The sequence below is a fragment of the Proteus sp. G2673 genome (genome assembly GCF_009915125.1).
GTDB classification, from domain to species: Bacteria; Pseudomonadota; Gammaproteobacteria; order Enterobacterales; family Enterobacteriaceae; genus Proteus; species Proteus penneri.
Genome location: NZ_JAABLT010000018.1, coordinates 1 through 57,671, shown reverse-complemented (window position 1 = coordinate 57,671; position 57,671 = coordinate 1). Strand labels below are relative to the sequence as shown.

Below are 57,671 nucleotides of genomic sequence, written 5' to 3'. Positions count from 1 at the left end.
CAGGCTATATCCAAACCTCTGATACAACGAGCGCAGGCAAAGCCAATGGGACATTACAGTTTACGATGCAATATCACTGACGAAATGTAGACAGATTTAAAAAGAAAAAGGCGAACAACACATCTTCTTCGCCTTTTTCTTTAGAAGGGATCACACTTGGTATAACTTACGTAAATAATGAGGAACGGCTTCATCCGCGTTAGTACCGATCACTTCCATATTGGGTAGCAGATCTTTTAATGCCTGATGGGCATTTTCCATAATGCAGCCTTTACCCGCTATCTTGAGCATCTCTTTGTCATTCATACCGTCGCCAAACGCGATAGCATCTTTCGCAGAGTGTTGCATCAGTTCAGCTACTTTCTCTAGCGCCTCACCTTTAGATACACCACCAGCCATCACTTCTAAACAATTACGCAGTGAGAAACTCACATTGACCTTATCACCCCAGCGCTGATTAATTTCATTCTCTAGCTTCAGTAATAGCTCATGATCCTCAGAGGTGAAAAAGACCTTACAGACATTGGTGGTCGGGAATCCTGTTTTACAATATAACTCATAGCTAAAGTCTGATTCTCGAAAAAACTCACAAGCCCCCGGCATCTCTTTATTAACATACCAATAGTCACTAGCATAAATATTAGTTTCAATTTCAGGGTGATCAAAAACCATAAGAGCCAAGTCATAAGCAATTTCAGGCTCAAGATCTTGGCTAAAAATAAGGTCGCCATGCGTGTTATGCACTCGTGCACCATTAGAGGTTATCATATAAGCGTTAATGCCTAATCCATCACGAATTTGAGCAACATCAACATGATGACGACCTGTTGCGAATACAAAATGCACCCCTTTATTAATAAGTAGGTGCAGGGTTTCTTGCGTATAGGGAGTTAAGACATGATTAGGTGATAACAACGTGCCATCAAGATCTGAAGCGACTATCGAATACATACACATTCCTGATTAAAATAAATGCTTATCATAAAACTCACAGATTTCATTTAATGCTTGTGAGCGTAGCTTATCTATTTCGAACAAGATTTCATGATGCGCACCCTCAATCACCAGTGGCAATTTTTGTTTTTCTTCTCTTGTTCTGGACTGACTATAACGTTCACAGAAAGCCCTTAGCTCTTGATTATCTACCACCTTATCAAGCTCTGCTTCGAGCACTAATAGAGGGGTATTAATCTCTCCCGCATGTTCAATTAACCAATCTCCCATTTTTAGACTCTCTCCCATCCAATGATAAGTAGGTCCACCTAATCGCAGTTCTGGAAAATCAGCATAATAACGTAAATATCGGCGATATCGCTCATGGCTATGTGTTAACACATTAAGGATAAATGGCAGTGGAAACCATTTACCTGTTGATACCGCGTAATTATTTCTTTCAGATTGATTCTGTTCTGCTCGGTTAACTAAAAAATTAGCCACCCAGCGAGGTATGGGTAATTTAATACCAAACATCGGCGCACTTAATGCCGCAGCTTTAAAAACATGAGTTTGCTTTAGAAGATATCCCGCTAAGATTGCCCCTCCCATTGAGTGAGCTAATGCAAAATAATGCGGGTATTGAAAAGGCAGCACTATCGTATCGACGAACGTCGAGAAATCATCGATATAATCACTAAATTTCTCTACATGTCCTTTTTGCGTATCTTCTAACAGTCTGTCAGAAAGCCCTTGTCCTCGATGATCGAGAAGAAAAACATCATAGCCTGAGTGAAAAAAATCGAATGCAACTTCAGGGTACTTTACATAGCTTTCACTACGGCCCGAAGCAATAACTAGAGCTTTATTGTGCGATGGTGAACGCCAATAAACATAGCGAATTTTGGCGCCATCAACACCAACAAACTCACCTTCTTCGCGTTGCCCCCAAAAATCCAATAAGACGCCGTTCGTAAATGCAGAAAACTGCTTTTCACGCGATAACCACGAATATTTAAACAAAGTGGTTGTCATTGACTCTCCTTATTAGCGTTATTCAAAGCCCTCAATATGGTCACGAATGAGTGTCATAAAAGCAGGTCCAAATCGTTCTAATTTTCGTTGTCCGACACCGTTTATTAATAATAACTCATCAGGATAAACAGGGCATTGTTCTGCCATTTCAATCAATGTGACATCATTAAAAACGACAAATGGTGGAATATTTTCTTCATCAGCAATAGACTTACGCAATTTACGTAGTTTCGCAAATAATTTTCTATCGTACTGTCTATGGGTATTTTTTGTTTGTTGATTACGGCTTTTTGTCGGGCTTAATAATCTAGGCACGGCTAATTGTAATGGCACTTCACCACGTAAGATGGGTCTTGCCATTTCTGTCAGTTGTAATGCAGAGCGATGGACAATATTTTGTGTCACCATACCTAAATGAATAAGCTGGCGGATCACACTCACCCAATGTTCATGGCTTTGCGCTTTACCAATACCATAAACAGGTAATGTATCGTGTCCCAAATCCCGAATACGCTGATTATTCGCACCTCTTAAAATTTCAACAATATAACCAATACCAAAGTGCTGACCAGTACGATAAATACAGGACAATGCCTTTTGTGCATCCACTAAACCATCATATTGCTTAGGGGGATCAAGACAAATATCGCAGTTACCACAAGCATTTTGTCGATGCTCATCGAAGTAATTTAGTAACACTAAACGTCGGCATGTTTGCGCTTCAGCAAATGCTCCCATTGCGTTGAGCTTATGCATTTCAATCGCTTTTTGGTCGCTTTCTGGCTTTTCATCTAAACAACGACGCAACCACGCCATATCGGCAGGATCATAAAATAATACCGCTTCCGCGGGCAACCCATCTCGCCCTGCTCGTCCTGTTTCTTGGTAATAAGATTCAATATTTCGCGGAATATCAAAGTGAACGACAAATCGGACATTGGGTTTATTAATGCCCATACCAAATGCAACAGTGGCAACCACAATTTGCAAATCATCACGTTGGAAAGCTTCTTGCACTTTAGCACGTTGTGCAATTTCCATTCCAGCATGATAACCCGCAATACTTAATCCTCGTTTACTCAGGCGTTCTGCGGTTTCTTCGACTTTACTGCGACTATTACAGTAAATAATGCCTGATTTTCCTTTTTGGCCACGAATAAATAGCCAAAGCTGATCGAGTGGTTTGTATTTCTCTACTAAAGTGTAGCGGATATTCGGTCTATCGAAACTGCTGATATGAATTAAGGGATCACGCAACACTAGCTGATTAATAATATCGTAACGTGTTGTATTATCGGCCGTTGCCGTCAGTGCAATAATAGGAACGTCAGCAATATATTGTCTTAATAATCCTATACCGCGATATTCAGGACGAAAATCATGTCCCCATTGTGAAATGCAGTGCGCTTCATCAACGGCCAGTAATACCGGTTTCCACTGCACTAATTGATGAAGAAAACTCTCCATCATTAAACGTTCAGGGGCAATATACAGCAGTTTTATTTCACCCTTTTGACAACGTATTTGAACATCAAGCTGCTCTTCACGCGTTTGGGTTGAATTTAAATAAGCCGCTTCAATACCATGAAGGCAAAGTTGATCAACCTGATCTTTCATCAGTGAGATGAGTGGCGAAACAACCACTGTCAGCCCATCAAGCAATAAGGCGGGAATTTGATAACAAAGAGATTTACCACCCCCTGTCGGCATCACAACTAGACAATCTCTCCCAGTTGTAATGGTATGGATGACTTCTTGCTGACCAGGACGAAATTGCTGATACCCAAAGGTTTCTCGCAAAATAGCCTGTGCTGATGGCATTGAGTTAAGAACTTCTGCTGTGGACACACCGTTCCTCTGAAAAGCTGCTGATAAAAACTATGATGAGGAGTAAAAGAAAAGGCACCAATGTGAAGGTGCCATCATCATTTATAGCGCTATGCTAACCCAGAACGGGGAAAATTACAGCATATCATTCAGCATCACACCCACACCGACCCGTGTCTGGCGAAAATTATAGTCAATCATCGATTCACCATAACCACTAAATACTTGGGTATAAAAACGTACATGTTTAGTGATTGGGTAACTCCAGCCTAATTCAGCTGCCCCATAACCACTGTTCCAGTTATAACGTCCAGTCGCAGTGATCACACTTTCGCCTAGTCGATAGCCCACTTTTAAACGGTAATACCCCATATAGCGATTAATATCTGGATTATCATCACGTTGAGCACTTTCACTAAAGCGATACCACGGTTTTAGATCAAGCTGTAAATTGCCTTTTTGGGCCATAAAACGCGCATAAGCGCGGTTCCAGCTACGAGAGGTGGGATCAGAACGACCATTCGATTCGTGATTAAAACCTGTTTCTATTTCACGAAGTGTCCAACCTGCAAATTTATAGTCTGTTGCCCAACCTAGAAAAAGTTGCGGTTCATAGTTTGTTTCACGGAAAGGGGCTGATTCTTTCTTATTACTTAATTGCCACCAAGAGCGTTGAGTATAAGATGCCGCTAAAACAGAGTTTTCACCCGCAATACCGCGCCACAAAGGGAAGGCCAAACTGAGCTGAAATTTCACCTCATCTTTTTTAGCCTTATTACCCCAATCATAACTTTGAATAGCCTCTTTATTCATATCAGAGGTGTCAGTGTAAATAATATAATTGGATTCATAAGGATAAAGAACAAAAGGTGAATCGTATTCTTGTAATAAACCAGAAATGATACTGCCCTGAACAAGCGGTGCAGGAGATGATGATGCTTGAATTTCCGATGCAAATCCCCATGCTGGATAGAATAAAACCACCGCAAGTAAAGAACGGATGTAACGCATAGTTAATTATCCTGTTTCATTATTGAATAATATAGAAGTTAGTACTTACTTTAGAATTAGTTCTTATATATGTGCTTTATTGCACTTTAGCGTCCATATTTTACACGTAATTGCCATTAAATCTCGTATATTTTCACATCATTATATTTATAGCACGAATGTGCAATTACGAATTCGTCATGTATTATTAACATAATATTAACTTGATGATGTGATATCAGAGGTTCTAAAAATGGAAAAACAGTTAACATTAGAAGAGGCTCAAACACTAATTGGTCATGTTTTTGTTTATAAGATGCCCTTTAATCAATTAATTGGCTTAGAGCTAGTTCGTTTTGAGCAAGACTACGCTGAAATTCAATTTCGGTATCAAGATAAACTTGTTGGTAATATTGCTCAACGTATCTTACATGGTGGGCTTATTGCTTCTGTACTTGATGTCAGCGCGGGATTAGTTTGTGTCGGTAACGCATTAACACGTTTAGCACCAATATCCCAAGAGCAACTCGAACAAAAACTCGCTAATATGGGCACGATTGATTTACGTGTTGATTATTTAAGACCGGGACGTGGAGAATGTTTTACTGCAAGTAGCCATATTTTACGCAGTGGTAATAAAGTGTCTGTTGCTCGTGTTGAATTACATAATGAAAAACAAATTCATATTGCGAGTGGGACAGCAACTTATATTGTAGGTTAAGCCTTTGCTAAAATTCAATGTGCGCGATAATGCTTAGATTAGTATTAATTACTTGTAAAAATACATGCCTAATGACACATTAAATAATGTCATTGGGTATGATAACCCCGTCACACTTTTCCTTTCCATCAATTCCAGAGATAGCATGAGCCAGAAAAACACGATGAAAGGCGTTTTATGTGCCTTAGGCGCCTATTTGATCTGGGGTATTGCCCCTGTCTATTTTAAAAGCATTCAAGAAGTGCCCGCAGAAGAGATCTTAACGCACCGCATTTTATGGTCGTTCTTTTTCATGTTGATTTTAATGACTATCAGTCGTCATTGGCCTTATTTGCGCCAATTAATACGTCAACCTAAAAAAATTCTTCTTTTAGCACTGACTGCCATTATTATCGCAACTAACTGGCTTACCTATATATGGGCGGTTAACCATGGTTATATGCTAGAAGCCAGCCTTGGCTACTTTATTAACCCACTCGTTAACGTACTATTTGGCATGCTTTTCTTGAGCGAGCGGTTCCGCCGTATGCAATGGATAGCAGTAGGTTTGGCATTTACTGGTGTATTTATTCAACTCTGGCACTTTGGTTCAGTGCCCGTGATTGGATTAAGCCTTGCCATGACTTTTGGCCTTTATGGCTTACTGCGTAAAAAATTGGGTGTCGATGCACAAACAGGTATGCTGGTAGAAACATTATGGCTATTCCCCGTTGCATTAGTTTATATCTTATTTTTCACACATTCGCCGACTAGCAATATGCTTGAAAATAGTTGGTCATTAAATACCTTGTTAATTGCAGCCGGTATTATTACAACTATACCGCTACTACTCTTTACAGAAGCTGCACATCATCTGCGTTTATCAACTTTGGGCTTTTTCCAATATATTGGCCCCACCTTGATGTTTATTCTTGCCACAATGGTATATGGCGAGCAAATTGATGCAGAAAGATTAGTGACCTTTGGTTTTATTTGGGTTGCACTGATCCTCTTTACACTTGATGCACTTTATACACAACGCCGTTTGAGACGTAGCTAACCTCCTAAAACTCACTCTTCCGCTAAATTACTAATTTGTGTAAAAGCGGAAGAGAGTTTTTTCTGCTTACTCTTCTTTAATGAATGCGCACTCTTTGATTTCGCTTCTACATAGCGATTTGAGTACCTAAATAACGTTGATATTGCATTATTAACCCATTGAATATGGTTAATCACAACGCTGTAATAGAGATTGATACGAGGAACAAAATCACGTTGATGTCTCAATAACTTACAATACAAATCTTCTTCAAATTCATTGATAGGTTCACTGGGATGATAAGTATCACACAGGACTTCCTCAATATTTTCAATCAATAATTCATTACTAGAAAAAGAGGCGGAAGAAGTTCGCGTGCAAGGTGAAACAAAAGAGTAGGTATAAAAGAATACGCTAGAGAATTTCATCAATTAATCCCGTTGAGTAAGAATAGATAACGAGATTATTAAGTAATCAAATCGAACATCCCTTAAAAAAACACCCTTACTTATTTGATAGATAAGTAAGGGTGTTTTTTATATTAAGATAGTAACTGCTCACTTTAAATGACAACTTACTCTAGTCGAGCAAATGCAGCTACCAGCCATTTAATACCTTCACCATTAAAGGCGATTTGTAATCGGCAATGTTCACCGCTACCTTCAATATTGATAATGGTGCCATCACCAAATTTAGGGTGCTTCACACGTTGCCCAAGCGAATAACCGGTATCATTGCTAATCGGAGTGCCTAAACGGCTATGATTGACAGGACGTGAAACCGTCGCACGTAAACGAACTTCTTCAACACACTCTTTAGGTAACTCACCAATAAAGCGAGATGGCCGATGACTGACTTCTTTTCCATATAGACGGCGGTTTTCAGCGTAAGTAAGCGTTAACTTTTTCATTGCTCGCGTGACACCCACATAAGCCAAACGACGCTCTTCTTCTAAACGCCCACCTTCATCTAGCGACATCTGACTTGGGAACATACCTTCTTCTACACCCACAATAAAGACTTGTGAAAATTCGAGCCCTTTAGCCGAATGAAGTGTCATTAACTGCACAGCATCTTGATATGCATCAGCTTGGCTTTCGCCTGATTCTAATGCAGCATGAGAAAGAAACGCTTGCAGTGGCATCAAATCTTCGTCTTCATCTTGATAACTAAATTGGCGAGTCGCAGTAACCAGCTCTTCTAAGTTTTCAATACGAGCTTGTGCTTTTTCACCTTTTTCTTGCTCATACATCGCTTTTAAACCTGAATCACGAATAATTCGGTCTGTTTGCACATGTAATGGCATATCTGCCGTTTCAGAAGCAAGTGTTTCGATCAGTTCTAAAAACCGTTGGATTGCAGCGGTTGCTCGCCCTGCTAGCATTTTATGTTCGATAACCTGTAATGCGCTTTCCCATAAGGTAATTTGGTTATCTCTTGCAACTTGGCGAACAATATCTAATGTTCTATCACCAATCCCCCGTGTTGGTGTATTCACAACACGCTCGAAAGAAGCATCATCATGGCGATTCGCCGTTAATCGCATATAAGAGAGTGCATCTTTGATTTCTTGGCGCTCGAAGAAACGCTGACCGCCATAGATACGATATGGCATCGCTGCTTGTAATAATGCTTCTTCCATTATACGAGATTGGGCATTACTGCGATAAAGAATGGCACAATCTGTCAGTGCACCGCCTTCTTCTTGCCAGCGTTTAATTCGACCAACTACATAACGCGCTTCATCTAAATCATTAAAAGCACAATACAGCGAAATAGGCTCACCTTCTGCACCTTCAGTCCACAGATTTTTACCTAATCTGTCACTGTTATTAGCAATGAGTGCATTCGCGGCTTTTAGAATATTGCTGGTAGAACGATAATTTTGCTCTAATCGGATAGTCTCTGCGCCTGGGAATTCATTTAAGAAGTTTTGAATATTCTCAACCTGTGCACCACGCCAACCATAAATGGATTGGTCGTCGTCGCCGACAATCATCACTTTACCCGTTTGACCCGCCAGCATTCTAATCCATGCATATTGAATACGGTTAGTATCTTGAAACTCATCAACCAAGATATTAGTAAAGCGATTTTGGTAATGTTCTAAAATTTGCGGCTTATTCAACCAAAGCTCATGAGCACGTAATAAAAGCTCTGCAAAGTCCACCAGCCCCGCACGATCGCAAGCTTCTTGATATGCTTGATACACTTTCAACCATGTTGTTTCAACAGGATTACCATAGGTTTGAATATGCTGAGGGCGTAATCCTTCATCTTTTTTACCGTTGATGTACCACATTCCTTGTCGTGCAGGCCATTGTTTATCATCAAGGTTCATCGATTTAACAATGCGACGAATAAGACGATATTGATCGTCACTGTCAATAATTTGAAAGTCTTGTGGCAAATTTGCATCAAGATAGTGTGCGCGTAATAAACGATGAGCAAGGCTATGGAACGTGCCGATCCACATACCGCCTTGACTTGTACCAATTAAGTCTTCAATACGATGTCGCATCTCTGCGGCGGCTTTATTGGTAAACGTCACAGCCATAATCGAAAAGGGAGAAGCTTGTTCAACAGATAATAACCATGCGATACGATGTACCAGTACCCGTGTTTTACCACTGCCTGCGCCAGCTAACACCAGCATATTAATGCGAGGTGCGGCTACCGCTTCGCGCTGTTTATCGTTAAGGCCTTCTAGCAGATATGAGACGTCCATAATTACCAATCATTTAGTGAAGAAAATACTGTGGATATATACAGAAATAGAGAGTAAGCAACAAACTAACAGGAATTCACGTGCTATGCAAAATAAAGCCTTTCTTAACCGCGTTTATCTGTGCCATTCTTACCGCATATCACATTAAACTAATTCTATTAGTTTGCTTAAATCTGTAATTTCAATATGCGGCATTACTCTGGTTTCACCTTCTTCAAACAAACTACGGCTATCAAGGTTAATCCAACACGCTTGTAATCCACTACTAACGGCTCCCTCGACATCGGTTACAAGGTGGTCTCCCACATGTAGGATTTTCTCATGTGGAAGATCTAACAGTGCGGCAGCTTTATCAAACATATCAGGATAAGGTTTAGAGCGACCATCAGGGCCAGCTTTTAAAATATGTGAAAAATACTGTCCTAAACCACAACTTAATGGGTTTGCATTACCATTTGTAATCGCAATTAATGGGATTTTCTGTGCCAATTCGGTGAGAACATGATGAGTATTATTAGGTACATTAATGCGGCTACGCCAATAAGCAAAGTGCGCCATAATTTCATCCGCACCTTGTTGTGCTTTGGCTTCACTGTAACCGTAATCTAACAACATATTTCTAGCCGCAAGCCAACGCCATTGCGTAATATCATGAAAAATATCAGGATCATTTTCTAAAAGTGGCTTTTTGTAGGCATCCACATCGTGTTCTGTAAAATGATTAAAACGCAAATCATATTGACGAATAAAATCCAGCGTCTCTTTTTCTGTTTTATCCATCACTGGCACATTGTCATACAGCGTATCATCTAAATCAAAAGTCATCGCTGCGATTGGCGTCAGAGTTCTGTAAAAGCGCATTATGATTTTTCTCTCTTAGCTCTCGGATGAGCAGCATCATAGACTTTCGCTAAATGCTGAAAATCTAAGTGGGTATAAACTTGTGTGGTCGATAAATTGGCGTGCCCTAATAACTCTTGTACAGCACGCAAATCACCACTGGATTCCAATAAATGTGTGGCAAATGAGTGGCGCAATTTATGAGGGTTCACATGGCTACTTAGTCCTTGCTTAATCCCCCAAAGTTCAAACCGTTTTTGTACACTGCGCACAGATAAACGCTTACCACTTTGGGTTGAGATAAAGACAGCTTTATCTTCAGGTGCATAGAGCTCTCGTATCGGAAACCAATTTTGTAACCACTCTAGCGCTTTTCTTCCCAGCGGCACTTTTCGTTCTTTACTCCCTTTACCTAAAACACGAACTTCGCCTTCATTCATGTCGATATCGCTAATATTTAAGTTAGTCAATTCTGATAGACGTAATCCTGCACCATACATCACTTCCAACATGGTTCTATCTCTAACAGAAAGCGGATCTTTTAGGTCGATATTCATCAATTGGCTAACTTCATCAACATCCATATTTTTAGGAAGGTGACGACCCGATTTAGGCGTTCGAATACCTTTTGCTGGATTAACCTCTAACATTCCTTGTGCCACTTGCCAATCAAGAAAACTACGTAACGCCGAAAAGCGCAAAGCAAGACTAGTCGGTTGTAACCCGCTACGATTGCTTTTTGCTAATAACATGCGTACATGTTGGCTTTCGAGTGATATCCATTGTGTGATTTTCATCGCCACCATCATTTGTGCTAATGCCATCAGTTGGCGATGATAATTTTCTACTGTGACAGGGCTTAATCGACGTTCAACTTGAATATAACGCAGGAATTGCTCGATAGCGGTGGAGAGTGTTTCTGGAATATCTATTGGTTGATTCATTGCCTTGCAATCCAACGAAGTAATAATTCGGGTAAAATATGGGCTAGCTTATCCAGCATTACTGTTCCCATCCCTTCCTGAAAATGTTGGTTATCTCGGCTATTAAAAATAATCACCCCCAAATCACCATAATGCCCTAACAATGAAAGCGCAACGGAACCAGAACGTCGTACATTCGGCATCAATAACATTATCTCTTGCCCATTTAATGGGCCTAAATAGTGATTATCATCACCCATACGTTGAATGCGAAAATGTTCAAATGCTTGACGAGATAATGGGAGATCTTGTGCATCTAAAGGTGGCTGCAATTGCCAGCGATCAGTAAATAGGCGTAATTGAACTGAATAAAGCCCTAATCCTTTTGCCCAAAGGTTTAAGCGCTCTAGCATTTCGTGAAGAGAAGCACTGTTGGATAGTTCAGAAATTAATAATAAGAGTTGGCTAAACAGTGCTTCATTTTCCGAGGCTTGTTCTATCAACAAACGCATATCTTCTTCAAGATAATGGATACGGTTTCGTTGACGCGACATTATCCATTCAACTAAAGAAACAGTTCCTCTGACGGGATGAGGAACTTTCATTTGCTCGATATAGCTTGCATTACGGATAAAAAAACCAGGATGCTCCCTAAGGTAACGGATCACTTGTTGATCATTAAGTTCGTTTGTTTCAGGGCAACAAAACTGCTCATTTTTATCCGTCATACAGATAGCCTCTCAAAAAATAATATTATAGCTGGATGATCCCATCATAAATATGTGTCGCTGGCCCAGTCATATAAAGAGAGTTACCCTCTCCTTTCCATTCAATTAGCAGTACACCACCGGGTAAAGTCACTTTCACTCGTTTATCTAATAAACCTTGTGAAATACCGATAGCAACAGCAGCACAAGCTCCGCTACCACAGGCATTCGTTTCGCCCGCACCTCGTTCAAATACCCGTAAATGAAGGTTGTTTCTGTCTACAATCTGCATAAAACCAATATTAGCACGTTCAGGAAAACGTTCATGTTGCTCTAACACAGGTCCTAACAACTCAACTTCGGCTGTTTTAATGTCTTCGACCTGAATGACGCAATGGGGATTTCCCATTGAAACTACACCACATAATACAGTGCGTTCCATTGCCCTGATAATATAGGTCTTTTCTGCCTTTTGTGCACGGAAAGGGATTTTTTGAGGTTCAAATTCGGGCTCCCCCATATTGACGCACACATCGTCATTATCCATAACTTGCAAGGTCATTCTGCCAGACTGTGTACTGACTTTTATCTCTCTTTTGTTTGTAAGACCTTTTAATCTCACAAATCGAGCAAAGCAACGAGCGCCATTACCACACTGCGCAACCTCACTTCCATCCGCATTAAAAATGCGATAATGGAAATCGAGTTCAGGATCATAAGGTGCTTCAACCACCAATAATTGATCAAACCCAACACCAGTATGGCGATTCGCTAATCGACATATTAATTCTGGTGAAAAATAAACATTTTGAGTCACAGCATCGACCACCATAAAGTCGTTACCAAGACCATGCATTTTTGAAAATTGCATCTTGCCCCTGCCTGAAACGAAATTACCGTTTCTAAAATTGACTAATTGGTCTGAGTTGAGGCGCTCTCAACTTGCTGGGTTGGCTGGGGTGACTGTGTCATTTTTGCCTGAGTATCTTCAGGTGGGAAATAAAGAGGGCCTTTCAAGCCACAACCAGAAAGAGAAATCAGTGTTATTATAGCAAGAGTGCAACGTAAATACGTTTTCATTCGAAATCTGCCTGTCATTTATTTGGTTAATATCCTCTATAATCGCAGTTAGATCTCGAAAAGCAAATAGGAAATGAAGATGAACGACAGTGAATTTCACCAATTAGCTGACGAACTCTTGTCAGAAATAGAACAAACTATTGATAATTATGAAGGTGACGCAGATATTGATTGTGAAATCAATGGCGGTGTAATGACATTAACCTTTGAAAATAATAGCAAAATTATTATTAATCGTCAGGAAGCGTTTCATCAAATTTGGTTAGCAACACGTTCTGGTGGTTATCACTTTGATTGGAAAGATGAGCAATGGATTTGTGATAGAAGTGGTGGTGAATTTTTAACCATGCTAGCACAAGCAATAACAGAACAAAGTGGGGAAGCGTTTTCTTTCTAAGAAGCGCGGTTAATTACAATAATGGGAGCTATCAAAGCTCCCATTTGTGTTTTTATTGACTCATACTCAATTAAGTGTGTTGCACTGCTTTATAATCTGTAAATCCATGGGCAACAACATTCATCTCAGGTTGCGCTTCTTTACTACCTAGATCGGATAATTTACCAAATGATCCGCCAGCAAAAGGTAGCACTTGTGTTAAGCCTTCCACTTTCACAATTTGATAAAATTGTGGCAAGTTAAAATTAATAAAGCTTGAGCCATATGTAAATCGGTCATGAGAGGAAGAGTAGAAACGGCTAACATCTTTCACTAACTCTTCTTTACTTCCTTCACAATGGGAATAAATTTCGACGCGATTTGCTTCATCTAAGATATAGATATTAAAGACATTATTATCTTCTGTGGTTTCAAAGAAGAATTGGATAATCCCTTCACACGCAAAACCATCAATCACCGCAGGTAAATAGCGAGCATCTTTATCTAATTTAACCGGCAACCCATGAAGCTTGTTATATGAAATTGCACCATAAAACTCGATAGCATTTTCTAATTTTTGTACTGACACATTGAGGCGTTCAAAGAACAATCCCCACGTTTGCCCAGCAATACGCAAAGCTTTAAAACGCCCCGGCTCTAAACGATTCGTTGATAACCGCAATTCAATACATTCTGAAACTAACTGCTGAACACGAGTACGGATTAAACCACGCAAATGTTGGCTATAACAGAATACTTCAACAGAAGCAGGTGGAGCCGCATCTTGGTGCATTTTACCTAAAATCGTTTTTAACGATTCCAACATAGATTGTGTACCACTGAAATGAAGGGTTCTTACTTCATTCCAAGAGTTACGATACAACAAATCAATGCTACCAATAAGACACTGCTCTTTTTCGCCAAAACTAAAGACATCTAATTTTCTAAAATCAAAGTGAACCACTTGATCAGAAAAACTTTCTGTTGGGTCAGTTTCTAAATTGACAATAATCGCAAGGTGTCTAATTTCACAAGGGCTATACAGTGCTTTCGGTGTCGGTGCAGGTAAACGAATCGGGAAATGGCTCGACATATCCCTAACTAATTCATGTAGTTTAATTTCATCACAAGAAGATTCTCCTTGATGAATATAAACTCGAGACTCTTTCGTTAACAGCCCATTAAAGTAAGACCATGCCACTAATTTATTTAAATAGCGGTTATATTCTAATGGTTGATGTCCAACGATATTTTCAAAATCAGGGGCACGATTATATAAATACCAACCGCTACGATTTGCTCGGCCTTGTGGTACATAAATAAAGGTTAAATGCGACTCTGATAAATCAGGAGATATTTGCGGATTAACCAGTGTCACTTTACCAGGCAATGCTTCAAATGCCGCATAAAGTTTACGTGTTAATACACCAATATCTTGTGGGCTTGCACTGACACTTAAATTATTGCGACGCGCGAAACGGATAAGATTACGATAGCTTTGCATCATCGTATCTAATAGTTCGTTGTGCGCATCACGTACTCGCTCGATTTTCCAGCTATCACGGGTATCGAGTATCGTTAACCGTTCGTTATCCCATTGCCACTGAGTGACCAATTGCGATAAAACTTGTCGTCTCCAACCTTCGGATTCATTTTGTGTTTTTTCGTTAGATAATTTTTCACACACTTTAAGGTAGAAACAGCGACGGATAAGATCAAGGCGGGTTAAATCATTGATAGAAACCAAATAACGAGTAACACGCTCAAGCATCATACAATAAGCATCTAAACCATAATTAACGATTTCGCCACGGTGTAGATGTTGCTTCATCTCTAATGCTAGCAGTTTTCCATTAGGATAGTCCGCTGAATAAGCTTCTAATAAAATACTTTTTAATACCGCTTTATATGGTGAATCAACGCTTTTATAAAGCTGCCATAAACTTGCGCCGAAATACTCTTCGGCTGAAAGTTCACCTAACCCCCCCAAATCTAACCACTCATTAGGTGTTAATACGCCCTGAGCATAAAGGGAGTTAACATATTCATCATAATGGTGTTCTTCTTCTACTGGCACCATCGTCCATAGCAAGCGTTTACCTGCAAGACGTACCGCTGTACGGTAAAATTCGTCAAGTAAAAGAATATGTTGAGTAGAACCACAATCTTCCCCACCTAAGCTACCGCTTGCATGATGGCGAAATCTATTTTCATCGATTAAGAAAAATGTAACGTCAATGCCTAGCTCACCAGCCCACTGTTCAATCAGTTGGCACTTACGTTGTAAAAGCGCACGCTCATCCTGATCCAGCCATGATTGATGGCAGACCCAAATATCAATATCAGAGCAGTGACTTTGCCCAATAGAAGAAGTGCTACCCATCGAGTAGATGCCTGTAATTGGCAACTCTCCGCTGGCGTACCCTTCCATTGGCTCATCACATAATGCGTTAATCAGCTTATTGGCCCATTGACGTTGCATGTCATCAGGTTCAAAGAAACATGTGCCGTGAGGAACATTTCCTTGTATGTAGCCGGGCAACTCAGGATGGTGGTAATGCAATAAAACAGGAATTAAACCATAGACCTGTTTAAAAACATCACACATCGATGCAAATGCTCGTTCCAGTCTGAGTTGATTAATCGCATCCAGCCGTTGCTTCAGTGTTTCAATATAAAGATACAAGAGTTTCGCCTGAACAATACTAAGAAGATAGTAGAATCTGAGTTTATAAGTCACCAAGGTTGAGTTAAGTAATATTAATAGATAAAACTTTACTAACAAAATCTCGGAAACGTGATCAATTTAACACCTTGAACGCAAGGCGTAAAGAGGATCTCAAAATATAGCACCAAGATCTAAAAGTGATATTTAAATGCTTAATCGTGTAAAGCTATCGAATAAACGCCCTTAAAATCATTAAGATAAATCACTTTACTTACATAAAAAATGATAAAAAAAATCGCTCAATCCTCTCTTTAGCCTATAAAAATCCCTGTTTACTTAATGATGAAACTGAAAATAAATTTTGACAAAACATCAAAAAGCGATAAAAAATCGGAAATAGAAACAACTGATTGATAATAATGAATTATTTATATTTTTTGATTGTTTTTCATTTTTATACTTAAAATAATAATTCTATTTTTAATATTGCGATAATAATATTTAAAATAATATTTAATTTTTATTAATTATTTATTTAAATTAAGACTAAATTATTTTCTCTATTTTTATTATTTCTCTTTCTTTTATTTAATAATAATTTTGTTAAAATTTATCGTGTTTTTATATATTAAAAAAATAATAAGAAAGATAAGCATATTTACAATAATAGCCGTTTTATCAATATGTTCAGATAAAACATAATATTTATATCTCTTCTTGCTTATAGCTTGTTAACAAACATAATCTAATGTTTTAATTTTGTTAATAACCACACTTTTAATATAGATATAAAAAGAATAAAATTCTAAAAATAACTAAACCCAATAGTATCCATTAATAAATTACTTATTTTTTATTTCCTTTTTCTTTTTTTCTTTTTCGATGATGACCTCATTTCTTTCATTGTTATTACGATACAAAGCGCCTTAACTGGAAAATTGGGCCTTAAAGTGTTAAAACAATGGCTTATTTCTAAACAAAAATATCGCTAATCGCTCGGAAGAGATAATACTATTATGTCAAAAAGTACCATCCGTATTGCTACCCGCCAAAGTCCTCTCGCTATGTGGCAGGCGCTTTATGTGAAAGAACAACTGCAACTTACTCATCCAGGTTTAGTCGTCGAATTAGTACCGATGGTCACTAAAGGTGACATCATCCTAGATACACCTTTAGCTAAAGTGGGTGGCAAAGGGTTATTCGTAAAAGAATTAGAACTTGCTCTACTTGAATCACGTGCAGATATTGCTGTGCACTCCATGAAAGATGTTCCTATTGATTTCCCTGAAGGCTTAGGGTTAGTTACTATTTGTGAACGTGAAGATCCTCGTGATGCCTTTGTTTCTAATCATTATAATACGTTAGAAGAACTTCCTGCGGGTAGTATTGTAGGCACATCAAGTTTACGTCGCCAATGTCAATTAAAAGCACAACGCCCTGATCTAATTATTCGTGATTTACGAGGTAATGTAGGCACTCGCTTAAGTAAATTAGATAACGGCGATTACGATGCTATTATTCTTGCTGTTGCAGGCTTAAAACGCCTAGGCCTTAATGAACGTATTCGTACGCCATTATCAGCTGAGCAATCTTTACCCGCGGTTGGACAAGGCGCTGTGGGAATTGAGTGTCGCTTAGATGACAATGAAACTCGCCAGCTATTAGATGCGCTCAATCATTCCCGAACAGCAATTTGTGTTAAAGCAGAACGTGCAATGAATACGCGCCTTGAAGGCGGTTGCCAGGTTCCAATTGGAAGCTACGCTATTTGGCAAGATGACAAAATTTGGTTGCGGGCTTTAGTCGGTTCACCTGATGGTGAAACTATTTTACGAGGTGAACGTTTAGTGACGCCTGAAAACGCTGAAACCGCAGGCATCTCATTGGCTGAAGAGCTTTTAGATAAAGGTGCAAGAGCTATTTTAACGGCAGTGTATCAAGGTAGCACACCTGCATGAGTATTTTAGTTACTCGCCCCAACCCAGCAGGAAAAGCATTAACCCAGCGTTTAATTGATGCGGGTAAAACAGCTTTTCAAGCACCTTTAATCGAGATCACCGCAGGTCGTGAACTCCCTTTATTAGATGCTAAACTAAAAGGATTAAAGGCGGGTGATTGTGTATTTTTACTTTCCAAAAATGCGGTGTCATACGCAAACTGGCAGCTAAATCAATTACAACAATCATGGCCAGATACGCTATCCTATTATGGAATAGGTAAAAGCACAGCGAAAGATTTCCAACATTTAAGTAGTCTTCCAATTTGCTACCCTGAGCAAGGAGAAACCAGTGAGGATCTTCTTAACCTTTCTGCGCTTAATCAGGTGAAAAACAGGCGAATATTACTGCTTAGAGGTAACGGTGGTCGTGACTTACTCGCAAAAACATTGAGTCAACGAGGCGCAATTGTTGATGAATGCGAATGTTACCAACGCCTATTTATTAATTATTCCCCTGAAGAATTTGCGCTTCAATGGGAAAAAGCACAGGTTGATACGCTTGTTGTCACTAGCGGTGAAATGTTACAACAACTGTTTGATCTAGTCGCTGAATCTAAAAAAGCATGGCTGTTAAACTGCCATTTAATTGTGGTCAGTGAACGATTAGCAACAATAGCAAAAACATTAGGGTGGGAAACTATCACCGTTGCTGAAAGTGCCAATAATGATGCTTTATTTCATGCATTAATATAGAACCTAAATGAGACGCCGATATGACGGAACAGAAAAATACAAATGATAATGACTTGCCAAAAGATGCAGTTAAAGCTGATGAGAATGTCCGCTATCAGGAAGTCAAACCTGTTAATAACAAGCGCTCAGGCCTAATTGGAAGTGCTGTTGCTATTCTTGTTATTTTGGCAATCGGTGGTGGCCTTTACTATTACACCAATCAACAAGCATCAAAGCTGAGTGTAGAAAATCAATCACTCAAATCTGAGCTTACCCAATTACAACAGCTCCAAAACACTTATCAACAACGCTTTGACAATATTGATAGCATGTTTAACTCACAAAAACAGACTATTGATAAGTTACAAAATGAGCGCCAAACAACAGAGCGCCAAATCCAAGATCTACAAACACGCTTTGCCGCTATTTCTAATGCAGATGTCAAAAGTTGGCTATTAGCACAAGCTGATTTTATGGTGAAAATGGCAGGTCGGAAGTTGTGGAATGATCAAGATGTCGTGACCGCAGTAAGTCTACTAAAAGGTGCTGATAGTAGCTTAGCGGAAATGAATGATCCGAGCTTACTTGAGATCCGCCGTGCTATTAATGAAGACATCAGCAGTTTAGCTGCTCTCACTAAAATCGATAATGATGGCACCATCTTACAATTAAACCAGTTAGCGAATCAGATTGATAATCTCCGCTTAGCGGGTTTGGAGCGTAATGGCTCACCAATGGATAAAAACGACGAAACCATTTCAGGTTCACTTTCTGATTGGAAACAGAATCTCAGCAAAAGCTGGAAAAGCTTTATGGATGATTTTATTACTATTCGCCGCCGTGATACCGCAGCCGTTCCTTTATTAGCGCCAAACCAAGATATCTATTTACGTGAGAATATTCGTTCACGTTTATTAATTGCTTCCCAAGCGGTTCCTCGCCATCAAACTGAGATCTACCAGCAATCGCTTGAGGCAGTATCCACCTGGGTTCGTGCTTATTTTGATACCTCTGATCCAAGTACAACCGCATTTTTAGATACGGTATCTGAATTAGAGAAACAACCTATTACGCTTGCAATACCATCAGAATTGAAGAGCCCAACCTTGCTAGAAAAACGAGTAGAAAAGCAAATCCGCAATTTACTGGCACAAAATGAGTATGCAGAGCCACAAATTGCTGAAACACAAGCTGTTGAAGCCCAAGATGCCCAAGCTGTAGAAGCTGAACATAACGCATCAGAAAGCGCACAAGATGCCGCAGCTGATAGCACAGCAGTTGATGCACCAGTAACACCACGAGGAGAATAAGCTTATGTTAAAAATACTGCTCCTTTTTGTGGTGCTTATTGCGGGTGTCATTTTTGGCCCACTATTGGCAGGCCATCAAGGTTATGTGCTTATACAAACTGATGATTGGGATATTGAAACCAGTGTAACCAGCTTGGTCATTATGTTTGTTTTGCTACAATTAGCACTACTACTGATTGGTTGGAGTTATCGCCGCTTTATTGGTACAGGCTCAAAAGCCTATAGTTGGTTTTCTTTCCGTAAACGTAATCGTGCGCGCAAACAAACCAGTATGGCATTAATGAAATTAGCGGAAGGTGATTTTAAAGAAGTTGAAAAACTGATGAGTCGCAACGCAGACTATGCTGAACAGCCAGTTGTAAACTACCTATTAGCAGCAGAAGCAGCACAACAGCGCGGTGATGAATTCCGAGTTCAGCAACACCTTGAACGCGCAGCTGAGCTTGCCGATACCAATCAACTTCCAGTTGATATTACACGGGTGCGTATTTTATTGGCGCAAAATGAAAATCATGCGGCGCGTACTGGCGTTGATGAATTATTAAATCAAGCACCTCGCCATCCTGAGGTTTTACGTTTAGCTGAAACGGCTTATACCCGAACCGCTGCTTGGCAAGCATTGCTTGATATCATTCCTTCCATGCAAAAAATTGCATTACACACGGATGATGAACTCGCTCAATTACGCCAAAAAGCCTACATTGGCATTATGGGGCAGAAAATGTCCGAAAATGGCTGTGATGGACTGAAAAATTGGTGGAAAGCGCAGCCTCGTAAAGTGCATCACGATAATGCATTACGTGTTGTTTTAGCTGAACACCTTATTGAATGCAACGATCCTGATAGCGCTCAAACGATCATCTTAGACGGCATTAAACGCCAATATGACGAGCGTTTGATCCTACTATTACCTCGTTTAAAAAATACAGATGCCAGTGTGATTTTGAAAGTACTCAATTCATTAATTAAACAGCATGGGCCAACACCATTACTCAATAGCACATTAGGTCAGATAGCAATGCAACAAGGGCAATGGGGTCAAGCTGAAGAGGCTTTTCGTAATGCATTAAAACAACGCCCTGATGTTCATGATTTTGCGTGGCTTGCTGATGCATTAGATAAACAGAAAAAATCTGAAGAGTCGGCGAAAGTGCGTAAAGATGCTTTATTAATGACACTGAAAAAAGACTCTGTCATTTTTGAAGAGCCTAAAAAAAGTAAATAAACACATTCGATGAGAACGTGATCATAAATCGTTTAATTAACTGATCTAAAAACCCTCTTTATTGAGGGTTTTTTTATGTGATTTAAAAGCCTCGTTGAAATAACAACACCACTTCTACACATAGAGTCAAAAACACATACACCCAAGCGATACGATAAAAGCGAGTGGGTATTCCCTTCTCATTTTCTTGCTTAAATGCCAAATAATGTTTTTTCGCTTGATAAAACACGACGATATAAATCAGTGCGATCCCCTGACAAAGAAAAACCACATATTTAGCCCATGATTTGCCACCTATAATGAGCATGATAAGAGGGATCAAAAAAAACAATAATGGGCCAAACTTCTCTATAAGAAAGAGTTTTTCTTGTGCAAGATATGCTTTTTGCTTATTTATCATATTGATGCTATCCCCAATCTCCCCTTGCACTGGATAATAGCGTGTTAATGCAGTGAATACAAAATGGATGTGTGGTTGGTATATAAAAAAACGCCTGTATAAAACTATACAGGCGCATAAATATACAATCAGGTCTACAGACGGATGGTGCCTCACTCAACGTTTCGTCCTGTTGATGATGAATGATGTTCATCGTTAACGTGGACGTAGGCACCGAATAATCGGCTCTGCATCATTCCTAGGTTTATGAAGTCATATGCTGTCATAAGGAGTGGAATGAGCATCTACAATATACATAAAGCATTTAGCGTGCCAATTTTTCATTTTTTATTAAAAATATCCCCTATCCCTAAAAAAGTAAGGTAACTTATTGAATTCTAGTTTTCCTTTCTGACTCTACTCATTTTCAATGATAAATAAGCGACGACCTGTACTTCCAACACGCTATTGCTAAGTAGAAAAAGAAAATATAGTGTCTGATATACGTCTCTTTTTCACGACAAGAAAAACACAACCAATATTTAACCCTATAAAATCAATGTATTACATGTCTCCTATTGGAGACACCCAAAGTAGCGAGTGTTGGCATTTGCCGACAAATAAAATAAAAGACTTATATTTCATATAATTACTATCTATTATTTTATGTATTTAATTCATCTTTTTTTGAAGATTAAAATTCAGCAATAAATTAAATTATTAATAACTCTTAAGTGATAAGAACGATATTTCTGTTAAAAGCATCATTTTAGTTTTCTTATCTGAAACACATAACACGAAATAAAAAACATAAATTGTAGATGTAGATGTAGATGTAGAAAAAGTATGGCGGGTTTTAAAAAGCTAAATCGTAGATACGAAAAAGCCTCGATATAATCGAGGCTTTTTCTTATTGGTCGGCGAGAGAGGATTCGAACCTCCGACCCACTGGTCCCAAACCAGTTGCGCTACCAGGCTGCGCTACTCGCCGTCTGCATCACTGCTCTTATCTTGTTTATTGGTGCGAAGGGGGGGACTTGAACCCCCACGTCCGTTAGGACACTAACACCTGAAGCTAGCGCGTCTACCAATTCCGCCACCCTCGCATAAACAATAACTAAGATAAGATGGGGTGGCTAATGGGACTCGAACCCACGACAACTGGAATCACAATCCAGGGCTCTACCAACTGAGCTATAGCCACCATAACAGCTATCTTATTACTTCTTACAACAACGTTCTTCACCGTAACTCTTAGCACGCTTTAATGGCGCGCCCGACAGGATTCGAACCTGAGACCTCTGCCTCCGGAGGGCAGCGCTCTATCCAGCTGAGCTACGGGCGCTTCACGCCGTTGCGGGAGAGGATAGTACGGATTTACGCTCTGTCTGTCTAGTGCTTTTTGAAAAAAAAAGTTTGTTTGACGATAGTTTGTGCATTTCGTCGATAAATGGAGCGCTTTTACACACTAAACGCCCCGTCAGTATAATAATTAAACAACCAAGATGCTAGATAAAAGCATGAATAAATTATTTAATCAGCTCCGTCTAACAAAAAAAGACGCTATTACGACTACAATTTATTGGAATAATAATACCCGACGAATTTTAGTAGCTTAAATTGACGCTTAATTCGGCTTGGTTGTGATAACAAACGATATAACCATTCTAAGCCAAGGTTCTGCCATGCTTTCGGTGCTCTTTTAACATGACCTGTAAATACGTCATAAGTTCCGCCAACGCCCATATATAAAGCATCAGGATAAATTTCACGACATGCACGAATAAATAGCTCTTGCTTCGGTGATCCCATGGCAATAGTCACTATCTTCGCACCAGAGGCCTTTATACGCTCAAATAACGCCTCTCTATCTTGTGGTGTGAAGTAACCGTTCTGACTCCCCACAATATTTACGTTCCACTGTGCTTTAAGCTTATTTTCGGTTTGAGAAAGAATTTCAGGTTTACCACCAACAAGAAAGACTGGCGTTCCCTCTTTACCCGCCCTTTCCATTAATGCTTCCCATAAATCTGCACCTGCAATACGAGAAACATTTGCATCAGGATACTTGCGACGAATACCTCGCACGACACTGATACCGTCGGCATAAAGATAATCCGCTTCATTGAGTAGCTCATTGAGTGCAAAGTCTGTTTCTGCTGTGAGAATTTTTTCTGCATTAATGGCAATCAAAGAGCCACTTTTTATTTGTGCTCCTTCATAGAGATAATCCAGAAAATGAGCCATATCGCGAAATCCCCAGATATTATGTCCGCGGATTGAATACTTCGGAATTGAATTGGATCCCATTACTTTTCCTTTTTCTCTAAACAACGAAGTTCACTTTGTATTTGGCGGGTTACGTAATTACGCACTAATCCCGCACTTTCAAATAGCCAATAAAGCAGTTTGGCGGCCACCAAACATAAACCAAAAATTAAACAGAAAAACACAACGCGAGAAACGAAAGAATCAACACCTTCCCGCGCCAAAACAATCATATTAAAAATAGCCCCAAAGCAGAACGCTTGCAAAATAGCCGATTTATAACGATTGCTTTCATTGAGCCCTTGCTGATATAGCCAATCAAACCACTTAATAATCAGTCCTACAACAATTGCACCTAATGGGATAAAGGCAATGCCTCCCATTACAACTAATGAGCCAATTAAGGTCGGTGAAATGGCGAGCCCTGCATGGTAATTAAGTACTTCCCATGTAAAGTAATTTGCCGAGTTCAGCACAACGTCAGGGCGTTCTGGCCATACCCAAGAAGGAATAAAGACATAGAAATCACGAATGATTGGTGCAAGCCCTTGAAACTCAATCTTGTCATAATTATTCAGTAACAAAGCTAGATTTTCCCAAGGAGAGAACGTATCGCGAGTGAGATACAAGAACGTATAGAATGCCTCGGCACCACTGACATCAAGCCCATAACGTTTTAATGCCAGCCAAAACATGCCAACAATACTCATCACTCCTGCTGCAACCAGCATCCACAAGGTTATCCAGCCGCGAACAATACCGATAAACAAAAACAGCGCGAAAGCGATGATGATATTAGCGCGGGTTCCTCCCACGATAATGTAAGTTAAGATCCCAAAACCCACCGTTGCACAAAGGAAGAAGATCCAGCGCTGTTGAGTCGGTTTTAAGAAATAGACCACCAGCATGGCGGGAATAAAGAAATAGAAAAAGCGCTTAAGCGCCACACCCGATACTTGGCTTGAAAAAATTTGGCTATATGTTTTGAGCTTAAAAAGTAAAAAACCATTTTGTAGGAAGAAAATACCCACAGTTACAAAGGCAATTAATGCCAATAAAATCCAAGTGAGGTTGGTTTCTACTCTATTCATCGTAAATAACGGCCTAGAAGGGCCGTCAACCGATTTTCTCAGTCTTACCTTATAAGTTACATAATAAATGGCATAGAAGCTGGTAGAGGCTAATAGCGCGTATAATAATGAGTCAACGGGTACAACTGCGACATCAAATTGGAATACCAACATACAAGTTAGTGGAAAGCCAAAATAGAAAGTCAGCAGATAGAGCATTGAGAAAAAAACATTAAAATTAAAACGAACTCGACGAAACTCTTGATAAGTCAGTAATAAAATAAAACTTAAAGAGATAAAATAAACAAGTGTTAAGCCACCCAGTTCCGCCAATGTCATTGCGGCTCTCCTGTACTCATCTCAATTAACGCTTTCCAACCGTCCGTAAAATTAGGCGCAAAGAAGGCAATATTTTGGCGATCAAGTGTCAACAATTGACGTTTAGCCTCTTCAATTAGCGCAACATCTAATTTATCACCTGAGAAAAAGACGGGAACATTCTGTTCTGTTAAATCTTGCCAAAACGGGTTTTGACGGCTAATAACAAAAGGGATCGCAAATTGAATAAGCAGACAAAGGGTGCCAATACCTTGTTGTCGATGAAAAATAAAATAACCTAAATCACATGTTTTCAATAACGCTAGATAATCATCAAATACCAATTTATCACGTAATATTTCAACCTGATTATAGGGAAGCAACTGGCTAGCGGCTTGAGCGACTTCATCAATATAAACGTGATTATTTTCAGGATATCCCATTGGAATAATCACTTTTGCACGTGTTCCATATTGCTCTGCAATTGCCTGTAACGCTTCAATGTGGCGATTCGAGCTATCCCCTGAATTACCCACAATAATGGTAAGTTGTTTTTCATCAATAGGCGTTTTTTCTGTCACCGTAAGCGCAGGATCCATTCTTGTTGGGAAATAGAGTAAATTGGCAGGAATATTAACGTTAAATTGCGCGAAGTAGTTAAGATCACCTCGTGTACCAAATACTCGCCCCACGCGTTTTTGAGCGAGTTTACGAAGAAGATAGAAAAGTCTAAATTTTAGCTGTTTAGAATCCTGATACAAATCAGCACCCCAAATATGCCACCAAAATTGATGACGTTTAATTTTACCTGTTAATAATGCCAACCAAATAGGTGCATTAAACTGGCCTAAAAAAAGGAATCGTTGGTGAGTATCGGCTTTTGCCAATGTGACCACTCTCTGTGCAACCTGCTTTTTATCGACTAAACACTCAATATCTAAAGCTGGGTAGCTTTCTTGCAGTGAAGTATTTTTACTGGCAACGATAAAACGAGGTTTATACATTAACCCCGCCTCAGTCACGAGGTGGTCGTTAAAAAAACGTAACATTGTGTTGTTATGATGCACAATGTCTGAACCTAGTACGTAAATCAAAGTTGTCATTTGCGCCTGCAATAAATCACGAAAACGGAACTACAGAGAAGGAAGTAAATAATGTACGTTGCCATATAGGCTTGAGCGGCACCTAGTGCGCCATGTTCAGGAATAAGCCAACGCGAAAATAGCGTTAATAAGGCAAATTGACTGACTTCTGTAAGGATATAAAAACGCAGTGCCGCTTTTGCAATGATGAGATAACCAAAGACATAAGCGCCTACCTTTAAAACATCACCGACAAGTTGCCATGCGAATAAATCACGCATAGCGACAAATTTATCTGAAAACAGTAACCAAATCGCGAAATCACGTAATAACCACACCATAAAACTCGCAACCGCTACCACGGGTAATACAAACTTCAGTGACTTAACAATCTCTTTGGTAATATCACTCTTTTGCGTTAATCGGGAGAGTGTTGGCAGTAAATAAACTGAGAACGATGCGGTAATAAACTGCAAATAAGCATCTGAAATACTGGTCACCCCTTGCCAAATCCCTACGTCTTCCCAACTATAGTGCTCAGCAAGTAAATTACGCATCATGATATAAGCGACGGGTAATGTAATCGAGGTCAGTATTGCCATAATGGTAAACTTACCAAGATGACTTGCTATCGCTTTATCCCAATGAGGTTTAAGTTCACTGAAAGCGAAGCGTTTACGCTTGACTACTAAAAATGTAGCAGGAAATAAAATAAGTGCTGGAACTAATGCTAATCCAATCAATGCACCGTGATAACCCGCAAACAAATAGCACAAATAATAAGCAACAACACCAATAATGCTACCTGCAATCACAGATAAGGCATTACCTGCTGCGTCACGATAACCTTTTAATATGGCAAGAAAATAGTTGCTATATGCTATCCCCATTTGAATAAAAGCAACGGCTCTTACAATATCCTGATATTGATGATAATTATCACCAAATAACACTTGGCTAATGGGGGCAGAAAAAAGAAGAAATAAAATAGCCAATAGTGTGGAAAATAGCAAAATCATGGATGATGAAGTACCCAACACTTTTTTACGTTGAATATCATCATCTTGATATTGTGCGATTAATTTCGTCACACCATTAAAAATGCCCGCACCAGACAAGACGCCGAGTACGGTAATTAATTGACGAAAGTTACCCGCTAACCCGACTCCTGTTGGACCAAAAGAGACTGCAAGTAACTTAACGACAAGCAGACCAGCCCCGATTTTTATCAGGGTTGATCCCGCTGTCCAAATTGATGCTTTGGCTAATGACATAATTAAGCAAAGAAATCGCGAATATGGCCAATAACAGTCTGCTGCTCTTCTTCTGTCATATTGTAGAACATAGGTAAACGCACTAAACGCTCACTTTCTTGTGTAGTGAAAATATCTTCACCATCAAAACGACCAAATTTCATACCTGCTGGACTGGTATGTAGTGACACATAGTGGAATACCGTTAAAACACCATGCGCTTTCATATAGTCATTAAACGCACTACGTTGCTCAATATCTTTCAGTTTGATATAGAACATATGCGCATTGTGTTCTAACCCTTCAGGAACGATTGGAAGCGCCAATAAGCCTTTTTCCGCTAATGGCGTTAATGCATCATAGTAAATCTGCCAAAATGCTAAACGACGCTCATTAATTTTTTCGGCTTCTTCAAGTTGAGCCCACAGGTAGGCTGCTTGTAAATCTGACATTAAGTAGCTAGAACCAATATCACGCCAAGTATATTTATCTACCTGGCCACGGAAAAATTGACTACGGTTAGTGCCTTTTTCACGAATAACTTCTGCGCGATTGATTAAATCAGGATCGTTAATTAACGTTGCCCCACCCTCACCGCCTGATGAGTAATTTTTAGTTTCATGGAAACTATAACAACCAATATGACCAATCGTACCAAGAGCCTTACCCTTGTAAGTTGACATAACACCTTGTGCCGCATCTTCAATCACGAACAGGTTATGTCTTTTCGCAATCGCCATAATGGTATCCATTTCACAGGCAACACCTGCATAATGAACAGGCACGATAGCACGAGTTTTTTCTGTAATCGCCGCTTCAATTTTTGTTTCATCGATATTCATGGTATCTGGACGGATATCAACAAAAACAATCGTTGCTCCACGTAATACAAACGCATTAGAGGTCGAAACAAAGGTAAAACTCGGCATAATGACTTCATCGCCTGGCTTGATATCTAATAAGATAGCAGCCATTTCAAGCGATGCAGTACAAGATGGCGTTAACAGCGTTTTATGACAATGAAATTGTTCTTCTAACCACTTTTCACATTTTTTTGTGAAATTGCCATCGCCACAGAGCTTGCCACTTTCCATGGCCTGTTTCATATATTCTAATTCGGTGCCGACAACGGGTGGTTTATTAAACGGAATCATATTATCCCCTGTATAACCAATAAGTGGTGCTCTCTATTAAGCCCCCACTGTGTGTGTATAAACGCGAAGCTGCAATATTGCTGATTTGTGTTGCAACATATAGGGTTGAAATACCTTGCTGTTGACACCAAAACTTCGCGGCCGACATCAGTTGTTTACCAATGCCTTGTCCTGTTCTATTGGGCATTACCGCAAGTAATCCCACTCTTGCTTCACTTTCAGATAGACGACGTAAAGTGACAAAACCACTCATGTTATTGTCAATATCATAAGTCAGTAAGCAGATATCATCGAACGTGCCTAGTACGGCTTTTTTAACCCATAATGCATAAAAACGACTGCTATCACCTTCTTGATACCAAGGTGTTCTAAAACGGCTTTGTACAAAAGCTTCTGAGGCTGTTGCCATCAATAAATCGATATCATCTTCATTGGCTTTTCTAAAACAGCATTCAGGCGCATTCTTACAAGCATTTTCTATGCCAATTGAAAGTTTAAAATCAATTTCACCTTCCGCAAATTGAAAACCTAATTGGCTGAGTTTATCGATGAGAGAAAGCTCATGAGATGCGATTTTAGCTTGAACCACAGCAAAAGCATCAAGCTGTTCGCCTGTTAACACGGGCGCTTGTATATCAAACTCAAGGCGCCCTGTTTTGAGGGAGAAAAATTCACTTTCCCACTCAAGATAATTAATATTGGCGAGGACGGACATGTAATAAATCCAATAGATAGCGACCATAACCCGTTTTAGACAGCGATTTTGCACTTTCTCTTACTTGGTCATCATTGAGCCATCCATTGCGCCAAGCAATCTCTTCAAGACACGCCACTTTAAATCCTTGGCGCTTTTCAACGGTTTGAACGAAAGTACTGGCCTCAATTAAACTGTCGTGAGTGCCAGTATCTAACCATGCAAAACCACGCCCTAACAGTTCAACATTAAGCTCACCACACTCAAGATACATCTGATTAATCGACGTAATTTCTAGTTCACCACGAATAGAGGGTTTTACTTTTTTAGCAAAATCCACCACACGGTTATCGTAGAAATAAAGTCCTGTTACAGCCCAATTAGATTTAGGTTGTTCTGGTTTTTCTTCAATCGACAGTACTTTGAAATCATCATCAAATTCAACAACACCAAATCGTTCAGGATCCATGACTTGATAACCAAAAACTGTTGCTCCCCGTTCACGTTGAGCAACTTGTTTTAGTTTTGGACTAAACCCTTGACCAAAATAGATATTATCGCCTAACACTAAACAGCAATGATCATCGCCAATAAATTCTTCACCTAAAATAAACGCTTGAGCTAAGCCATCTGGCGATGGCTGTATTTTATATTGAAGATGAACACCAAATGCAGAGCCATCCCCCAATAAGCGCTGAAATGAAGTCATATCATCGGGTGTTGTGATGATCAAAATATCCCGAATACCGGCAAGCATTAGAACTGAAAGCGGATAATAGATCATGGGCTTATCATAGATAGGCAATAACTGCTTCGATACCCCTTTGGTTATCGGATGCAGTCGTGTACCAGAGCCACCCGCTAGAATAATACCTTTCATCATTTATCCTTTTACTTAATCAGTTTCCAAGCCCTAGACGTTCGCCTGCATAAGAGCCATCTAACACACGTTTCCACCATGTTTCGTTATTTAAGTACCACAAAACTGTTTTACGAATGCCTGATTCAAATGTCTCTGCGGGTTTCCAGCCTAATTCAGCTTCAATTTTTGCCGCATCAATCGCATAGCGCAGGTCATGACCGGGTCTGTCTTTCACATAAGTGATGAGATCGACATATTGAGCAACACCTTCTGGTTTTGCTGGATATAACTCTTCTAATAGTGCACAAATCGTTTTAACAACATCAATATTACGGCGCTCATTATGACCACCAATATTGTAGGTTTTACCCGGTGTTGCTGTTGTTGCGACTAAATAGAGGGCGCGAGCATGATCTTCAACATAGAGCCAATCACGGATCTGCTCACCTTTACCATAAACAGGTAATGGTTTTCCTGAAATCGCATTTAGAATAATTAATGGGATTAATTTTTCAGGGAAATGATAAGGGCCATAGTTATTTGAGCAGTTCGTGATCACGGTGGGTAAACCGTAGGTGCGTAGCCAAGCTCGAACTAAATGGTCACTTGAAGCTTTCGACGCTGAATATGGGCTACTTGGTGCATAAGGTGTAGTTTCAGTAAAGAAGTCATCTGTACCTTCTAAATCGCCATACACTTCATCTGTTGAGATATGGTGGAATCGGAACGCTGTTTTCTTCCCTTCAGGCAGTGCTTGCCAAAAGCGGCGAGCCGCTTCCAATAAGGTGTAAGTCCCCACAATATTGGTTTCAATAAACGCAGCCGGACCATCGATAGAGCGGTCAACATGGCTTTCGGCCGCTAAGTGCATCACAACATCTGGCTGATATTGAGCAAATAAGCGATCAAGCTCAGCGCTATCACAGATATCGACTTGCTCAAAGGCATAGCGTTCACTGTCAGCAACAGTTGCTAATGACTCTAAATTACCAGCATAAGTCAGCTTATCCACCACAACAACGCTGTCATTGGTGTTTTCAATAATATGTCGAACAACAGCAGAGCCGATAAAACCGGCTCCACCTGTCACTAGAATGCGTTTCAACGCCATACTCCTTTAGTATCCACAATCCATTTTTGAGTCACTTTACTACCCGGGATCGCTTTAAATTGTTGGTGATCAACAAGCATTAAGACAATATCAGCATCTTTTAATGCTTGTTCTGTTGATACTAACTCTGTGATCCCTTTCAGTTTTGTTGGTAGCTCATGAATATTTGGCTCAACGGCTAATGTCGTACCACTGTGCCAATCTGCGATTTGTTTAGTGATATTCATCGCTGGGCTTTCACGTAAATCATCAATGTTAGGTTTAAAAGCTAAACCAAAGCAGGCAATCTTAATTTCGTTTGCACGTTTACCAGTTTCAGTCAGGCAATCTGCAACTGCAGCTTTAACTTGATCGATAACCCACACAGGTTTGCCATCATTGACTAAACGCGCAGTGTGAATTAAACGGGATTGTTTTGGATTTTGTGACACGATAAACCAAGGGTCAACTGCGATACAGTGTCCACCAACGCCTGGGCCTGGTTGTAAAATATTGACGCGAGGATGGCGGTTCGCCAAGCTAATTAGTTCCCACACATTAATATCTTGCTCAGCGCAGATCAGCGATAATTCGTTAGCGAATGCAATATTCACATCACGGAAGCTGTTTTCCGTTAGCTTACACATTTCTGCGGTACGCGCATTGGTGATAACACATTCACCCTCAAGGAAAATTTTGTATAACTCACTCGCACGCTCGGAGGATTTACGGTTCATTCCACCAACAACTCGGTCATTGCGAATAAGCTCAATCATAACTTGGCCTGGTAATACACGCTCAGGACAATAAGCAATATCAATATCTGCTTCTTCACCGTCTTGATGAGGAAACGTTAAATCTGGACGAGCTTCAGCTAACCACTGTGCCATTTGTTCAGTAGAACCAACAGGTGACGTCGATTCTAGAATAATAAGATCACCTTTTTTCAGTACAGGTGCGATAGAACGAGCCGCCGATTCAACATAAGCCAAATCAGGCTCATGTTCACCTTTAAACGGTGTTGGTACTGCAATAAGGAAAGCATCTGCTGGCTGTGGCGTGGTATAGGCTTTTAAATGGCCTTCTTCAACCGCTTGTTTAACGACTTTATCGAGATCAGGCTCAACAATGTGAATTTGACCTTTATTAATTGTATCAACAGCATGCTGATTAACATCAACACCAATGACGCTTTTTTTACGAGAGGCAAAAGCTGCCGCTGTAGGTAAACCAATGTAGCCGAGGCCGATAACAGAAATAGTTTCAAAACTCATAATGTCACCTGATTTTTTTTCAATGCTTCAAGAATACGTTGGCAGGCATGTCCATCACCATAAGGGTTTGTCGCCTTACTCATTTGGTGATACGCGTTTTCGTCTGTCAATAAAGAGGTTACTTCGCTAACAATACGTTTAGTATCTGTTCCCACTAAACGAACAGAGCCTGCTTCAACAGCTTCTGGGCGCTCTGTCGTGTCTCTCATTACCAGAACTGGCTTACCTAATGAAGGAGCTTCTTCTTGAATTCCACCAGAGTCGGTCAGAATAAGGTAAGCATGGTTCATTAGATAAACAAATGGGAGATAATCTTGTGGCTGTATTAGTTTAATGTTGTCAATACCGTGAAGAATACGTTGAACAGGCTCACTCACATTTGGATTTAAGTGAACAGGATAAACAACTTCAACATCAGGGTGTGCTAATGCAATTTCAGCTAAAGCTTGGCAAATCCGTTCAAAACCACCACCAAAGCTTTCTCGACGATGTCCTGTTACCAAGATCATTTTCTTGTCAGGCTGAATAAATGGATAGTGTACAGCAAGCTCATTTAAGAGTGTTTGATTGCCCATCACTCTGTCACTTACCCAAAATAACGCATCTATTACCGTATTTCCCGTGACAAAAATCTTTTTATCCGCAACCGCTTCACGTACCAAATTTAATTTTGCAGTTTCTGTTGGTGCGAAATGATACATTGCAAGATGTCCTGCAATGGTGCGGTTTGCCTCTTCAGGCCAAGGAGAGTAAAGATTGCCAGTACGTAATCCAGCTTCCACATGACCAACTGGAATTCGTTGATAAAATGCGGCTAAGCTTGCTGCCATGGTCGTTGTTGTATCACCATGTACTAAAACAACATCAGGTTGAAATGACGCTAATACTGGTTTTAACCCTTCTAAAATACGACAGGTAATATCCGTTAAATCTTGTCCTGGTTTCATAATATTGAGATCGTAATCTGGTTTGATCTCAAAAAGATTTAATACCTGATCAAGCATTTCTCGATGTTGGGCCGTAACACATACCTTCGCTTCAAACGAATCATCATTTGCTAAAGCGTGCACTAAAGGTGCCATTTTTATCGCTTCAGGGCGTGTGCCAAAAACAGTCAACACTTTCACAGTGGCTCTCTTTTTTTCATTGTTATATTGCTTATTTTTGGGAAAGCAATATGCCCTTATTCTCAAAACATCAGGTGCCGAAACACCTGATGTCTCGTTATTGTCATCAATGACAAAATTTAATTATTATTATTTTTTAATGAACTGCGTCTTACTAATGCAACACCTGCACCCACTAAAACGCCAATAGCGCCCCAAAGTACCATCATAAAGGCACGACGAGGGCTATCTCGTTTTACAGGATCTTCAGGGGTACGTAGAAAACGGTAAGTTTGGAAGTTGTCTTGTAATTTTGCGCCCACAGTAAGGGTCGCTAACATTGCCGTATTTTGATCATAATCACTATCAAAATCAGCACCTGTTGCGATTAAAGTTTCTAGCTGTGATTGCAACAGAGGAACACCTAACAGAAACAATTTAGAATCCGGTAATTCATCAATCGCAATCGAGGTCTGTTTTTGAGAAATACCTTGTTTCTCAGCCACTTTAATTGATTGCTCTAATAAGTTAATTTGGCGTTGATACGCAGATTGAGCCGCCATTTCTTGACGTTTAACTAGCGCTTTCATTGATTGAGTTCGAGTTGACCAAGCTGTTATCACTTCATCATTAAGATGGGTAGACGCTCTCTTATTAGCAAAAGCAATATACTCATTTAATAATTGGCTCGCTTCTTTTGATGTTTCTGCGATAAGTTTCAGTTGATCATTAACTAATTTTTTCTCATCGGCAGGCGTAAATTGAATATTGTTAATTAATTCATCCAATAATGCAGCATTAGCCTGTTCATCACTCTCTTTGCGCTGTTTAAAATAATCCGTTTGCAGCCAAAACTCACGACGTGTATCAAACGCAGCAACCTGAGTAATAAATTCTTGATAAGCTTCATCTGAAATAGTTAAAGCAGATGTTTGTGCGGCTGGATTAATTTGCGTATCAAGATTGCGCAAGAATTGAGATTGCGAATAATAACTACCTAAGTTATTAATCGTTGGTTTCTCTGTCATTGCGATCGCACTCCATTTAGGCTGCATCAAATAAGATGCACCCAGTGCAATCACGGCAAAAAGCAGAGCGAACCCTATAATCCAGCTTTTTCCTGACCAAAGTGCACAAAAAAGACCTCGAATATCGAGTTCATTATCTGGCTGATCACCCTGTCGGGAGGCGTTATTTTCCGAGTTCATCACGTTAAAAAACCTCTGCTTATATTAATGCTGTTGTGTTGCTCTACGTAAGCGACGCTTATGTCGTTTAATAAAACGAGCGACTCGCCACGCGCGTTTAATGCAATAACCATACATAACAAATGCAAGCAAGAATAATGCCAACATAAACCATTCAGGGACAAATGATAGGTTCTGACCGATAATACCAATCGCGGCTAATAACGCGGCTGACAGTGTAATCAGAATGAAAGCTTGGCGGGAGGTAAAACCTGCACGCATAATCAAATGGTGAATATGTTGACGGTCTGGAGAGAAAGGACTCATTCCTTTACGTAAACGACGATACATAATTGCTACCATATCCATAAGAGGTATAGCAATTATCCATAATGCAGTGACAGCTTTAACTGGGCGAGGCTGGGTTTGTGTTGATGCGACCAATAACCAAATAATAGTAAAGCCAATCAGTGTACTTCCTGCATCACCCATAAAGACTTTGAATTTTTTACCGCAGACACCTAAGTTTAAAAAGATATAAGGTAAAATTGCCGCGATAAATGAGAAGCACCAGAATGCAAGAGCGGAATTGCCACCTTGATATAATAAAATACCAAGTGCACCAAAAGAGACACAAGAAAGACCGCCTAATAACCCATCAATACCATCAACCATATTAAAGGCATTGATTGCTGCCCAAACCGCGAAAAGTGTAACAATATAACCAAAAGGCCCTAAATGCATTTCCCAAGGACCAAAAGCATGACCTAGCGTGTCGAGTTTTAAACCCGCGCCCACCATCATCACGATCCCAACAAAAGCCTGAATTGTTGCTCTAATTTTGACACTAATATCGAAGCGATCATCTAATGCGCCGATAAAAACAAGAAGTCCCGCACATGCCAGATACAATTCCTTATGAGGAATATAGATATCTGAAATATAAAATGCGAAAACAATACCAAAATAGACTGATATTCCGCCAACGAGGGGGATCAATCCATGATGTTTTTTACGATAATTCGGTTTATCCACGAGTCCTATTTTTTTTGCAATTTTACGAGCCAAGAATAAAAATGCGAAAGAAAATAAGAACACATAAAAAACGCTTGTGCTCATTTTTAGTATATCCACAGTACTGTTCTCTATAATAAATATAGCTGGTTATTTTACCCTTCCATGTGTTTTTATTCTTTTTTCCAGCCTCACCACGACGAGTTTATTCGAAACCCACCACCCTTCATCAATTATAAGTTTTCCTTAACTATTTTCATTGATGCCATCGCTATTTTTATCAATTACTAAAACATGCAATATATATACCAATATCTCACTAAAATATTGCAATCTAAATTTGGATTACATCCATAAAAAACAAAAAACGCCACAACTATTGTGGCGTTTTCATCATATCGTCATTCTTACAAAGTAAACGAGCTTAACAGCATATAAATTGAGGTGATATTACTTATTCTATAATAGAGCACACTATTTTAATTCTATTCTCAGCTCAATCACTTTGTTAATACATTTTATGAACGTTTCATAAAGTCGAAGAATTCTTCATTGGTCTTAGTCATTGCTAACTTATTAATGAGGAATTCCATTGCGTCAATTTCACCCATTGGATGAATAATTTTACGCAGGATCCACATTTTTTGTAGCTCATCTTGAGACGTCAGTAACTCTTCTTTACGTGTACCAGAACGATTATAATCAATCGCTGGGAAAACTCGTTTTTCAGCAATCTTACGAGACAGGTGTAATTCCATATTACCTGTCCCCTTAAATTCTTCGTAGATAACTTCATCCATCTTAGAACCCGTATCGACTAATGCTGTTGCAATGATAGTCAAACTACCACCTTCTTCAACATTACGAGCAGCACCGAAGAAACGTTTAGGACGATGTAATGCGTTTGCATCCACACCACCTGTTAACACTTTACCTGATGAAGGAACAACCGTGTTATAAGCACGCGCTAAACGTGTGATGGAGTCTAACAGGATGATAACGTCTTTTTTATGCTCAACTAAGCGCTTCGCTTTTTCAATCACCATTTCTGCAACTTGTACGTGGCGAGAAGCGGGCTCATCAAAAGTTGAGGCAATAACTTCACCTTTAACTAAGCGTTGCATTTCTGTCACTTCTTCTGGACGTTCATCAATCAGAAGTACCATTAATACGCAATCAGGGTAGTTATGAGCAATATTGGCTGCAATGTTTTGCAGCAACATGGTTTTACCTGCTTTTGGTGGGGCAACGATAAGACCACGTTGACCACGGCCAATTGGTGCCGCTAAGTCAAGAACACGCGCAGTTAAGTCTTCTGTTGAACCATTACCACGCTCCATGCGTAAACGATTATTAGCATGTAGAGGTGTTAAGTTTTCAAAGAGGATTTTACTACGGGCATTTTCTGGTTTATCAAAGTTAACTTCATTAACTTTTAGGAGGGCAAAATAACGTTCACCTTCTTTAGGAGGACGAATTTTCCCTGCGATGGTGTCACCAGTGCGAAGGTTAAAACGGCGAATTTGACTTGGAGAAACGTAGATATCATCGGGACCAGCAAGGTAGGAACTGTCTGCGGAACGCAGGAAGCCGAAGCCATCCTGCAATATTTCCAGCACACCGTCACCGAAAATATCTTCTCCACTTTTCGCGTGTTGCTTCAAGATAGAGAAAATAATGTCTTGCTTTCTCATTCGAGCCAGATTCTCTAGCCCCATATTTTCGCCAAGTGCTATCAGTTCTGATACCGGCGTATTTTTTAATTCGGTAAGATTCATAATGGTGGGTTCTTAATAACTCGGGGTAACTCTCGAACTATGAACGTGAATAGTATAACAGCGAATCGCTGTCAGTTTCGTCATGTGTAAAATTACAGATTATAACTTTCTAACATAAGGGTATAACTAAAATGATAATGTTAGAGAGTGTTAATACTATTAGACCAGTCTGCTTTATCCCAGAGAAGTGACATTCATTTTCGCGATAGATGAGTGTACTTTCAACTTATGGATTAGGAACATACTTTGGAAAATTTATATCCCTTGAATACTATAGATTATTCTAAGGCAACTTGACTGGTTAGATGAATTCAGATTACTTATATTAAATATCATATTAGATTAAATATCATATCATGTTATTCAATTCTATTACTTTGCACGCTTGATATTCAATATCTCAGACTTATTTAATCATGTCTAATCATATTGACAAGTAGATTCGATATATTATGTAAGTAAGTGGCGCTAACTTATCATGCTTCGAAGCGGACGTCTAGCGGTCAATAACAGAAATACTGACAAGATCTAAACGTCCTGCTTTATTTTTGATATCTAAATCAAATTAGATATTTTCGTCTAAAAACTCTTTCAGTTGAGTTTTTGACAATGCGCCTACTTTTGTCGCAGCAACTGCACCGTTTTTGAATAAAATGAGTGTAGGAATACCGCGAATACCGTATTTTGGTGCTGTCAGCGGATTTTGATCGATGTTTAACTTCGCAACTGTTAATTTACCAGCGTATTCTGTTGCAACTTCATCTAGAATAGGAGCAATCATTTTACATGGGCCACACCATTCAGCCCAGAAATCAACAAGCACAGGGCCGGTTGCATTTAATACATCAGCATCGAATTTGCTGTCAGATAAGTGAAGGATTTTATCGCTCATTGTTCTACTCCAAAGAATAATATTGACCGTACCAGTGTAACATTAAATAACAAAAGTCTGTCTGCATTTCAGCGGATAAACTTTTGTAATGCAACCTATAACTGATATTCTATTACATTATGAGCAAAACATATTTGACAGAAAAGAAGTTTTCCGACTTCGCCTTGCATCCAAAAGTGATAGAAGCCCTTGAAAAAAAAGGGTTCTCTAATTGTACACAAATTCAGGCATTGACGTTACCTATCACTGTGAAAGGTCAAGACATTGCCGGGCAAGCCCAAACAGGAACAGGAAAAACGTTGGCGTTTTTAACCTCAACGTTTCATTATCTTTTAACACACCCTACTAAAGAAGGGCATGAAACCAATCAACCTCGTGCACTTATTATGGCGCCAACACGCGAATTAGCCGTGCAGATTTATTCTGATGCTAAAGAGCTTGCGCAAAGTACAGGAATTAAAATGGGCCTCGCCTACGGTGGCGATGGCTATGACGAACAACTCAAAGTATTAAGTAATGGTGTCGATATTGTTATTGGCACAACAGGTCGTTTAATTGACTACGTTAAGCAAGGACATATTAACCTTAACGCAATCCAAGTTGTGGTACTTGATGAAGCTGACAGAATGTACGATCTCGGCTTTATTAAAGATATTCGTTGGATCTTCCGCCGTATGCCAGTTGCCGCTGAGCGTATGAATATGCTGTTCTCTGCAACGCTTTCTTACCGTGTAAGAGAACTGGCTTTTGAGCAGATGAATAATCCTGAATATGTTGAAGTTGAACCTGAACAAAAAACAGGTTTTAGCATAAAAGAAGAACTCTTTTATCCTTCAAATGAAGAGAAAATGCGTCTTCTTCAAACATTAATTGAAGAAGAATGGCCAGATCGCTGTATTATTTTCGCCAATACAAAACATCGTTGTGACGACATTTGGGCACACCTTGTCGCCGATGGACACCGCGTTGGTTTATTAACCGGTGATGTACCTCAGAAAAAACGTCTACGCATTTTAGAAGATTTTACCCAAGGTAATCTTGATATTCTGGTTGCCACTGACGTTGCCGCTAGAGGTCTTCATATTCCTTCAGTAACTCATGTTTTTAACTATGATTTACCTGATGATTGTGAAGACTATGTTCACCGTATTGGTAGAACAGGACGTGCTGGAAATAGTGGTAACTCAATCAGCCTTGCATGTGAAGAATATGCCCTGAATTTACCTGCAATTGAAACTTATATTCAACACGCTATTCCTGTGAGTAAATATAATAGTGATGCGTTATTAACTGATCTTCCTGAGCCAAAACGCCGTCACCGTCCTCGACAAGGTCAGCCTCGTCGCAATAATGCGTCAGTGCGAAATAATAGAGGAAATAATACTCAACGTAACAACCGAAATAAACGCCCGAGTCATCCATAAATTATGCTGAAATCCTCATCACTTTATGCTGCTATTGATTTAGGTTCTAACAGTTTTCATATGTTAGTCGTTCGAGAAATCGCGGGCTCTATACAAGTCCTTTCCCGCGTGAAACGTAAAGTTCGACTTGCTGCTGGCCTAAATAGTGAAAATGAATTGTCAGAGCAGGCAATGGAACGCGGTTGGCAATGTTTACGACTTTTTTCTGAATATCTACGTGATATTCCAACTGAACAAATCAGAGTCGTCGCAACAGCCACATTACGCATTGCTAAAAATGCAGATATTTTTGTCGCAAAAGCGTCTGAAATATTAGGCAATACTGTTCATGTTATTAGTGGTGAGGAAGAAGCACGCCTTATCTATCGTGGCGTTGCACATACTACAGGTGGTGCAGAGCAACGTTTAGTCGTCGATATTGGTGGTGGCAGCACAGAACTGGTGACAGGTACGGGCGCTAAAACGACGCAATTAATGAGCTTAAGTATGGGCTGTGTCACTTGGTTAGAGCGCTATTTTACTGATCGTTCTTTAACTCAAGAAAATTTTGCTAAAGCACAAGACGCAGCCAAAGCGATACTCGCCCCAGTGGCGGATAAATTAATCGAGCAAGGCTGGCAAGTGTGTGTAGGCGCCTCTGGTACTGTACAAGCGTTGCAAGAGATCATGATTGCTCAAGGTATGGATGAATTAATCACCTTACCTAAGCTTGAGCGACTCAAACACAAAGCCATTGAGTGTGGAAAACTCGAAGAGCTGGAAATTGAAGGACTTACTTTTGAACGAGCCTTAGTGTTTCCGAGTGGACTTGCTATCTTAATCGCCATATTTGAAACACTGCATATTGACAATATGATCTTAGCAGGTGGTGCATTACGAGAGGGCTTAGTCTATGGAATGTTGCATCTTCCTATTGAGCAAGATATCCGCCAACGTACTCTTCGTAATGTCCAGCGCCGGTTTCAAATTGATATTGAGCAAGCACATCGAGTTCAACAACTGGCAGAACACTTTTTTATCCAAGTCAGTAAGCATTGGCAATTAGATAATCGTTGCCGTGAGTTGCTTAATAGTGCCTGTGCATTACATGAAATTGGCCTAAGTGTCGATTTCCGCCAAGCACCTTCACATGCAAGCTATCTGATCTCTCATCTTGATTTACCAGGATACACTCCGGCCCAACGACGTCTATTAGCTTCTTTGCTAAAAAACCAAACAGGGATCATCGATCTTGCACCTCTTAATCATCAAAATGCCCTACCGATAACTCAAGCCAATCGACTAGTGCGTTTACTGCGATTAGCCATCATTTTTGCTAGTCGTCGCCGAGATGATACGCTCCCAGCATTACGATTACGCACTGTCGATGAAACACTCATTATTACATTGCCATATCAATGGCTTAATGAGCACCCGTTACGAGCTGAAAATCTCCAAGAAGAGATCCAATTACAGAGTTATGTACATTGGTCTTTAATGATTGAAGAACAAAATAGCTCTCGTATAAGCTAACTTTTTACTTATACAAAAATAAAACCCTCTTGGAGATCAATAGGCCAAGGGGGCATTTTATCTACCATTTTTATGCTATTGCGGTTTATGCCTTGCCAGCATAGCTCTTAATCCTGCAACACCTTTTTGGCCTTTCTCTTGTTTTTCCTCTGCACTTAACACTTTCTTTTTATTAGTATCCCAATTCAAATCATCTTGAGGTAACTCATAAAGAAAACGGCTTGGATCAGGTTTGATTAATTCACCGTATTGACGTCGTTCTTTACATAACGTAAACGTGAGTGTTTTTTGTGCTCGAGTAATGCCCACATAAGCAAGACGTCTTTCTTCTTCTACATTATCTTCATCAATACTACTTTGGTGTGGCAATATCCCTTCTTCCATTCCCACTAAAAATACATGAGGAAATTCAAGACCTTTAGAGGCATGTAATGTCATTAACTGAACTTGATCTAATTCTTCTTCTGTTTCTCCTCGCTCCATCATATCACGCAGGGTAAACCGGTTAACGACTTGGGAAAGCGTCATAGGTTCATGTAATTCATCACCTTCAAGCATTTCACTCATCCATAAAAATAGCTGATTAATATTTTTCATCCTCATTTCTGCTGCTTTCGCACTGCTTGAGGTTTCATATAACCAACTTTCATAATCCATTTCATGCAATAAATCACGTACAGCTAATAGTGGCTCTCGTTCTGATTTTTGTACTATACGCGACATCCATTGTGAAAATGCGTGTAATGAATTCAAGCCTCGACCTGTTAATGTTTGGCTTAACCCTAAATCAAAACAGGCATTGTATAAGCTTTTATCTCGAACTTTTGCCCACTCACCTAACTTTTGGATCGTCATGGGCCCGATTTCACGACGAGGCTTGTTCACAATACGCAAAAATGCCGCATCATCATCAGGATTAACAATGACTCGTAAATAGGCCAGAATATCTTTGATCTCTTCTCGTGAGAAAAAAGAGGTTTCACCTGAAATACGATAAGGAATGCGATTTTGCATCAAGTACTTTTCAAAAATACGAGACTGATGGTTACCACGATAAAGGATCGCATAATCCTTATAATTAGTTTTATTAATAAAGTGATGCGCAATTAATTCACCCGCAACACGTTCGGCTTCATGCTCTTCATTATTCGCCGTTAAAACGCGCAGTTCATCACCATAACCTAACTCTGAAAATAGTCGTTTTTCAAAGACATGGGGATTATTTTCAATCAAGATATTCGCTGATTTTAAAATACGTCCAGAAGAGCGATAGTTTTGCTCAAGCTTAATGACATTAAGTTGTGGAAAATCTTTTTGTAATAACACTAAATTTTGAGGTCGAGCACCACGCCAAGAATAAATGGATTGGTCATCATCACCGACAACCGTAAAGCGAGCCCTTTCACCGACCAACCATTTGACCAATTCATATTGGCTGGTATTCGTATCTTGATATTCATCCACCAGCAAATAGCGGATGCGTCTTTGCCAGCGCTCTCTGACTTCTTCATTTGTGCGCAATAATAGGGTTGGTCGGCTAATTAAGTCATCAAAGTCGAGCACGTTACAACTACGCAGATGTTGCTCATAACGTCGAAAACATTCGGCAAAAGTATGATCTTGTTGCGATCTCGCCATTCCAATTGCTTGCTCTGGCGTGAGCATATCGTTTTTCCAATTAGAAATTTGGCTCTTTAACTGAGAAAGCAAATCTTTATCTTCTTCTAATAAATCTGCGGTTAATTCTTTGAGTAGTGCAGACTGGTCTTGATCATCAAATAATGAAAATTTAGCTTTAATCCCTAACGCGTTATATTCACGTTTAATAATTTCCAACCCCAATGTATGGAACGTTGAGATCATTAATCCTTTTGCTTCTTGTCGACCTAAAGTTTGAGCGACACGCTCTTTCATTTCACGTGCTGCTTTATTGGTAAACGTCACCGCTGCAATTTGCTTTGCTGGGTATTGGCATTGACGAATAAGGTGTGCAATTTTATGAGTAATAACCCGTGTTTTTCCCGACCCTGCTCCTGCCAAGACCAAACAAGGGCCTGACACATATTCTACTGCTTTTTGTTGACCAGGATTTAATCGCATACGTTTTCCACACTTCATTAACCAAGAACATAACGGGAGACAATTGTAGCAGAAAGCGAATAGGAAAATGGTTCAGTTTTTTGAGCATTATTTCTCTAGGTAAAGGAAGTTTAACCTTGTTTAATAAAGTTTTACTTTGTATAATATTCAAACAAATATGGAGGTGTATATTATGAGTATAAAAAGCGAATTAATAGCCACTAAAGTTGATATAGAGCTCAAAGAGGCTTTTGTTGCAATAGCTCGAAATAAACACAGACCAGCCTCTCAAATCTTAAGAGATCTCATTCGAGTTTATGTGGAAAGTAATCAAACACAACCAAATGAAAAAACATTAAACACTTTTGCAAAAACAGATAAAGGTGATGATGTTTTTTATGCTGAAGATGCCCATGATTTATTCAAAAAATTGGATATCTAAATGCGAAAAGTGAGTTATTCAGGACAATTTAAAAAAGACTTAAAACTCGCAGAAAAACGAGGAAAGGATATTAATAAACTAAAAGAGATTATATTACTATTAGTGCAAGGAAAGCGACTACCTGCTCAATTGAAAGATCATCCATTAACAGGAAACTGGAAGCCTCGTCGAGATCTTCATATCGAACCTGATTGGCTACTTATTTATAAAATAGACAATGATACTGTTCATTTCGACAGAACTGGCTCACATTCTGATTTATTTAAATAAAAACCACATATCAAATTGATAGATATGTGGTTTTATCTTTTTAAGATATATTTAGCACTTATTTTTCTAAGCTATCTATTTCAAGATAATAAACTTATATTCTGTTTTATCATTTAAAATATATTAGCACTTATTTTTCTAAGCTATTTGCGTGAGAAGAAGGCGACAAAAGAGGTTATCCCAAGGAGCATACATCAGTATGTGGCTTGGGTAACCGAGTGTAGCCAACGCACTTATCACGTAAAGAGCGACGAAAAATTAGTTGCCGACAGCAATCTTCTTCATATCCGTCATATACCCGCGCAATGTTTTACCTACAGCTTCAATTGGGTGCTGACGAATGGCTTCATTGATATCACGTAATTGTGCATTATCGGTTCCATTATCTTGAACTTTCTTCGCTAAATCGCCAGATTGCAAGGTTGTCATAAACTCTTTCAGCATAGGAACAACAGCAAACGAGAACAGATAGTTACCATATTCTGCCGTATCTGAGATAACCACGTTCATTTCATATAAACGCTTACGAGCGATGGTATTCGCGATTAATGGCAACTCATGCAGTGATTCATAATAAGCTGACTCAGCAAAGATACCCGCTTCAATCATCGTATCAAAAGCTAACTCAACACCCGCTTTAACCATTGCAACCATTAATACACCATGATCAAAGTACTCTTGCTCACTGATTTTACCCTCATATTCAGGATAATTTTCAAATGCGCTAGCTCCTGTCTCTTCACGCCATGTCAGCAAGTTTTTATCATCATTTGCCCAGTCTGCCATCATCGTTTCAGAGAATTTACCTGAAATGATATCGTCCATGTGTTTTGCAAACAGTGGAGCCATGATCTCTTTCAGTTGCTCTGATAATGCGTAAGCACGCATTTTTGCAGGGTTAGATAATCTGTCCATCATCAAGGTGATACCACCTTGCTTCAGTGCTTCTGTAATCGTTTCCCAACCAAACTGAATCAACTTACCTGCATAGCCTGGTTCAACACCATCGGCAACCATTTTGTCATAACATAACAGAGAGCCTGCTTGTAACATACCGCACAGAATGGTTTGCTCACCCATTAAGTCTGATTTTACTTCAGCAACGAAAGAGGACTCTAAAACACCGGCACGATGACCACCTGTTGCCGCAGCCCATGCTTTCGCAATGGCCATACCTTCACCTTTTGCATCATTTTCAGGGTGAACGGCAATCAGTGTTGGAACACCAAAACCACGTTTATATTCTTCACGAACTTCTGTGCCCGGACATTTTGGTGCAACCATAACAACGGTGATGTCATCACGAATTTTTTCGCCCACTTCAACGATATTAAAACCATGAGAATAACCTAATGCTGCACCTGATTTCATCAGCGGTTGAACCGCTTGAACAACCGCTGAGTGTTGTTTGTCTGGTGTTAAGTTAACAACTAAATCTGCTTGAGGGATCAACGCTTCATAGGTTCCAACCTCAAAACCGTTTTCGGTAGCACGACGCCATGATGCACGTTTCTCATCAATCGCTTCTTGGCGTAAGGCATAGGCGATATTCAAGCCTGAATCACGCATATTTAAACCTTGGTTAAGGCCTTGTGCGCCACAACCAACGATAACGACTTTTTTGCCTTTCAGGTAATTTGCTTCATCAGCAAATTCTTCGCGCGACATAAAGCGACATTTACCCAATTGCGACAACTGCTGACGCAGATTCAATGTATTAAAATAATTTGCCATGAGGGACTCCAAAATCGTTGTGTATGTGTTTGCTGTTATTATCCTCACTCTCTGTGAGGTGTTGCATGACTTTACTATAGGGGATGAAAGCCATTGCTTAAATTGATATATTTACAAGATAGTGTTGCAAAAAATGCAACGTTCTTTTTTAGCACCTAAGGTGGGTGACAATGGATATTCGAGATCTCAAACTCTTCCTACATTTAGCTGAAAGTTGTCACTTCACTAAAACGGCACAAGCAATGCATGTCAGCCCTTCCACGCTCTCACGCCAAATTCAACGCCTTGAAGAAAGCTTAGGTCACCCACTGTTTTTACGTGATAACCGACAAGTCACTCTCACTGATGCAGGCGAACAATTAAAGCGCTATGCTCAACAAACTCTGTTGCAATATAAGCAACTGAAACATACGCTAAACCAAAATAGCCCAAGCCTTTCTGGTGAACTACGACTATTTTGTTCTGTAACAGCGGCTTACAGCCATTTACCGCCTATTCTTGACCGTTTTCGTGCAGAAAATCCATTAGTTGAAATAAAGCTCACCACTGGAGATGCGGCTGATGCCGTCGATAAAGTGCTATCTGATGAAGCTGATTTAGGTATCGCAGGAAAACCTGAAAAACTTCCTGAAAATATCTGTTTTGAAAAAATAGGTGAAATCCCATTAGTGCTGATTGCGCCCGCTCTGCCTTGCAATGTTCGCCATCTTGCAACGCAAGAGAAGCCCGATTGGCTTAATATTCCGTTTATCATTCCTGAACATGGCCCATCAAGACAACGGATCGCGCTATGGTTTAAGCGCCATCGTATCCATAATCCCTCAATTTATGCGACGGTTTCGGGACATGAAGCGATTGTTTCAATGGTTGCATTAGGTTGTGGTATTGCACTTATTCCACAAGTTGTCGTTGATAATTGCCCAGAGCCCGTTCGTAATCGCATCTCTTCATTGGATAATATTTCAATGGTAGAACCTTTCGAGTTAGGCGTTTGCGCATTACACAAACGCCTTCAAGAGCCAGTGATCAATGCTTTTTGGCGATTACTCCACAACTAAACTAGTCGTTTGTGGTGACAGGAATAACTGAAAAGAAGGATTTCCTGTCTCATCATGATACTCATAACCCAAGTCATCTAAATGTCGCTCAAAACGCCCTTGCGTTTCAGGGAGTTCAAACGCTACCAGCACACGCCCGTAATCAGTGCCATGACTACGATAGTGGAATAATGTGATATTCCAATAAGTCCCTAATGTTTTTAGAAACTTCATTAAAGCGCCCGGAGATTCTGGAAATTCAAAACTAAATAGGCGTTCTTTAAGTGGCTTATTAGGGCGCCCCCCGACCATATAACGCACATGAAGTTTTGCCATTTCATCGTCAGAAAGATCAGCCACTTGATAACCCGCAACCGTAAGTTCACGTAAAATTTCTTTACGCTCTGCGAGTCCTTGACTTAAACGTACACCGACAAAAATACGTGCATTTTCAGGATCAGCATCGCTATAACGATAATTAAACTCAGTAACAACACGTTGACCTAAGATCTGACAAAAACGTAAGAAACTTCCTTTCTGTTCAGGAATAGTCACCGCTAATAGCGCTTCACGTTTTTCACCGAGCTCACAGCGTTCAGAAACATAGCGTAAGCCATGAAAATTCACATTTGCACCGGAAAGCACATGCGCAAGGCGCTCACCTTTGATTTGATGCTGTTCTACGTATTTTTTAAGTCCTGCTAATGCCAATGCGCCTGAAGGCTCTGCAATCGCACGTACATCTTCAAATAAATCTTTTACTGCGGCACAAATTGCATCACTATCCACTGTGATAACATCATCAACATATTTTTGGCATAAACGGAACGTTTCATCACCGATACGTTTAACCGCAACACCTTCAGCAAATAATCCCACTCTTGCTAATTCAACGGGATGCCCTGCCTCTAATGCTGCTTTTAAGCATGCAGCATCTTCAGCTTCAACACCTATTACCTTAATTTCTGGCATAAGCTGTTTGATTAATACGGCAACTCCAGCAATTAAACCACCACCACCAACAGGTACGAAAATACGATCAAGATGAACATCTTGTTGTAAGAGTTCCATTGCCAGTGTTGCCTGCCCTGCAATGACTGCGGGATGATCAAAAGGCGGAACAAAGGTGTATCCCATCTCTTCAGATAGCGCGATAGCTTTTGCTTTTGCTTCATCAAAATTTGCACCATAAAGCAATGCTTCTCCACCAAATTGGCGAACAGCATCAACTTTAATATCTGCTGTTGCCACTGGCATCACAATGAGTGCTTTTACTCCCATTCGATTAGCTGACAACGCAACACCTTGCGCGTGGTTCCCCGCTGATGCCGTCACGACACCTTTCGCTTTTTGCTCAGGAGTCAACCCTGCAATCATGGTATAAGCACCACGTAATTTAAAGCTATGAACGGGTTGTCTATCTTCTCGCTTAACTAAAATCGTATTTTCTAAACGTTCAGATATTTTTGTCATCTCTTGAAGCGGAGTGACTATTGCGGCTTCATAAACAGGTGCGCTCAGCGCCGCTTTTAAATATTCAGCGCTGCTTGGCGCTGAATTTAAAGGTCTAAAGGCAGCCATTCTTAGCCCCCTAACTTAGATTTATCACGCACCGCACCTTTATCGGCACTGGTGGCTAAAGAGGCGTAAGCACGTAAAGCAAACGAAACTTGGCGCTGCCTATTTTGTGGTGTCCACGCTTTATTACCGCGAGCATTTTGTGCATCACGACGAGCTGATAACGTTTTATCATCCACCTTTAATGAGATCTCGCGGGTTGGAATATTGATAGAAACAATATCGCCTTCTTCCACTAAACCAATCACGCCACCATTTGCCGCTTCAGGTGACACATGCCCGATAGATAAACCCGATGTTCCACCAGAGAAACGCCCGTCAGTGATAAGTGCACAAGCTTTCCCTAATCCCATTGATTTTAAATAAGAGGTTGGATACAACATCTCTTGCATACCAGGACCACCTTTAGGGCCTTCATAGCGGATAATTACCACATCGCCTGCCACAACTTTGCCACCTAAGATAGCCTCTACTGCATCATCTTGGCTTTCATACACTTTTGCGGGACCACTAAAAATTAAGTTATCTTCATCAACACCCGCCGTTTTAACAATACAGCCATCTTCCGCTAAATTTCCTGATAGCACGGCTAATCCACCATCTTGGCTATAAGCATGTTCTTTGCTACGGATACAGCCATTTTCACGATCTGTATCTAAAGTTGGCCAACGACAATTTTGTGAAAAAGCTTTCGTTGTACGAATACCTGCGGGGCCTGCTTTGAACATCGATTTTACTTGCTCATCTTGTGTTAACATCACATCATATTGCGACAATGTTTCTGGCAAACTTAACCCTAAGATATTATTAACATTGCGATTGAGTAATCCTGCTCTGTCTAACTCACCTAAAATACCCATAACGCCACCAGCGCGGTGAACATCTTCCATATGATATTTTTGTGTACTTGGTGCCACTTTACATAAATGAGGTACTTGGCGAGAAAGTCTGTCGATATCTTCCATGGTGAAATCAACCTCACCTTCTTGCGCAGCAGCCAATAAATGCAGAACCGTATTTGTTGAGCCACCCATTGCAATATCCAAGATCATCGCATTTTCAAAGGCTTCTTTTTTAGCGATATTGCGCGGTAATGCAGACTCATCATCTTTTTCATAATAGCGTTTGGTTAATTCAACAATACGCTTGCCTGCATTGATAAACAGCGTTTCACGATCTGCATGTGTCGCTAATAATGAGCCATTTCCGGGCTGAGATAATCCCAGTGCTTCTGTTAAACAGTTCATGGAGTTTGCGGTGAACATACCCGAACACGATCCACATGTCGGGCAAGCAGATCGTTCGATTTGCTCACTATCAGCATCGCTGACATTTGGATTCGCCCCTTGGATCATGGCATCAACCAGATCTAATTTGATCAGTTGATCTGAAAGCTTCGTTTTACCCGCTTCCATAGGGCCACCCGAAACAAAAATAACAGGGATATTCAAACGTAAAGACGCCATTAACATTCCTGGCGTGATCTTGTCGCAGTTTGAGATACACACCATCGCATCAGCACAGTGCGCATTAACCATATATTCAACAGAGTCAGCAATAAGTTCACGCGATGGCAAAGAGTAAAGCATGCCACCGTGTCCCATTGCGATACCGTCATCAACTGCAATGGTATTAAATTCTTTAGCAACACCACCCGCTGCTTCAATTTGCTCAGCAACGAGTTTTCCTAAATCCCGCAGATGCACATGACCTGGTACAAATTGCGTAAATGAGTTCACAACAGCGATAATGGGTTTACCAAAATCAGCATCAGTCATTCCCGTTGCACGCCATAAGGCACGGGCTCCAGCCATATTACGACCATGTGTCGTTGTTGCTGAACGGTATTTAGGCATTTTTCACACTCCTGCGATAAAAAAAGCGAGCAGGGAACGATCTACCCGCTAAATAAATTTATTTGATTATGTTTATGAATTGATTGGATCTAACCAGCCGTATTTATCTTCTGTCTCACCAGTAAACAGTCCAAAGAAGGCTTTTTGAATTGATTTAGTCACAGGACCACAGCGCCCGATACCTACCTGAATACCATCAACACTACGTACTGGCGTTATCTCTGCAGCGGTACCTGACATAAAGACTTCATCGGCAAGATAAAGTGATTCACGAGAAAGTACTTGTTCACGCACCTCATAACCGAGATCTTTTGCTAATTTGATGATGGCATCACGCGTGATCCCCGGTAGTGCTGATGAAGTAAATGGAGGCGTAAAAATAACACCATCTTTTACTTCAAATAGGTTTTCACCTGCACCTTCTGATAAATAACCATGAACATCTAGTGCAATTCCTTCTTGATAACCATGACGGCGAGCTTCGCTTCCCACTAATAGTGAAGATAAATAGTTACCACCCGCTTTTGCTGCAGTTGGAATAGTATTCGGTGCAGCGCGATGCCAAGAAGAAACCATTGCATCAATACCTTTATCTAAAGCTTCTTCACCGAGATAGGCTCCCCATGGGAATGCAGCAATGATTACATCTGTTTTATAACCTGCTGGCGGATTAACCCCCATGCCGACATCTCCAATAAAAACTAATGGACGAATATAAGCACTGACTAATTTGTTTTTACGTAAGGTTTCACGACATGCTTCCATTAACTCATCAACACTTTGCTCAACAGGCATACGGTAGATTTTGGCTGAGTCATGTAAACGTTGCATATGCTCACGATGGCGAAATACCACAGGACCTTTATGAGAATTGTAACAACGCACACCTTCAAATACGGAAGTACCATAATGCAATGCGTGAGACATCACATGAACCTTTGCCTCAGCCCATGGAACCATTTCACCGTTAAACCAAATATAATCAGCTTGCTTTGTCATTCTTTTATCCTTACATGGCACTTAGTGCATTCATGAATCGTAATTTTTCTTTCTGTTGATGTAATACTTGAATACCTGCAACATCAGCTAATTTTGTTAACTGGCTGCACAGAAGTTCTAATGGTCGCTGACTACTCACCGTCAGGCTTAAGTTAATATTGTTGCTCTCTGTGATATTCATATTCATTGAGCATATATGAAAACCACGATGACGAATAACTCTCAGGATACGTTCTAAGATCTCTGGACAAAAACGGGCTTCAATTGTGATATTGTGTTGGTTCATTTTGATTTCTCCATCATCTCATCATTACTTGCGCCCGGCGGGACTAAAGGCCAGACATTTTCTGCGTCATCGATAGATACCTGTAATAAGTAAGGACCATCGCTCTCTAATAAACATTTTATTGCATCAGCAACTTGTGCTTTTTCTGTGATACGTTGCCCGGGGATATCAAACGCTTTGGCTAAGGCAACAAAGTCAGGGTTATCTGTTAAAATTGTTTCGCTATAACGTTGTTCAAAAAACAACTCTTGCCATTGACGAACCATACCAAGACGTTGGTTATCTAATAACACCAATTTTATAGGTAATTGTTTACGTTTAATTGTGCCCAGTTCCTGCACATTCATCATAAAAGAGCCATCACCAGATACGCAGATAACGCAAGCGTCAGGTCTGGCAATTTGAGCACCTACGGCCGCAGGGATACCAAATCCCATGGTGCCTAAACCACTTGAAGTAATAAAATTTTCAGGTGCATCAAATGTCATATGTTGAGCCGACCACATTTGATGCTGACCAACATCTGTTGTCACAACGGTATTTTTAGGTTTGGCGTCTGATAATTGTTTTAATAATAAAGGGGCATAAATCGCAGAGCCCGGATGATCATAACGCCAAGCATGTTCTGTTTTTAATGCTTGTACTTCTTGTTGCCAAGATGCGATAGATAATGGCTGAGACAAAACAGGCAACAACACCTTAGCATCCCCCAATAACGCAACATGAGCTTGTTTTAATTTATTTAATTCTGCATGGTCGATATCGATATGGATAACTTTGGCATTAGGTGCAAAAGTATTTAATCGCCCTGTCACGCGATCATCAAAACGTGCGCCAACAGCAATTAATAAATCACTACGCTGAACAGCATAATTTGCCGCTTTAGTGCCATGCATACCAAGCATGCCTAGATAGTTGGCATTTGATGCATTAGCACAACCTAGCCCTTTTAAAGTAGAAACAACGGGTATTTCTGTTTGCTTCACAAATTCTCTTAACGTTTCCACTGCATTACTCATGGCAACGCCACCACCTACATACAAAATAGGTTTTTGTGCCTGTGCTAACATCTGCTTAGCTTGTGCTATTTCTTGTGTTGGGTAAGGAAATTCTTGCTCTTCTGGTAATTCATAATTTGATAAATGGGAAGCATCGGCTAATTGAACATCTTTCGGGATATCGATTAAAACGGGGCCAGGACGACCTTGAGAGGCTATAGAGAATGCCTCTGATAACACTCTAGGTAATTCATCAACAGATGAGACTAAAAAACTGTGTTTAGTACATGCCAATGAAAGACCTAAAACATCTATTTCTTGGAATGCGTCAGTACCAATCAAATCGGAAGCAACTTGTCCAGTGATAGCAACAACAGGCACAGAATCTAACAATGCATCAGCAAGTCCAGTGATAACATTAGTAGCGCCTGGGCCTGATGTCGCGATACAAATACCTGTTGTCCCCGTAGCGCGAGCAAAACCAATCGCAGCAATTGCAGCACCTTGTTCATGGCGACATAAGATATGTTCAACACCGCCATCATAAAGAGCATCGTAAACAGGCATGATCGCACCGCCAGGATAACCAAAGACTGTCTCGACTTGATGTTTTCGTAATGCCTGTACTAACCACTGTGCTCCATTCATTCTTTCACCCTGCCATCTTAACTTCTTGTTTAATTTAAATTTATTTTCTATTTCATCTCTTTTTCAAACTCTGGCTCAAAAAAAACCCCCGCGCCTTTCGGTGCGGGGGTTTTTAAGAGATCCGGCTAGTTTAGTTAGCCTTTCTTCGTCCTAGTGCAGCCCCGCACGGTGGGTTAATAATCACCACCACGCTGATAATAATTAGGCTAATCACTAGGACGATAGTATTCATAGTTTTATAACTTCTTTTCTTATTTAAAATGTATATTTGTAATGTTGTGTTGTGCTTTCTTTCACTCTGTCCTTTTAGAGTTATCATGATATTTTAGAATTGACAATGTTTATTTTAAAAAAAAATCTAACATAATGAATTTCATATGTTTTTTTATATCACAAACACACGACAGAGTTTTAATCTATAAACCATTTGTTTTATAGTTATTAATACCAAGAAAGAACACGTTATTTTGTTTTTTCTACTATTACATTTTATTATTCCAAGTTAAGAATCAATAACATTTTTCATTATATTTATATTAATTTATTAAATTAATTATTTAAAAAATTAACTGTTATATTTCAATGATTTGAATTATTCTTGAGATATCTCGCATTTATTTAATTCTTTATTTAACACAAAAGAAAAAATAATTTAAAAAGAAAAAAATAATGGAGAATAAAAAATGGCATTAGCAATAATATATACACGTGCTTCTTTAGGAATATCAGCTCCGCTTATTACTATCGAGGCACATATTAGTCAGGGATTACCTGGATTAACATTAGTTGGATTACCTGAAACTGTTGTAAAAGAAGCAAAAGATAGAGTAAGAAGTGCATTAATTAATAGCGGATATACTTATCCTGCAAAAAGAATAACGATTAATCTTTCACCGGCCGATTTACCCAAAGAAGGTGCACGTTATGATTTACCTATTGCACTAGCAATATTAATTGCATCCGAGCAATTAAAATCAAATAAATTAGAGCGTTATGAGTTTATTGGAGAACTTGCACTTTCTGGAAAATTACAACGAGTTAATGCCGTTATTCCTTCAATCCTTAGCGCTTCAAAAGATCATCGAATATGCATTGTATCAATAGAACATCAAACTGAAGTTTCATTATTACCCAATAGATCTGCTTTATTAGCCTCTCATCTTTTAGAAATTTGTCATCATCTAGAAAATAATACGCCATTAATTGAAACAGAAAGCTTTATTATTAACGATGAAATTGAAAATCAAGATAATAAAGATATGAGCGATATAATTGGTCAAAATAATGCAAAAAGAGCAGCAGAAATTACAGCAGCAGGAAATCACAATATTTTATTTCTTGGGCCTCCAGGAACAGGAAAAACAATGTTAGCACAAAGGATAACTACGCTTCTTCCTCCTTTAACGGCTAAAGAAGCACTTGATGTATTAATCATTAGTAGCTTAAGAGGTCTGACATTTAATGAAAGAAAGTGGCCTACAAGACCATTTAGAGCCCCACATCATACTTCCTCTGCTGTTGCTTTAACGGGAGGTGGCTCTCTTCCTAAACCTGGAGAAATTACATTAGCGCATCACGGTATTTTATTTTTAGATGAATTGCCAGAATTTGAGCGTCGTGTACTTGATGCATTACGTGAACCTCTAGACGCTAGAGAAATTACTATTTCACGCGCAAAAGCTAAAATAAGCTACCCTGCTAATGTATTATTGGTCGGTGCATTAAACCCAAGCCCAACAGGGCATTATCAAGGTAATCATAATCGAGTACCAATAAAACAGATCCTGCGCTATTTAAGCAAGGTTTCTGGACCTTTTTTAGATAGGTTTGATTTATCTGTCGAAATGCCACTTCTTCCTCAAGGTTCGCTTATTCATCCTACATTTACCACTGAAAATAGTTCAACAATTAGAGAACGAGTTCTAAAGGCTAGAGAAAGACAATTTTCACGATGTGGAAAAGTGAATACTTATCTAACTGGAAAAGAGATTGAAAGCTATTGCTCATTAAATACCAGTGATGCCACTTTTCTTGAAGATACGCTTAATAAATTAGGACTATCGATACGAGCTTGGCACAAAATTTTAAGAGTATCGAGGACTATTGCAGATCTCGAAAATGAAGAGAAAATACAGAGAAATCACTTGATTGAAGCTTTAAGTTTTCGTGCAATGGATAGATTAATGATCTATTTACAAAAACAATTAGATGGGTAAATAAAAGGAGCGAAAAAACGCTCCTTTTTACTAAAACTAATGATATTAATCATCAGAATCGGTATAGTCATCAGATGGATCGAGCTGTGGCTTTCCACCCGATAATGTATGAAAACGTTTTGGACGACTTATACGACTAGTATATTTCTTCCAAATTTTTTCTTCGATTGTTGCTGCTTCTCGTTCGCCACGACACATGGCAACAAATAATTTTTCCGCTTCAGTTATAGGCTCTCGTTTGCCTAAATCAAGCTCATTAAAGGCTTGACCATGACGTTCCAATATCTGGGATTCCTTGATAGTGAAATCGCCATGACGAGAAAAACCACGCGGATAATGTTTATTGTCAAAAAAACGATTAGTCGTGATAAAACTTTCTGCCATCTGACACACTCCTAATTCTCTATCGTCATACTTATGGCGCGGAGTATTAGATAGTCATGCGGTTCTGTAAAACAAAATATTTAAATCGTAACGACAAATTTTTTTGGAGATAGATGTGGATACCGAATTACTGAAAACCTTTTTGGAAGTCAGTAAGACTAGACACTTTGGACGAGCCGCTGAATCTCTTTATTTAACGCAGTCTGCGGTTAGTTTTAGAATACGACAATTGGAAACACAACTAGGCACAAATCTGTTTACTCGCCATCGTAATAATATTCGTTTAACTGCCGCGGGTGAAAGGCTAGTCCCCTATGCTGAATCGTTAATGAATACATGGCTTCTTGCTAAAAAAGAGATTAGCCATGCTTCTCAACATTCAGAGCTATCAATTGGCGCCACAGCATCACTCTGGGAAGCATATCTAACATCTTGGTTACAGGAGTCTTATTTAGAAAGAAAAGAGCTTAGAATCGAATCTAGAGTCTCTACACGGCAGTCTCTTGTAAAACAACTTCATGCAAGAGAACTAGACCTTCTTTTTACAACTGAAGCACCCAAGATGGATGAATTAGAAAGTAAAATTATTGGTGATATTACTTTTCAGTTGATGAAAATAGCATCAAATAAAACAGAGAAAATAGTACAATTTATCAAAATTGAATGGAGTGCTGATTTTCAGCCTTTTCTTCCTAATAGTGAAGTGCAAAAGATTGACCCTATTTTAACCACTAATTCTGCAATGGTTGCTTATCAGTTAATGAAAACAACACAAGCAGTTGCATTCCTACCTACACATTGGCTCGATCTCTATTCAGATCTAGCACCAGCCTCAACAGAAATTATTCAAAAACCTTTATTTGCGGTTTGGCTAAATACTAGTGATCAACAAGTATTGATACAACAATTATTAAAACAACCGGTAAATCATCAATAAAGCTTAAATCCATTCTATATGTATTCATAGCATTAACAAATCACCCTTGGAATTAAGCTTTACTCTAGAATTTTCATTACATATTACAGGAAATATTATTGATAAATGTTAGTAAAATCAGCATATTGATAGATCAATCGATGGGAATATAGTGAAATAAATATTGAGAATAGATAACAAAAAGCCCAGTTAATTAACTGGGCTACAAAGAAGTATAAATTTTGTTATTACTTAATTGGTAATTGGCAGGGGCGGAGAGGCTCGAACTCCCAACACCCGGTTTTGGAGACCGGTGCTCTACCAATTGAACTACGCCCCTAAATAGTTGGCGGAACGGACGGGACTCGAACCCGCGACCCCCTGCGTGACAGGCAGGTATTCTAACCAACTGAACTACCGCTCCGCGTATTCTTTTCGCGATTAATGTTATTTAACATTAACGCTTTAATTGATGCTTGGCAGTTCCCTACTCTCACATGGGGAGACCCCACACTACCATCGGCGCTACAACGTTTCACTTCTGAGTTCGGCATGGGATCAGGTGGGACCGTTGCGCTATGGCCACCAAGCAGAATTCTTCAAATTCTTTAATTATTCGTCTCTTCCTGAGACTCACCCCTTTGGGGCCAGTGCTCTGCACTGTTCCAGTTTGTTCCAGACAAACTGGTCTGTTTTATTACCCGTTACTCACCCTTCATCAGTTCGTAACCAGCAATATTCAATCTTAAACAAGCCTACTTCATTCATCTTTGTCTCTCAGACAAAACACCTTCGGTGTTGTCAGGTTAAGCCTCACGG

General features: G+C 39.7%; 51 protein-coding genes, 6 tRNA genes and 1 rRNA gene (1 of these 58 running past the window's edge). 15 read left to right on the top strand and 43 right to left on the bottom strand.

Annotated elements, in window-relative coordinates; translation table 11 throughout:
- Positions 1 to 80, top strand: the end of a protein-coding gene (locus tag GWI59_RS08840; protein ID WP_161706900.1) for a fimbrial protein. It extends 943 nt beyond the left edge of the window; the window shows 80 of its 1,023 coding nt (coding positions 944–1,023); its start codon lies off the left edge, out of view; it ends in the stop codon at positions 78 to 80.
- A gap of 70 nt (positions 81 to 150) precedes the next feature.
- On the opposite strand, the gene yigL is transcribed toward GWI59_RS08840, so the two are convergent.
- The 4 genes from yigL to pldA form a co-directional block, all read right to left on the bottom strand.
- On the bottom strand, positions 151 to 951 hold the full coding sequence (yigL, locus tag GWI59_RS08835; RefSeq protein ID WP_006535787.1) for a sugar/pyridoxal phosphate phosphatase YigL: 801 nt from the start codon (positions 949 to 951) through the stop codon (positions 151 to 153).
- A 12-nt stretch (positions 952 to 963) separates the two neighbouring features.
- Positions 964 to 1,968 carry a lysophospholipase L2 gene (pldB, locus tag GWI59_RS08830; RefSeq protein ID WP_109847967.1) on the bottom strand — a complete coding sequence of 335 codons (1,005 nt, stop codon included), beginning with the start codon at positions 1,966 to 1,968 and terminating at the stop codon, positions 964 to 966.
- An 18-nt stretch (positions 1,969 to 1,986) separates the two neighbouring features.
- On the bottom strand, positions 1,987 to 3,816 hold the full coding sequence (recQ, locus tag GWI59_RS08825) for an ATP-dependent DNA helicase RecQ (protein WP_109399684.1): 1,830 nt from the start codon (positions 3,814 to 3,816) through the stop codon (positions 1,987 to 1,989).
- 114 nt (positions 3,817 to 3,930) lie between these two features.
- Positions 3,931 to 4,806, bottom strand: coding sequence for a phospholipase A (gene pldA, locus GWI59_RS08820; RefSeq protein WP_006535791.1), 876 nt, complete (start codon positions 4,804 to 4,806; stop codon positions 3,931 to 3,933).
- Between the two features lie 232 nt (positions 4,807 to 5,038).
- On the opposite strand from pldA, the gene GWI59_RS08815 reads away from it, so the two are divergent.
- Positions 5,039 to 5,506, top strand: coding sequence for a thioesterase family protein (locus GWI59_RS08815; protein ID WP_006535792.1), 468 nt, complete (start codon positions 5,039 to 5,041; stop codon positions 5,504 to 5,506).
- A gap of 145 nt (positions 5,507 to 5,651) precedes the next feature.
- On the top strand, positions 5,652 to 6,545 hold the full coding sequence (gene rarD, locus GWI59_RS08810; protein WP_161724490.1) for an EamA family transporter RarD: 894 nt from the start codon (positions 5,652 to 5,654) through the stop codon (positions 6,543 to 6,545).
- An 11-nt stretch (positions 6,546 to 6,556) separates the two neighbouring features.
- Here rarD and GWI59_RS08805 read toward each other — a convergent pair whose 3' ends face one another.
- The 7 genes from GWI59_RS08805 to lptM all read right to left on the bottom strand — a co-directional run bounded on the left by GWI59_RS08805 (position 6,557) and on the right by lptM (position 12,802).
- The gene (locus GWI59_RS08805) at positions 6,557 to 6,952 is read right to left on the bottom strand and encodes a hypothetical protein (RefSeq protein ID WP_161724487.1); all 396 of its coding nucleotides are present in this window, start codon (positions 6,950 to 6,952) and stop codon (positions 6,557 to 6,559) included.
- Positions 6,953 to 7,098: 146 nt separating this feature from the next.
- A complete protein-coding gene (uvrD, locus tag GWI59_RS08800; RefSeq protein ID WP_072064593.1) occupies positions 7,099 to 9,252 on the bottom strand; it encodes a DNA helicase II in 2,154 nt (717 codons plus the stop codon).
- A 144-nt stretch (positions 9,253 to 9,396) separates the two neighbouring features.
- Positions 9,397 to 10,113: a 5-amino-6-(5-phospho-D-ribitylamino)uracil phosphatase YigB gene (gene yigB, locus GWI59_RS08795; protein WP_109847969.1), complete on the bottom strand. Its 717-nt coding sequence runs from the start codon at positions 10,111 to 10,113 to the stop codon at positions 9,397 to 9,399.
- Positions 10,113 to 11,036, bottom strand: coding sequence for a tyrosine recombinase XerC (xerC, locus tag GWI59_RS08790; RefSeq protein ID WP_109847970.1), 924 nt, complete (start codon positions 11,034 to 11,036; stop codon positions 10,113 to 10,115). The genes yigB and xerC overlap by 1 nt, the downstream gene beginning before the upstream one ends.
- Positions 11,033 to 11,743 (bottom strand): DUF484 domain-containing protein, encoded by a 711-nt coding sequence (locus tag GWI59_RS08785; protein ID WP_072064596.1) that lies wholly within the window; start codon positions 11,741 to 11,743, stop codon positions 11,033 to 11,035. Before GWI59_RS08785 ends, xerC begins: the two co-directional genes overlap by 4 nt.
- A 25-nt stretch (positions 11,744 to 11,768) precedes the next feature.
- Positions 11,769 to 12,593 (bottom strand): diaminopimelate epimerase, encoded by an 825-nt coding sequence (gene dapF / locus GWI59_RS08780; RefSeq protein ID WP_072064597.1) that lies wholly within the window; start codon positions 12,591 to 12,593, stop codon positions 11,769 to 11,771.
- A 41-nt stretch (positions 12,594 to 12,634) separates the two neighbouring features.
- Entirely contained in the window at positions 12,635 to 12,802 is a 168-nt protein-coding gene (gene lptM / locus GWI59_RS08775) for an LPS translocon maturation chaperone LptM (RefSeq protein WP_006535806.1), read from the bottom strand.
- A 79-nt stretch (positions 12,803 to 12,881) separates the two neighbouring features.
- On the opposite strand from lptM, the gene cyaY reads away from it, so the two are divergent.
- Complete coding sequence (cyaY, locus tag GWI59_RS08770; RefSeq protein ID WP_109399691.1) at positions 12,882 to 13,199, top strand: iron donor protein CyaY; 318 nt, start codon at positions 12,882 to 12,884, stop codon at positions 13,197 to 13,199.
- A 70-nt stretch (positions 13,200 to 13,269) separates the two neighbouring features.
- Here cyaY and GWI59_RS08765 read toward each other — a convergent pair whose 3' ends face one another.
- Positions 13,270 to 15,864, bottom strand: a complete 2,595-nt coding sequence (locus GWI59_RS08765) for a class I adenylate cyclase (protein ID WP_161724485.1) — start codon at positions 15,862 to 15,864, stop codon at positions 13,270 to 13,272.
- Between the two features lie 998 nt (positions 15,865 to 16,862).
- Here GWI59_RS08765 and hemC point away from each other — a divergent pair.
- Genes hemC through hemY form a run of 4 tightly spaced genes read left to right on the top strand, consistent with a single transcriptional unit; the run spans position 16,863 to position 21,052 of the window.
- The gene (gene hemC, locus GWI59_RS08760) at positions 16,863 to 17,804 is read left to right on the top strand and encodes a hydroxymethylbilane synthase (protein WP_161670977.1); all 942 of its coding nucleotides are present in this window, start codon (positions 16,863 to 16,865) and stop codon (positions 17,802 to 17,804) included.
- Positions 17,801 to 18,538, top strand: a complete 738-nt coding sequence (hemD, locus tag GWI59_RS08755) for a uroporphyrinogen-III synthase (RefSeq protein ID WP_072064602.1) — start codon at positions 17,801 to 17,803, stop codon at positions 18,536 to 18,538. The genes hemC and hemD overlap by 4 nt, the downstream gene beginning before the upstream one ends.
- Before the next feature lie 20 nt (positions 18,539 to 18,558).
- On the top strand, positions 18,559 to 19,827 hold the full coding sequence (gene hemX, locus GWI59_RS08750; RefSeq protein WP_161670976.1) for a uroporphyrinogen-III C-methyltransferase: 1,269 nt from the start codon (positions 18,559 to 18,561) through the stop codon (positions 19,825 to 19,827).
- A 4-nt stretch (positions 19,828 to 19,831) separates the two neighbouring features.
- Positions 19,832 to 21,052, top strand: coding sequence for a protoheme IX biogenesis protein HemY (gene hemY / locus GWI59_RS08745; protein WP_161706224.1), 1,221 nt, complete (start codon positions 19,832 to 19,834; stop codon positions 21,050 to 21,052).
- Positions 21,053 to 21,134: 82 nt separating this feature from the next.
- On the opposite strand, the gene GWI59_RS08740 is transcribed toward hemY, so the two are convergent.
- From GWI59_RS08740 to trxA, 19 genes are all read right to left on the bottom strand, one after another.
- Positions 21,135 to 21,452, bottom strand: coding sequence for a hypothetical protein (locus tag GWI59_RS08740; RefSeq protein WP_109399694.1), 318 nt, complete (start codon positions 21,450 to 21,452; stop codon positions 21,135 to 21,137).
- Between the two features lie 893 nt (positions 21,453 to 22,345).
- Positions 22,346 to 22,422: transfer RNA gene (locus GWI59_RS08735), tRNA-Pro, on the bottom strand.
- Positions 22,423 to 22,450: 28 nt separating this feature from the next.
- A tRNA-Leu gene (locus tag GWI59_RS08730) sits at positions 22,451 to 22,537 on the bottom strand.
- A gap of 22 nt (positions 22,538 to 22,559) precedes the next feature.
- Positions 22,560 to 22,635, bottom strand: a tRNA-His gene (locus GWI59_RS08725).
- Positions 22,636 to 22,699: 64 nt separating this feature from the next.
- Positions 22,700 to 22,776, bottom strand: a tRNA-Arg gene (locus GWI59_RS08720).
- Between the two features lie 227 nt (positions 22,777 to 23,003).
- Positions 23,004 to 23,741 carry a lipopolysaccharide N-acetylmannosaminouronosyltransferase gene (gene wecG / locus GWI59_RS08715; RefSeq protein ID WP_072064606.1) on the bottom strand — a complete coding sequence of 246 codons (738 nt, stop codon included), beginning with the start codon at positions 23,739 to 23,741 and terminating at the stop codon, positions 23,004 to 23,006.
- Positions 23,741 to 25,108, bottom strand: coding sequence for an ECA oligosaccharide polymerase (wzyE, locus tag GWI59_RS08710; protein WP_006535820.1), 1,368 nt, complete (start codon positions 25,106 to 25,108; stop codon positions 23,741 to 23,743). Before wzyE ends, wecG begins: the two co-directional genes overlap by 1 nt.
- Positions 25,105 to 26,190 carry a TDP-N-acetylfucosamine:lipid II N-acetylfucosaminyltransferase gene (locus tag GWI59_RS08705; RefSeq protein WP_161724482.1) on the bottom strand — a complete coding sequence of 362 codons (1,086 nt, stop codon included), beginning with the start codon at positions 26,188 to 26,190 and terminating at the stop codon, positions 25,105 to 25,107. Before GWI59_RS08705 ends, wzyE begins: the two co-directional genes overlap by 4 nt.
- Positions 26,187 to 27,443 carry a lipid III flippase WzxE gene (gene wzxE / locus GWI59_RS08700; protein WP_109847972.1) on the bottom strand — a complete coding sequence of 419 codons (1,257 nt, stop codon included), beginning with the start codon at positions 27,441 to 27,443 and terminating at the stop codon, positions 26,187 to 26,189. Before wzxE ends, GWI59_RS08705 begins: the two co-directional genes overlap by 4 nt.
- A 2-nt stretch (positions 27,444 to 27,445) precedes the next feature.
- Positions 27,446 to 28,576: a dTDP-4-amino-4,6-dideoxygalactose transaminase gene (rffA, locus tag GWI59_RS08695; protein WP_072064610.1), complete on the bottom strand. Its 1,131-nt coding sequence runs from the start codon at positions 28,574 to 28,576 to the stop codon at positions 27,446 to 27,448.
- A gap of 1 nt (position 28,577) precedes the next feature.
- The gene (gene rffC / locus GWI59_RS08690; protein ID WP_006535826.1) at positions 28,578 to 29,291 is read right to left on the bottom strand and encodes a dTDP-4-amino-4,6-dideoxy-D-galactose acyltransferase; all 714 of its coding nucleotides are present in this window, start codon (positions 29,289 to 29,291) and stop codon (positions 28,578 to 28,580) included.
- Positions 29,269 to 30,150 carry a glucose-1-phosphate thymidylyltransferase RfbA gene (rfbA, locus tag GWI59_RS08685; RefSeq protein ID WP_072064612.1) on the bottom strand — a complete coding sequence of 294 codons (882 nt, stop codon included), beginning with the start codon at positions 30,148 to 30,150 and terminating at the stop codon, positions 29,269 to 29,271. Before rfbA ends, rffC begins: the two co-directional genes overlap by 23 nt.
- Before the next feature lie 19 nt (positions 30,151 to 30,169).
- A complete protein-coding gene (rffG, locus tag GWI59_RS08680; protein WP_109399716.1) occupies positions 30,170 to 31,237 on the bottom strand; it encodes a dTDP-glucose 4,6-dehydratase in 1,068 nt (355 codons plus the stop codon).
- On the bottom strand, positions 31,234 to 32,496 hold the full coding sequence (wecC, locus tag GWI59_RS08675; RefSeq protein ID WP_109399701.1) for a UDP-N-acetyl-D-mannosamine dehydrogenase: 1,263 nt from the start codon (positions 32,494 to 32,496) through the stop codon (positions 31,234 to 31,236). The genes rffG and wecC overlap by 4 nt, the downstream gene beginning before the upstream one ends.
- Positions 32,493 to 33,623: a non-hydrolyzing UDP-N-acetylglucosamine 2-epimerase gene (gene wecB, locus GWI59_RS08670; protein ID WP_006535832.1), complete on the bottom strand. Its 1,131-nt coding sequence runs from the start codon at positions 33,621 to 33,623 to the stop codon at positions 32,493 to 32,495. The genes wecC and wecB overlap by 4 nt, the downstream gene beginning before the upstream one ends.
- Before the next feature lie 119 nt (positions 33,624 to 33,742).
- On the bottom strand, positions 33,743 to 34,810 hold the full coding sequence (gene wzzE / locus GWI59_RS08665; protein ID WP_109399702.1) for an ECA polysaccharide chain length modulation protein: 1,068 nt from the start codon (positions 34,808 to 34,810) through the stop codon (positions 33,743 to 33,745).
- Between the two features lie 24 nt (positions 34,811 to 34,834).
- Positions 34,835 to 35,923, bottom strand: coding sequence for a UDP-N-acetylglucosamine--undecaprenyl-phosphate N-acetylglucosaminephosphotransferase (gene wecA / locus GWI59_RS08660; RefSeq protein WP_072064615.1), 1,089 nt, complete (start codon positions 35,921 to 35,923; stop codon positions 34,835 to 34,837).
- 398 nt (positions 35,924 to 36,321) lie between these two features.
- Positions 36,322 to 37,581 carry a transcription termination factor Rho gene (gene rho, locus GWI59_RS08655; protein WP_023583649.1) on the bottom strand — a complete coding sequence of 420 codons (1,260 nt, stop codon included), beginning with the start codon at positions 37,579 to 37,581 and terminating at the stop codon, positions 36,322 to 36,324.
- A 565-nt stretch (positions 37,582 to 38,146) separates the two neighbouring features.
- Positions 38,147 to 38,473 carry a thioredoxin TrxA gene (trxA, locus tag GWI59_RS08650; protein WP_006535838.1) on the bottom strand — a complete coding sequence of 109 codons (327 nt, stop codon included), beginning with the start codon at positions 38,471 to 38,473 and terminating at the stop codon, positions 38,147 to 38,149.
- A 119-nt stretch (positions 38,474 to 38,592) separates the two neighbouring features.
- Between trxA and rhlB the strand changes: the two genes are divergently transcribed.
- Positions 38,593 to 39,897 carry an ATP-dependent RNA helicase RhlB gene (gene rhlB / locus GWI59_RS08645; RefSeq protein ID WP_072064616.1) on the top strand — a complete coding sequence of 435 codons (1,305 nt, stop codon included), beginning with the start codon at positions 38,593 to 38,595 and terminating at the stop codon, positions 39,895 to 39,897.
- Between the two features lie 3 nt (positions 39,898 to 39,900).
- Complete coding sequence (gene gppA / locus GWI59_RS08640) at positions 39,901 to 41,409, top strand: guanosine-5'-triphosphate,3'-diphosphate diphosphatase (protein ID WP_109847974.1); 1,509 nt, start codon at positions 39,901 to 39,903, stop codon at positions 41,407 to 41,409.
- Positions 41,410 to 41,484: 75 nt separating this feature from the next.
- On the opposite strand, the gene rep is transcribed toward gppA, so the two are convergent.
- Positions 41,485 to 43,509: a DNA helicase Rep gene (gene rep, locus GWI59_RS08635; RefSeq protein ID WP_161707048.1), complete on the bottom strand. Its 2,025-nt coding sequence runs from the start codon at positions 43,507 to 43,509 to the stop codon at positions 41,485 to 41,487.
- Positions 43,510 to 43,681: 172 nt separating this feature from the next.
- Between rep and GWI59_RS08630 the strand changes: the two genes are divergently transcribed.
- Entirely contained in the window at positions 43,682 to 43,930 is a 249-nt protein-coding gene (locus GWI59_RS08630) for a hypothetical protein (RefSeq protein ID WP_004253075.1), read from the top strand.
- Positions 43,931 to 44,200: a type II toxin-antitoxin system YafQ family toxin gene (locus tag GWI59_RS08625; protein WP_004246360.1), complete on the top strand. Its 270-nt coding sequence runs from the start codon at positions 43,931 to 43,933 to the stop codon at positions 44,198 to 44,200.
- Positions 44,201 to 44,458: 258 nt separating this feature from the next.
- On the opposite strand, the gene ilvC is transcribed toward GWI59_RS08625, so the two are convergent.
- A complete protein-coding gene (gene ilvC, locus GWI59_RS08620) occupies positions 44,459 to 45,934 on the bottom strand; it encodes a ketol-acid reductoisomerase (protein WP_109372748.1) in 1,476 nt (491 codons plus the stop codon).
- Positions 45,935 to 46,104: 170 nt separating this feature from the next.
- On the opposite strand from ilvC, the gene ilvY reads away from it, so the two are divergent.
- Entirely contained in the window at positions 46,105 to 46,992 is an 888-nt protein-coding gene (gene ilvY / locus GWI59_RS08615; protein WP_006535847.1) for an HTH-type transcriptional activator IlvY, read from the top strand.
- On the opposite strand, the gene ilvA is transcribed toward ilvY, so the two are convergent.
- From ilvA to ilvL, 6 genes are all read right to left on the bottom strand, one after another.
- Positions 46,978 to 48,552 (bottom strand): threonine ammonia-lyase, biosynthetic, encoded by a 1,575-nt coding sequence (gene ilvA, locus GWI59_RS08610; RefSeq protein WP_072064620.1) that lies wholly within the window; start codon positions 48,550 to 48,552, stop codon positions 46,978 to 46,980. The two genes, ilvY and ilvA, sit on opposite strands and share 15 nt — an antisense overlap.
- 2 nt (positions 48,553 to 48,554) lie before the next feature.
- Entirely contained in the window at positions 48,555 to 50,405 is a 1,851-nt protein-coding gene (gene ilvD, locus GWI59_RS08605; RefSeq protein ID WP_072064621.1) for a dihydroxy-acid dehydratase, read from the bottom strand.
- A 72-nt stretch (positions 50,406 to 50,477) separates the two neighbouring features.
- On the bottom strand, positions 50,478 to 51,404 hold the full coding sequence (ilvE, locus tag GWI59_RS08600) for a branched-chain-amino-acid transaminase (protein ID WP_109396579.1): 927 nt from the start codon (positions 51,402 to 51,404) through the stop codon (positions 50,478 to 50,480).
- Positions 51,405 to 51,414: 10 nt separating this feature from the next.
- Complete coding sequence (ilvM, locus tag GWI59_RS08595; RefSeq protein ID WP_072064623.1) at positions 51,415 to 51,690, bottom strand: acetolactate synthase 2 small subunit; 276 nt, start codon at positions 51,688 to 51,690, stop codon at positions 51,415 to 51,417.
- Positions 51,687 to 53,336, bottom strand: a complete 1,650-nt coding sequence (ilvG, locus tag GWI59_RS08590; RefSeq protein ID WP_115065026.1) for an acetolactate synthase 2 catalytic subunit — start codon at positions 53,334 to 53,336, stop codon at positions 51,687 to 51,689. Before ilvG ends, ilvM begins: the two co-directional genes overlap by 4 nt.
- 130 nt (positions 53,337 to 53,466) lie before the next feature.
- Entirely contained in the window at positions 53,467 to 53,568 is a 102-nt protein-coding gene (ilvL, locus tag GWI59_RS08585) for an ilv operon leader peptide (RefSeq protein ID WP_072064625.1), read from the bottom strand.
- 451 nt (positions 53,569 to 54,019) lie between these two features.
- Here ilvL and GWI59_RS08580 point away from each other — a divergent pair, with 451 nt between their 5' ends.
- Positions 54,020 to 55,552 carry a YifB family Mg chelatase-like AAA ATPase gene (locus GWI59_RS08580; RefSeq protein ID WP_161724480.1) on the top strand — a complete coding sequence of 511 codons (1,533 nt, stop codon included), beginning with the start codon at positions 54,020 to 54,022 and terminating at the stop codon, positions 55,550 to 55,552.
- 45 nt (positions 55,553 to 55,597) lie between these two features.
- Here the strand turns inward: GWI59_RS08580 and GWI59_RS08575 are convergent, their stop codons facing one another.
- On the bottom strand, positions 55,598 to 55,936 hold the full coding sequence (locus tag GWI59_RS08575; RefSeq protein WP_072064627.1) for a DUF413 domain-containing protein: 339 nt from the start codon (positions 55,934 to 55,936) through the stop codon (positions 55,598 to 55,600).
- A 115-nt stretch (positions 55,937 to 56,051) separates the two neighbouring features.
- Between GWI59_RS08575 and hdfR the strand changes: the two genes are divergently transcribed.
- Positions 56,052 to 56,873 (top strand): HTH-type transcriptional regulator HdfR, encoded by an 822-nt coding sequence (hdfR, locus tag GWI59_RS08570; RefSeq protein WP_109399710.1) that lies wholly within the window; start codon positions 56,052 to 56,054, stop codon positions 56,871 to 56,873.
- Positions 56,874 to 57,116: 243 nt separating this feature from the next.
- Here the strand turns inward: hdfR and GWI59_RS08565 are convergent.
- The 3 genes from GWI59_RS08565 to rrf form a co-directional block, all read right to left on the bottom strand.
- Positions 57,117 to 57,192, bottom strand: a tRNA-Trp gene (locus GWI59_RS08565).
- A 7-nt stretch (positions 57,193 to 57,199) separates the two neighbouring features.
- Positions 57,200 to 57,276, bottom strand: a tRNA-Asp gene (locus tag GWI59_RS08560).
- A 50-nt stretch (positions 57,277 to 57,326) separates the two neighbouring features.
- Positions 57,327 to 57,442, bottom strand: a 5S ribosomal RNA gene (gene rrf, locus GWI59_RS08555).
- Positions 57,443 to 57,671: the final 229 nt, after the last annotated feature.

Excerpts from the sequence above, each read along its gene's own strand:
- ilvC (WP_109372748.1), bottom strand. The coding sequence starts at position 45,934 with ATGGCAAATTATTTTAATACATTGAATCTGCGTCAGCAGTTGTCGCAA.
- GWI59_RS08630 (WP_004253075.1), top strand. The coding sequence starts at position 43,682 with ATGAGTATAAAAAGCGAATTAATAGCCACTAAAGTTGATATAGAGCTC.
- GWI59_RS08785 (WP_072064596.1), bottom strand. The coding sequence starts at position 11,743 with ATGACGGATAAAAATGAGCAGTTTTGTTGCCCTGAAACAAACGAACTT.
- rep (WP_161707048.1), bottom strand. The coding sequence starts at position 43,509 with ATGCGATTAAATCCTGGTCAACAAAAAGCAGTAGAATATGTGTCAGGC.
- hemY (WP_161706224.1), top strand. The coding sequence starts at position 19,832 with ATGTTAAAAATACTGCTCCTTTTTGTGGTGCTTATTGCGGGTGTCATT.
- ilvE (WP_109396579.1), bottom strand. The coding sequence starts at position 51,404 with ATGACAAAGCAAGCTGATTATATTTGGTTTAACGGTGAAATGGTTCCA.
- wzyE (WP_006535820.1), bottom strand. The coding sequence starts at position 25,108 with ATGACATTGGCGGAACTGGGTGGCTTAACACTTGTTTATTTTATCTCT.
- rho (WP_023583649.1), bottom strand. The coding sequence starts at position 37,581 with ATGAATCTTACCGAATTAAAAAATACGCCGGTATCAGAACTGATAGCA.
- rhlB (WP_072064616.1), top strand. The coding sequence starts at position 38,593 with ATGAGCAAAACATATTTGACAGAAAAGAAGTTTTCCGACTTCGCCTTG.
- rarD (WP_161724490.1), top strand. The coding sequence starts at position 5,652 with ATGAGCCAGAAAAACACGATGAAAGGCGTTTTATGTGCCTTAGGCGCC.
- wzzE (WP_109399702.1), bottom strand. The coding sequence starts at position 34,810 with ATGAACTCGGAAAATAACGCCTCCCGACAGGGTGATCAGCCAGATAAT.
- yigL (WP_006535787.1), bottom strand. The coding sequence starts at position 951 with ATGTATTCGATAGTCGCTTCAGATCTTGATGGCACGTTGTTATCACCT.
- ilvL (WP_072064625.1), bottom strand. The coding sequence starts at position 53,568 with ATGAATACTATCGTCCTAGTGATTAGCCTAATTATTATCAGCGTGGTG.
- pldB (WP_109847967.1), bottom strand. The coding sequence starts at position 1,968 with ATGACAACCACTTTGTTTAAATATTCGTGGTTATCGCGTGAAAAGCAG.
- cyaY (WP_109399691.1), top strand. The coding sequence starts at position 12,882 with ATGAACGACAGTGAATTTCACCAATTAGCTGACGAACTCTTGTCAGAA.
- GWI59_RS08575 (WP_072064627.1), bottom strand. The coding sequence starts at position 55,936 with ATGGCAGAAAGTTTTATCACGACTAATCGTTTTTTTGACAATAAACAT.
- yigB (WP_109847969.1), bottom strand. The coding sequence starts at position 10,113 with ATGCGCTTTTACAGAACTCTGACGCCAATCGCAGCGATGACTTTTGAT.
- pldA (WP_006535791.1), bottom strand. The coding sequence starts at position 4,806 with ATGCGTTACATCCGTTCTTTACTTGCGGTGGTTTTATTCTATCCAGCA.
- rffA (WP_072064610.1), bottom strand. The coding sequence starts at position 28,576 with ATGATTCCGTTTAATAAACCACCCGTTGTCGGCACCGAATTAGAATAT.
- rfbA (WP_072064612.1), bottom strand. The coding sequence starts at position 30,150 with ATGAAAGGTATTATTCTAGCGGGTGGCTCTGGTACACGACTGCATCCG.
- GWI59_RS08815 (WP_006535792.1), top strand. The coding sequence starts at position 5,039 with ATGGAAAAACAGTTAACATTAGAAGAGGCTCAAACACTAATTGGTCAT.
- GWI59_RS08580 (WP_161724480.1), top strand. The coding sequence starts at position 54,020 with ATGGCATTAGCAATAATATATACACGTGCTTCTTTAGGAATATCAGCT.
- xerC (WP_109847970.1), bottom strand. The coding sequence starts at position 11,036 with ATGAATCAACCAATAGATATTCCAGAAACACTCTCCACCGCTATCGAG.
- rffC (WP_006535826.1), bottom strand. The coding sequence starts at position 29,291 with ATGTCCGTCCTCGCCAATATTAATTATCTTGAGTGGGAAAGTGAATTT.
- dapF (WP_072064597.1), bottom strand. The coding sequence starts at position 12,593 with ATGCAATTTTCAAAAATGCATGGTCTTGGTAACGACTTTATGGTGGTC.
- lptM (WP_006535806.1), bottom strand. The coding sequence starts at position 12,802 with ATGAAAACGTATTTACGTTGCACTCTTGCTATAATAACACTGATTTCT.
- wecG (WP_072064606.1), bottom strand. The coding sequence starts at position 23,741 with ATGGGATCCAATTCAATTCCGAAGTATTCAATCCGCGGACATAATATC.
- trxA (WP_006535838.1), bottom strand. The coding sequence starts at position 38,473 with ATGAGCGATAAAATCCTTCACTTATCTGACAGCAAATTCGATGCTGAT.
- GWI59_RS08705 (WP_161724482.1), bottom strand. The coding sequence starts at position 26,190 with ATGACAACTTTGATTTACGTACTAGGTTCAGACATTGTGCATCATAAC.
- ilvD (WP_072064621.1), bottom strand. The coding sequence starts at position 50,405 with ATGCCTAAATACCGTTCAGCAACAACGACACATGGTCGTAATATGGCT.
- uvrD (WP_072064593.1), bottom strand. The coding sequence starts at position 9,252 with ATGGACGTCTCATATCTGCTAGAAGGCCTTAACGATAAACAGCGCGAA.
- hemD (WP_072064602.1), top strand. The coding sequence starts at position 17,801 with ATGAGTATTTTAGTTACTCGCCCCAACCCAGCAGGAAAAGCATTAACC.
- gppA (WP_109847974.1), top strand. The coding sequence starts at position 39,901 with ATGCTGAAATCCTCATCACTTTATGCTGCTATTGATTTAGGTTCTAAC.
- ilvG (WP_115065026.1), bottom strand. The coding sequence starts at position 53,336 with ATGAATGGAGCACAGTGGTTAGTACAGGCATTACGAAAACATCAAGTC.
- GWI59_RS08625 (WP_004246360.1), top strand. The coding sequence starts at position 43,931 with ATGCGAAAAGTGAGTTATTCAGGACAATTTAAAAAAGACTTAAAACTC.
- hemC (WP_161670977.1), top strand. The coding sequence starts at position 16,863 with ATGTCAAAAAGTACCATCCGTATTGCTACCCGCCAAAGTCCTCTCGCT.
- ilvM (WP_072064623.1), bottom strand. The coding sequence starts at position 51,690 with ATGAACCAACACAATATCACAATTGAAGCCCGTTTTTGTCCAGAGATC.
- ilvA (WP_072064620.1), bottom strand. The coding sequence starts at position 48,552 with ATGGCTGCCTTTAGACCTTTAAATTCAGCGCCAAGCAGCGCTGAATAT.
- wecC (WP_109399701.1), bottom strand. The coding sequence starts at position 32,496 with ATGAGTTTTGAAACTATTTCTGTTATCGGCCTCGGCTACATTGGTTTA.
- GWI59_RS08740 (WP_109399694.1), bottom strand. The coding sequence starts at position 21,452 with ATGATAAATAAGCAAAAAGCATATCTTGCACAAGAAAAACTCTTTCTT.
- ilvY (WP_006535847.1), top strand. The coding sequence starts at position 46,105 with ATGGATATTCGAGATCTCAAACTCTTCCTACATTTAGCTGAAAGTTGT.
- GWI59_RS08805 (WP_161724487.1), bottom strand. The coding sequence starts at position 6,952 with ATGAAATTCTCTAGCGTATTCTTTTATACCTACTCTTTTGTTTCACCT.
- wzxE (WP_109847972.1), bottom strand. The coding sequence starts at position 27,443 with ATGTCATTAGCCAAAGCATCAATTTGGACAGCGGGATCAACCCTGATA.
- hemX (WP_161670976.1), top strand. The coding sequence starts at position 18,559 with ATGACGGAACAGAAAAATACAAATGATAATGACTTGCCAAAAGATGCA.